The following is a 56460-nucleotide window of genomic DNA, read 5'->3' as shown; positions in this document are numbered from 1 at the left end:
CCAGCGTGGGAGCCTGGGTCAGGCCGCGTTCTCGCAGACCTGTCAGCAGGGTCTCCCAGCTGTCCGCCGACTCGCGGAAGCCGTCCTCGACGGCCACCAGCTCCTTGCGGCCCTGCTCGGTGACGCCGATGATCACCAACAGGCACAGGCGGTCATCCAGACGTACGTTGCTATAGATTCCGTCGGCCCACCAGTAGACGTAGCGACGGTCGGCCAGGTCTCGCTTTCGCCACTCGGCATGCTCGTCTTTCCACTGCTTCTTGAGCCGCGACACCGTGTTGGCTGACAGCCCCTTGGCCTGGTCGCCCAGCAGCGCCGCCAGGGCTTCCTGGTAGTCGCCGGTGGAGATTCCCTTCAGGTAGAGCCTGGGGATCAGCTCCTCGATGCTGCGGGCCCGCTTCAGGTAGGGGGGCAGCAGGCTGCTATTAAAGCGAGCGCCTCCACCGCTGCGGTCTCGCACCTTGGGCACCTGCACGCTGACATCCCCGATGCCAGTCTGGACCGTACGCTCGGGCAGGTACCCGTTGCGGACCACGGCCTGGCGTCCATCGTCGAGCCGCTGATCGGCATACTGCGCCAAGAAGGTAGCCAGTTCGGCCTCGACAGCCTTGGCAATCAAGTCACGGGCACCTTGGCGCAGCAGCTCGTGCAGCGGGTCAGCGACCTGAGGTTCTGGTTGTGAAAGAGCCCGGAGGGTAGAATCGGTCATGGCGTATCCACTCTGTTGGTTGAGATCTTGGTCGTGATCAATCAACAGGATACGCCACCCTTCCTATCTCCTCCCATACACCAGACTTGAGCTTAACTCGCGCCACATCCGCGCTACGTAACAGTGAATGGCTACTGGTGCCGTCTCTGGGTGCCAGCGCAATGCCTACGCTGACACCAATGTGCACTTCATGACCATCAATCGAGAATGGCTCCTGTAGAACTTGAACCAGTCGATGGGCTAATTGGTTAGCCTCGGCTAATGCGTCGTGATTAGCGTGCTGAATAATGGAGAACTCGTCACCTCCCAACCGCGCGACTAAATCACACTCTTCCAGCAGCCCTTTTACTCGTTGGCTCGCCTCCACCAGCAACGCATCGCCCGCCGCATGGCCGAGCGTATCGTTCACTGATTTGAATCGGTCTAAATCAAAAATCATTACATTAAAGGGAGTGCCATCAGGCACTTGCATGACGGCTTCTTGTAGCGCGTCGTTGAACTGCACCCGGTTCGGCAGCTTGGTTAAGGCATCGTGATGCGCTAAATGTTGGTAGCGCAGCGCCTGCTCTTTCACCTCTAAGAGGTGTTCACGCTCTTCGACTTTCTTTCGCAACGCCTCAATCGCTTGCGCCATGCAGCCTATCTCATCGCTGCGCTGCGTATAGGGCGTGGCACGGTCAGTCTTATTCTGGGCAATATCCGAGAGGGAACGTATTAGGCGGGGAACAGGCTTAAACAGCTGATTCATCAGCATACTGACCAACATTGCAGTGGCTAGCAGCACAACGAATAACGACGCCACCACTTTGAGTATCAGGTCACGGTGCACCTGATAAAGCTCACCTTTTAAGCCAATGCTTGAGACCACAACCCCGTGTAAAACACCTTGGGGTGTCGTAATGGGCAGAGCACTCACGAAGTGCTCCTCTTCACCAATATGGGCAAAGCCTACATAAAACTCGTTGGCTAACACGTCATTGCTCAGCTCAAACGTATCCGGGAACATCATCTCCTCAATGGTGCTGTTATAAGCATCTGCCACCGGAGTGAAGGTACCGCTTGCATCAAATGCAAAGAGCCACACGTTATGCCGTGTTTGGGCGCTGGCCAACGCCAGCACATCAATAGGGCTGAACCCGCTGCTGAGCACCGAGTCTTCATCGCCAATGGAGCGTGCAGAGACCAATTGATTCACTTGACCAGTGGAATCGGTACGCACAGCGACGGAGGTATAAATTCGGCGAATGGTGGCACTGACAATCTGTGCATTGACCTGAGCTTCGCGCCCCCACTGGCCGCGGGCACTACGCTCGACCATGGTAAAACCCAGCATCGCGCCCATCAGGTAGGCAAAAACAACGCCCAGCAGCATAAAGATGGCGACTTTGCCCACCACCGTGCGATGCCACGGAAGCTTAACCTTGGAAACAGGCGCGTTGTCAGCACTGACCTCTTGCATGCAGTACGTGTCCTTTAATCTGCATTATGGCCATCCGCACAGATGCTATAAGCGACCAAAATCTTGGAGTAACGGTATCGACCTCTCAGCAATAGCTGTAGGCTCATGATTAATTAACAAACTATCACTAAATGAAACATTCATAAGTACACCATTTAAACGCTACGCCTCTGAATTGAGCGGCTTATTTGGCATGCCTTTTGCTGAAACTTAATGGTTTCACTCTGTAATTCAAAAGGGGCTTGATATGCACCAAACTGACTACCCACTTAGTGAAGTACCCCAAAGTGCACGCAAAGGCTTACTCTCAACCTCTGCCGTGCTTCTTGGTTTTACCTTCTTTACCGCCACCATGTGGGCCGGAGGCTCGCTAGGCCAAGCTTTTCCAATCGGTCAACTACTACTGATCATTCTAATTGGCAACCTGCTATTAGGCGCTTATGCAGCCTCGCTTGCTTATATCGCATGTAAAAGCGGTCTGAACTCTGTATTGATGGGCCGCTTCTGCTTTGGTGAAAAAGGCAGCAAACTGTCTGATTTTATTCTTGGTTTTACTCAAATTGGCTGGTACGCCTGGGGTACCGCAACCATTTCACTAGTGCTGGTACGCACCACTGGAATGCCTGATTGGTTGGAAATCCCCTTAATGGTGCTCTTTGGTTTCGGTTTCTGCATAACTGCCATGATTGGTTATAAAGGCATGGATTGGCTGTCACGTTTTGCCGTTCCCGCCATGATGCTATTTATTTTGATCAGCCTGTTCACCGGATTGGTGGATGTACGAGGGTTTGCAGGGCTTAGCCAGAAAACACCTTCTGAGAGTATGAGCGTAGCGGCAGCGATTACCGTTATTATCGGCACTTTTATTAGCGGCGGCACTCAAGCAACCAACTGGAGCCGCTTTGCCAAGACACCGAAAATTGCGGTGATCGCAACGCTTGCAGCCTTTTTCATTGGCAACGGTCTAATGGTGCTGACCGGTGCGCTGGGCACCATGATTTACCAGCAGGCAGATATCGTCGATGTTCTCATCGCTCAGGGCTTTGTCTCCATCGCCGTGCTGATGCTGTTTCTGAATATTTGGACCACCCAAGACAACACCATTTACAACTTCGCTGTGGCGGGCTGCAACTTACTGCGCACGGAAAAGCGCCGACTGGTCACGGTCGGAGGAGCCGCCATTGGCACCGTGCTAGCCGTGGGCGGCATGTATAACCTGCTCATCCCTTTCCTAGTGTTGCTGGGTACATTTATCCCGCCCATGGGCGGAGTGATCATGGCTGACTTTTGGTTGAAACATAAAGGTCAGTACCCCTCGCTCGCCACCGCTCAGCTTCCTGATTTCAACCGTCGTGGTTTAACTGCCTATGCGACCGGTGCAGCCGCCGCTTACTTCTCTCCTCTTCTACCACCACTGGTAGGCGTTTTGGTTGCTGCGGGAAGTTACGCGCTGCTGCTACGGTTAAAGCATGCAACGCTCAGTGACCACGTCTCTGCTACCGCTAAATAATAAGTGAGTACTCCTATGCAAATTGTTAACGCACGCCTGCGCCAACGCCCGGAGCTTTACCGAATCGAGATAAGCAACGGCCTATTCACAGATATCACGGCACAAGATTCGCCACAAACGGCAACCGCTGAACAACTGGATGCAGGCGGCAAGCTCATCTGCGCGCCGTTTATCGAGCCTCATATCCACTTAGATGCCGCCCTCACGGCGGGTGAACCAAGCTGGAACCAAAGCGGCACGCTGTTTGAAGGGATTGAGCGCTGGGGCGAGCGCAAACCGCTGCTTAACGAGGCCGACATTCGCGAACGCGTGTTAAAAACCTTAAACCTACTCATCGGTAACGGCGTTCAGTTTGTGCGCACCCACGCCGATACCAGCGACCCAAGCCTTGTGGGGCTAAAAACACTCTGCGCCTTGCGTGATGAGCTGAAGGATAAGATCGACATCCAGGTGGTGGCCTTCCCTCAGGATGGCCTGCTCTCTTACCCTGGCGGCGACAAGCTAATGGAGGAGGCGCTGGAGATCGGCGCTGACGTGGTGGGTGGTATTCCCCACTTTGAATACACCCGCGAGCTAGGCGTGGCCTCCATGAAGCGGGTGATTGAGCTGGCGATGAAGTATGACCGCTTGGTGGATGTGCACTGCGATGAGATCGACGATCCCAACTCGCGCTTTCTTGAAGTGCTGGCCTGCGAGGCTCTGTTCAATGAGTTAGGCAGCCGCGTGACCGCCAGTCACACTACCGCGATGCACTCTTACGACAACGCCTACTGCTCTAAACTCTTTCTGTTGCTCAAGCGCTCGGGCATTAACTTTATTTCCTGCCCAACGGAGAGTATTCACCTTCAAGGGCGCTTTGATACCTACCCAAAACGGCGGGGTGTCACCCGCGTGAAAGAGCTTAACGAAGCAGGTATCAACGTCTGCTTTGCAGAAGACTCGATCTTCGACCCCTGGTACTCGTTAGGTAACGGCAAGTTGCTACGCACGCTCGATTTTGGCCTGCATATCTGCCAAATGATGGGCTACCAGGATTTTAGCAGCGCACTTTCGCTGATTACCGATAACAGCGCCCGCACTATGAATATCGAATCGCGCTACGGCATAGAAGTGGGCAAACCGGCCAGCTTCAATCTACTAGAGGGCGAAGATGACTACATCGTGCTGCGCAACCAAGGTGATGTACTACTTTCCGTGCGGCACGGTGAGATCATCATGCAGCGGGAGCCATCACGTATCGTCACGCCGCCATGGATTGGCTAAGCCCACGCTGGCAAGTTAGATTAGCGATTCTACTTGCCTAAGGAGCACACCATGAGCATCGAGACCGTTCGCCAGTTTTTTGCCGAGCACGCGCCAGAGGTGGCCATTGAAGAGTTGGAAACCAGCACCGCGACCGTACAGCTCGCCGCCGAGGCTCACGGTGTCGCCCCTGGGCAGATTGCGAAAACATTGGCGTTTAAAGTAGGCGAGAAACCGCTGCTGATTGTGGCCAGTGGCGATGCACGGATCGATAACCGCAAAATCCGCGATACCTTCGGCGGCAAAGCTAAAATGCTCGATGCTGACACCGTGATGGAACTGACCAGTCATCCGGTGGGCGGAGTATGCCCGTTCGGGCTGGCGACGGATCTCCCAGTCTATTGCGACGAATCCCTACACGCATTCGATGAAGTGCTGCCCGCGGCGGGATCACCGAACAGCGCGGTGCGTTTAAGCCCCAAGCACTTGGCCGAGCTGGCTGGTGCCCACTGGGTGGATGTGTGTAAGTTGCCGGAGAACGTCCGCTAAATAGCTGTTAAGTGCTTTACGTTACATCAAGTAAATAGCCATAAAACGCCGTATTGCGCTGCCAACCCAGCGATTCATACAGCCGCTGGGCGCGCTCATTCTCTACCTGCGTCATCAATATCAAACGCGCGACGCCATGTTCACGGGCAAGCTGGGTGGCGGCTTCCATGAGCGCCCTGCCTGTTCCTTTCTCACGACACTCTGGCAGAACAAAAAGGTCGTTCAGCGTCCAGCGTGAATTCAAACCGACGGTGGAAACACCGGGATAAAGTTGAACAAACCCCGTAAGTGCGCCATCACTGTTTTCACTCACTAAAATACGGGAATCCGCTTGCCCAAAGCGCTGGCGCAGAAAAGCACGCGCTGCTTGGATATCCCTTGGCTGTTGATAAAACTGACGATAGCCATCTAGCAGTTCGGTTAAAGCGTCGAGATCATGAATAGTGGCAGGGCGAACATGGGTCATACGTTACCTTTCTCGTGGTTCACTCAATCATCGTGGCAATGGAGTAAAGCGGCACTCAACGGATACGCGGCGTATTTCCTGACGGCTTTCTTATAGTAGTGTATCGTCTTTTGAACGTTTATTAATCAATCCAACAGCAAGGGGACGACGCGTTCCCACTGGGGTTACCGTGGTCCAATCACTCTCTACTCAAACTGAATCCCGAGCACCGATTTACAAAGCTTGGAGTGTCCATGTCTTCACCGCCAGCGGCGTGCTGCTTGGCACGATGGCGCTGCTGGCGCTGGTTGATAACAACCCGGTGGCCTGCCTGCTTTGGCTGGGGGCGGCGATGATGATCGATGGTATTGATGGCACTCTGGCGCGCAAATATGAGGTGAAGTCCGTACTCCCCCACTTCGATGGTTCCACGCTGGATATGGTGATTGATTACCTCACCTGGGCCTTTATCCCCGCGCTGTTCATTTACTACTTCATTGAATTGCCGCCCTATTTAGGGCTGATCTCGGTCTTTATCATTTTGCTATCGTCGATGTTCTGCTTCTGCAACGTCGATATGAAAAGCCAAGATAATTACTTCGTAGGCTTTCCAGCCGCCTGGAACATTGCCGCCGCCTATTTTTACATTCTTGATTTACCGCCACTGCTGACGCTTGGCGCAATACTCGTCCTGGCGATGCTGACCGTGACGAAAATGAAGTTTCTGCATCCGTTTCGCGTGCGCCTATTTATGCCGCTCAATATCGCTGTGACGCTGCTTTGGTGTGGCTGCGCGACCGCGTTAATCCTTTCAGCCCCTGATCAAGCTACCTGGGCACTATGGGGCTTAGGATTGACCTCTGCTTACTTCGCCGGCATGTGCCTTTGGCGCACGGCCCAGGAGTGGTTCGACGGGCAGGAGGCGCGCTAATGGCCAACGCCTTTATCGCTCCCGACGGCCACCCACGCTGCCAGTGGTGTGGCGGAGCAGCGGAGTTTCTGCCCTATCACGATCACGAGTGGGGCTTTCCCGTTGACGATGACCAGCGGCTGTTTGAAAAGCTCTGCTTGGAGAGTTTTCAATCAGGCTTGAGCTGGCGAACGATTTTGAACAAGCGTGAGAATTTCCGCGCGGCTTTCCACCACTTCGATTTCAATAAAGTCGCCGGTTTTGACGAAGAGGACGTGCAGCGCTTGCTGCAAGATGCGGGCATTATTCGTCACCGCGGTAAGATCGAAGCCACCATCAATAACGCGCGTTGTGCGCAGGAAATGGTGGTTCAAGAAGGCTCGCTAGCGGCGTTTTTCTGGCGCTATGAACCGGATAGCGCTTCTCTGCCTGCCCCACAAACGCAAACCACATCGCCGGAATCTATCGCGTTAGCAAAAGATCTTAAAAAGCGCGGCTGGAAGTTTTTCGGCCCCACCACCGCGTTTGCGTTTATGCAGGCCATGGGGCTGATCAATGATCACTCGTTAAATTGCATTACTCGCGAACGCGTTGAACAGGCGCGCGCAGCGTTTCAGCGGCCTTCTTGAATGAACACCTCGTTGCTCTTACTTCATCGCCAGTGAGGACTCGCGTACCTCGCTGAGCATCTCACGCGCTAGCTCGCCTACCGTGCGCACCGCTTCTTCCATCGCAGGCGTTAAGGTAAACGCGTAGTTCAACCGCAAGCACTGGCGAAACTTACCCGATGCAGAGAACAGCGCCCCCGGCGCCACATGGATGGCGTGTTGCGCTAAGCGCTCGTTAAGGCGCACGCAGTCGACATCCGCCGGTAGCTCTACCCAGAGTAAAAAGCCCCCTTGCGGGTAGCTAATGCCTGACCCTTTCGGAAAGTAGCGCTGCACCCAGCTAATCATGATATCCCGCTGGCGTTGATACTGGCGGGAAACAGCGCGTAGATGACGCTCAAAATGGCCCTTGGCGACAAACTCCGCCACGGCCAATTGCGGCAACGTGGCAGACGCGCCGGTGGAGACGTACTTCATATGCAGCGCCTTTTCCCGGTAGCAGCCAGGGGCCAGCCAGCCCACGCGCAGGCCCGGCCCTAAGGTTTTCGAGAAACCGCTGCACAGCAGCACGCGCCCGTCGGTATCAAAGGATTTTATCGTGAGCGGCCTGGGTTGGGTGTATGCCAAATCCCCATAAATATCATCTTCAATAATGGCCACATCAAAACGTTGGGCAAGCTGATAGAGCGCCCGCTTGCGCGCTTCTGGCATGGTATAGCCTAACGGGTTGTTATAGGTGGGCGTTACCTGAATGGCGCGAATAGGCCACTGCTCCAGCGCCAGCTCTAACGCTTCCAGGCTGATACCGGTTTGCGGGTCGGTGGGAATCTCCAGCGCCTTTAAACCGTTGGCTTTCAGAATCTGCATGGTGCCGTAGAAGCTGGGCGAATCTACCGCCACCACATCGCCGGGCTGGGTGAGCGTGCGAAGCGCAATGGAGAGCGCTTCCTGGCAGCCGGTGGTAATCAGCACATCATCCGGATGCAGCAGGCAGCCAGATGCCACCGCCAAGCGCGCCACCTGTTGGCGCAGTTCAGGGCTACCGCTGAGTTTGTCGTAATTAAAGCCGTGCAGATCGTTACTACGGTGCAGCCCGGCGAGGATTTTCGACAATGGCTTTAACGACGCCACCTCAAGATTGGGCACACCGCGCCCAAGCAGCAGCCGTTTGTCGTCTCGCTGGGTAGCTACCAGCTCTAGCACTTGGTCCCACTGGGAGACATCCAGCGGGCACTGGGCTGGTCGCGAAACAGAGGGCAAAACGGAGGGAATACGACACGGCAGCACGAAGTAGCCCGACTTTGGCCGCGACTCAATCAGTGCGGCGTCCATGAGTTGGCGGTACGCTTCTTGCGCCGTTGAGATACTCACATTCAGCTCTTGGCAGACCGCGCGAATAGAGGGTAACCGGTCGCCCACGCGATAAATCCCGTGCTCAATCCGCTCCCGTAACGTTGCCGCCACCTCTTCATAACGCGTCATCACGCCCACCCCCGCTCGGTTCATCTGCCATACAGAAGGCATCTCGTTTCGCCATACAGAGGTATAACACGCCCCATCTGTACCGTAAAAATAAAAAAATCTATATCTGTATTGCCACCAGCAGGCTGCGTAACCTAAACAGGCACCCCACCGCTCGGAGAGCCGCCATGCCACGCTTCAGCCTCACTCAGCTTCGTTACCAGCTAAGCCGCTACCAACAGCGCCGCCGCAGCCGTCGGCAGCTGCTCACGCTAGATGACCACTTGCTGAAAGATATTGGCCTCACCCGTGAACAGGCCTGCCAGGAGGGAAAACAAACGTTCTGGAAACAGACGCTCTCTAATAAGGGGGATGTATGACCACCGCCGAGTATTACTTGCTGGATGTCTTTACCGACCAGCACTTTACGGGCAACCCACTGGCCGTGTTTCTCAACGCGGATGGGCTGGACACCTGCACCATGCAAGCGCTAGCCAATGAGTTAAATCTGGCGGAAACGGTGTTCTTGAGCGCCGAGTCAGCGCCACAACACTACCCCATGCGAATTTTCACCCCGACCAGGGAGCTGCCGTTTGCAGGACACCCTACGGTAGGCACTGCCCACCTATTGGCGGCGTTAAAACTCGCTCACCCAGAGCAACCCTTGGTGCTTCATCCGCCCATCGGGAAACTCGCGATCACATGGGCCAACGGTAGGGCAACGTTCAAAACATCCAAGGCCGTTATGCTGGCAGACAGCACTCTCGATCGCCCCACCACCGTTGAGCTGTTGGGGTTAGATATCCATCAGGTAGTGGGCGATCCGGTCATCGCCTCCTTCGGGTTGCCCTTTCACCTGATTGAGCTATCGGATATCGCAGCATTAGAGAGCGTCTGTATTTCCTCCGCCCTCTGGGCAAGTGCCGTGATGCCAAACAGTGCGGTTCAAATCTACCTGTACGCGAGGGAGCATTCAGCGGGACAAAAGACCGTGATTCGCAGCCGCATGTTCTGTATGCACGACAGCCTCTGCGAAGACCCAGCCACCGGCAGCGCCGCAGCAGCGTTAACCGGCTACTTAGCCTCACTCAAGCACGAGGCACTGCAGTGCAAGATTCATCAAGGCGTTGAAATGGGACGGCCCAGCGTTATTTATACGGCGGCCAATGGTGATATAACGCCTGGGTATGTGACGGTAGGGGGGCAGGCGGTCTTGGTGGGTAGAGGGGATATATTTTTAGCGCCAAGTTAATCGAACGATGCATCATCAGTTGAGCCAGTCTTGGGCAACAGCTCATCCCCTTTATACGCTTCAACCAGATGCGACTGTTGCCAAAGCCGGGCGACAAGTTCCTGAATAAATGAGCGCACAATAAGCGAGGGGCGTCGCCCGGCTCGAGTAACGACACAAAACGGCGAAGCGATCTCCACCTGATCCGGCAGCAGCGCTTTGAGTTCGCCCCGCTCCACCCAGTGGTTGGCATAATAGTGGGGCAAATTGCCAATAAAGTGGCCGCTTAAAATCAGTAGCGCCTGGGCTTCCATATTGGATGCATGGGCACCTACCTGGGCATTGGGGAAACTTTGAAGCTCTTGCAGGTTGGCATAGGGGCGTACCACAAAGGGGTGATTGATGACGTCCTCAACCGTTAATTGAGCGCTGTCACGAGCAAACAGCGGATGCCGTTTTGCACAGTAGATACCGTGTACTTCGGTGTAGACCTGACGGTGCTGCAAGCCTTCCATTTGCGCCGTTTCCGGCAGGATGCCGAGCTGTAAGGCTCCATTAGCAATCTCGCCAATCAAGCGATCAGGGCTGCCCACAGTGATATTGAGACGCGCCTGTGGATTCTTACGTAGGAATTCGCCAATCACGCCTTGCAGATCAAGCTCGACATCCATAATGGTGTTATCGACTACGCCCAAGCGCAGCGTGCCGTAAACGGAGCTGCGCAGCTCGCTCATCTCGCTGTCGAAATCGTCTACCGAAGAGAGCAGCTGTTTAGCGCGCTCATACACAATGGTGCCCCGCTCGGTTAGCTCAAACCCCTGCCGCCCCCGATGACAGACAGTGAACCCTACCCGCTCCTCAAGAGCACGAATATGAAAACTGATAGCAGACTGGCTCATATGCAGCGCCGTTTGCGCACCGGCAAAGCCACGGTGCTCGGTCACCGCAAGGAATACAGAGAGGCTTTTCAGGTCAGCGGCTGAGAGTTTCATCGGCATGCTCTAAGTTAGTGCAATTAACATCAATAAAATGGGTATGAACATCGAAAGATAACAGTTTTATTGTTGCATAACGCCTGCTTAACTCAAGGGGTTCTTGCTCAGTAGGCGATAGCCGCTGATTCGAGTATCACCACCCCGAGGAGCATCCCCATGCAACGTATCCCGACTATTACCGCTGGCCTCCTACTTGGCGTTAGCTTCGCCACTACCGCTCATAGCGATTTGTTAGACGACATTCGCACCGATGCCACCTTTACCGTCGGCACTGAAGCGCGCTTCGCCCCGTTTGAATACATAGAAGATGGCGAAATTGTCGGCTACTCCGCCGACATCATGGAACACATCATGAGCGAGCTTGAGGGCGTCGAATTGATCCGCATGGATCTCCCTTGGCAAGGCATTCTGCCGGGGCTGGAGCGAGAGCGCTTTGACTACGTCATTACGTCGGTCACCGCCACGCCCGAGCGTATGGAGCGCTACCACTTAAGCGCTCCCATTGCCGATGCCACCATGGCAATGCTCAAACGCGCTGGCGAGGATGACATCAGCTCACCTGAAGATATCGCCGGCAAAGTAGCCGCCGCTCAGGCAGGCTCAGCGCAGTTAGAAGCGCTGGAGGCATTGGCCGCAGAGTTAGAAGAAACGGGAACACCCGTTGCAGATATTCGTACCTACACAGGCGTTGATGAGGCCTATGCCGAGCTAGGGACGGGCCGTGTCGATGTGGTGATCAATAGTCTTCCTAACCTGCTCGAAGCCGAGCGCACCCGCCCTGATGTGTTTGAAGTGGTCGGCACTTTCGGCGACCCGGTTTACTTCTCCTGGGCCGGACGCGATGACGAAGAGAGCGCATCCCTTAACGCCTTTATGGATGAGCAGATTCAACGCCTAAATGAAGACGGCACCCTGAATGAGCTACAGGAAAAATGGTTCGGTGGCCCGATGGATCTACCGTTAGAACTCCCAGCGGCCGAGTAAAAAGGGTTGAGTTGGTGAAGCCGTTTTTCTTCATTTTACAGGTGCTACATGTTTGAGATTCTGCTCAACCACTACCCTGTGCTGCTCAAAGGCTTGACCACCACCTTGGTGGTCTCGCTTTCCGCCATCGCATTGGGGTTGGTATTAGGCGTTTTGCTGGCCTTTGGTTTGACCAGCCGGTATCGCCTAGTGCGCTGGCCCTGCGGGCTTTACCGCAGCTTTTGGCGTGGCACCCCCATCCTGCTGCAACTGCTGCTGGTCTATTACTTACTGCCCGAAATCGGCATTGAGATCGCACCTATTACCGCCGCTATTTTGACGCTTACGCTGAATACGGCCGCCTTCCAATCGGAAATTTTCCGTAGCGGCATCAGCCACATTCCCGCTGGGCAAATAGAAGCGGCGCGCATGGCGGGCATCTCGGCGTGGCAAACCCGCAGGCGCATCATCATGCCTCAGGTATTTCGCCTGACGCTGCCGCCACTGACGAACGAGATCATCACGATTCTCAAAAATTCATCGCTAATATCGGTGATTGCCGTTACCGAACTAATGCGCGTTAGCGAGCAAATCGCCTCACGCACCTTTCAGCCGCTGGAAACGTATTTGGCTGCCGCGCTGCTTTATCTCGCGGTCAATTTGGTGCTGGCACGACTCAGCGCTTACTTAGAACACCGCATGACCGGCGGTCTTGCCACCGAATAGGGGAGTGTCCGTTATGTTTGATATTGCCCTGCTATGGGACGTCCGTGGGCTGATTCTGCAAGGGTTGTGGAATACGCTGTGGATCTGCTTTTTCGGCTGCTTACTAGCCGTTTCATTGGGGCTGGTGCTGGCGGCGCTACGGCTGGCTAATCCACGCCTGTTCGGCTATCCGGTGGCCTGCTATGTGGAAATTTGCCGCGGCATCCCGCTGCTGATTCTGTTGTTTTTACTCTATTACGGCGGCCCCAGCATTGGCCTACGGCTAGATGCTGAGATTGCCGGTGTCACCGGTATTGGGCTGTATGGCGCAGGCTACTTTGCGGAAATTTATCGTGGCGGCTTCAAGTCCATTCCCAAAGGCCAGCTTGAGGCGGCGCGAATGCTCGGCATTTCACCCTGGCACGCGCTGATACGTATTCAGATTCCTCAGATGGCACGTCTGATCGTACCGCCCGGCACCAATCAGCTAATCATTTTGGTGAAAGAGTCCGCGCTGATTTCGATTATCTCAGTGGATGACCTGACCAAAAACGCCACCACCATCGTTAATCAGACGTTTCAGGTCATCGAGCCCTACTTGGCGGTTGCGTTGCTCTACTGGCTGATGATTGAACTGGTCGCCCGGGGCGGCTATGCGCTGGAAAAACGCTTAGCCAATCGTCAACCGCGCCATGTCGCTCAAAAGGATAACTCCCATGCCAACGGCTGACACACTCTCACCGCCTACGCCTACCCGACAAAAAGCCATTGTTGAGGCACACGGTATCAGTAAGCAGTTTGGCGATCTGGAAGTGCTGACCAACATCGACTTCAGCCTCGCCCCTTCCGAAGTGGTCTGCGTGATTGGCCCCTCCGGCTCGGGTAAATCCACCCTGCTACGCTGTCTGGCGTTCTTGGAGCCCTACGATCATGGCAGCGTTTATATCGACGGCCAGCTATTGGGCTTTGAGGATCGCAACGGCAAGCGTGTGCGCACCAGTGAAAAGCGCGTAGATGAAGTGCGCGCGCCAGTGGGCATGGTGTTCCAGCACTTTCACCTATGGCCCCATCGCACGGCACTGGAGAACGTGACCGAAGCGCTGCGTCTGGTTAACGGCCTTTCCCGGCAGGATGCAGAAGTGGAAGGCATGGCCATGCTCGAACAGGTTGGCCTTGCTGACCGTGCAGGCCACTTTCCCGAGAGCCTTTCTGGTGGCCAGAAGCAGCGGGTGGCGATTGCTCGGGCGCTCGCCATGAAGCCCAGAGTAATGTTCTTCGATGAGCCTACCTCGGCGCTCGACCCTGAACTGGTTGGCGAAGTCCTGGATGTCATGAAAAAGCTAGCCGCCGATGGCATGACCATGGTGATCGTCACCCATGAAATGGGCTTTGCCGCCAAAGTGGCTGACCGCGTGATCTTTATGGATCAAGGCCGCGTGGTCGAGAGCGGCCCGCCCGCAACCCTGTTCCGCCAACCAAAAAGCGAACGCCTTCAACAGTTTCTTAATACCTGGCGTGAGCGCCATATCGACTGACTCAGTCACCTAAACACGATTAAAACACCTGGAGCATCCCATGAGTTCTGATACACGCTTTGACCACGCTCGCATTGAGCAACTGCCGCGCAGCAACAGCGAACCCTGCGGCCATAACCACAGCTTGGAAAACCCCATCTCCCCCGACGGCACGCCGGTGTTAGGCAAGCGCTACGAAGTCGCCGCCCGTGGCGGCCGGGCAGTGCGTCTAAAAGCCGGACAAACCATCCGTATTATTAATACCCACGGTACCCAAGTGTGCGACACCTGGGCGTTTAGCACCGATAATATCAACGAGTTCATGTCTTGGGAGCACGGGCGTGCCTGGTTGAGCGCGCTGATTCCTCAGGCAGGCGACCCGCTGATAAGTAACCGCCGCCGCCCGATCATGACCCTCACCGCCGACACTTCGCCGGGTATCCACGACACGCTAATGGCCGCCTGCGACCTGTTCCGCTATATGACGCTGGGTGTTGAGGGCTACCACGATAGCTGCGCCGATAACCTGCGTTTAGCCATGAAAGCGATAGGCGTTGTCACTCCCGAGGTGCCTCAGCCGCTCAATCTATGGATGAACATTCCCGTTAATGACCAGATGAAAGTCGACTGGTGCCCGCCTGTGTCCAAACCCGGTGACTATGTCGAGCTACGCGCTGAGATGGACTGTATCGTGGCGATGTCCGCCTGCCCGCAAGACATTATTCCCATCAATGGTGCAGACTGCGTACCTGTCGAGGTACATTTTGAAGTCTACGAATAAAATCCCCTAGGGAGAGCCTGATGGAAAGCCACCTTCATTATCCAACCGAGAAGCCCGTCATTGATGTGGCGGCGATAGCAGCAGCGGTAAACCCGGAACGACTTGCCAACGACTTAGCCACGGTCGCGAAGATGGGCGGCCGATCAGACGGCGGTGTAGCGCGTTTAGCGCTTGATGACAACGACACCCGCGCCCGGCTTTGGCTGATTGAGCAGGCCAGCGCACTGGGTGCCAGGGCAAGCGTCGACGCGATCGGCAACGTGTTTCTTGATGTGCCCGGTAGTGACCCCGCGCTTGAGCCTGTCGTTACGGGCAGTCATTTGGATAGCCAACCGACGGGTGGCAAGTACGATGGAGCGCTGGGCGTGCTGGCAGGGCTTGAAGCACTGCGCGCGCTTAAGCAGGCGGGGTTTACACCGCGCCGCCCTCTTTCACTGGTGAGTTGGACTAATGAAGAGGGGGCGCGCTTCTCACCCGGCACTTCTGGTTCGGCGGTATTTTGCGGCGTGCGAAGCCTGGATGAAACGCGCTTAGTCGAAGACAACGACGGCGTCAGTCTGGGACGTGCCTTGGATACTTGCCTGGCGGAACTGGACGCTGCAGGCGTTCCCCGTCGCCCGTTGGCAACTCCGATGCATGCTTTTCTTGAGCTGCATATTGAGCAAGGCCCTATTCTGGAGCGCCAGGGTGTCTCTGCAGGCGTTGTAGAAGGCATTCAAGGCGTTAGCTGGTATGAAGTCACCGTATCGGGAAGCGCCAACCACGCGGGCACCACCCCGCGTGCCATGCGTCGCGATGCGCTAGAGGGCGCCTGTGCGCTGGCAACCGCACTACGAGAAGCCGCCCGAGATAGCGAAGACCGCGTGCGTTTTACCATTGGCACGTTTGCCGTCAGCCCTGGCTCGGTGAACACCATTCCCGATCAGGTCACCTTCACTATTGATTTACGCCACCCCGAAGCAGCGACGCTAAAAGCGCTGGAAGCCGAATTCAATGAGCTCGCTCAGCAGACCTGGGCAGGCTGCAAAGCAACACTGACATCGCTATCGCGCGTTGAGCCAGTGGCGTTTCCCGCCACCCTCACCGTTCTGCTTGATGACACCGCCCATGAACTAGGTATTACTGCACCGCGATTAGTATCGGGTGCCTTTCACGATTCGATTCACCTCGCCAACCACTGCCCAACAGCGATGCTGTTTGTACCCTGCCGCGATGGCCTTAGCCACCACCCTGATGAGCATACTGAACTTGATGATGCCGTTGCAGGCACGCAACTACTGGCCGCCAGTTTGGCGAGCTTAACCCGATAAGGAGAGCCACATGGCCAAGGGCACCGACGGCACTCGCCGCAATGCCGCCACCGGCGAAAGCTACCTACCGCACCAGGAGCCACGCTATCGCGAAATAGCCAGCTTCTTGCGTGCGCCGCTAGCCGAATCGTTAGACGAACTCGATATTGCCCTGGTCGGCATTCCTTTTGATGGCGGGGTCAGCAATCGCCCAGGCGCCCGCCATGGCCCGCGTGAGATTCGCAACCAGTCGAGTATGATGCGCAGCCTGCACCATGTCACACGTCTAGACCCTTTTGCTCAGGCACGCATTGCCGACATAGGCGACGTTCGCTTTTCATCGATCTACGACCTTGAGCAGGTCTCCAATGATATTGCCACTTATTACTCGGCGATTCGCCGAGCAGGCGTTATCCCGCTAAGCGTTGGTGGCGACCACTTGATTACCTATCCCATCCTGCGTGGCTTAGCGGCCGATGGCCCGGTGGGGTTGATCCATATTGATGCTCATACCGACACCTGGGACGAGTTTCAGGGCTCAAAATTTCACCACGGCGGCCCCTTCCGCCTCGCCTGTGAACATGGCCTGATTGACCCCAAACGCACGGTGCAAATTGGCATTCGCGGTGCCCAAAACACCACACAAGGCTGGGACTACTCAGACGCTAGCGGCATGCGAGTAATATTTATGGAAGAAGTAGATGCGCTGGGCATTGAAGCGACAGTCGCTGAAGCACGCCGCGTCGTGGGCAGCGGCCCAGTATATCTATCCTTCGATATCGATAGCATCGACCCCGCCTTCGCGCCTGGGACCGGCACCCCTGAAGTAGGCGGTCTTACCAGCCTGCAAGCCCTGCAGCTAGTGCGCGGCTTTCGCGGCATACCGCTTATCGGCGCCGATGTAGTGGAAGTCTCCCCACCCTTCGATCCCAGCGGCAACACAGCACTGCTTGGAGCCACCATTATGTACGAACTTTTTTGTTTGATTGCTGAGCAAGTAAGCCTGGAAAGTCTAAGCCGTCAGCCCAATGCCTCTTAAAATCACAGAGGTCACCGACTGCACGGCTTTTTCAAACTGTAAGTCGTCCAGAGGTTTGTCGTCGTTGAGCAGGTAGATTTGGTAGTCGAAGTCCGCGTAGTGCTGGGTGGAGGCCCAGATCATGTAAAGCAGGTACGAAGGCTCGACGGGATTGATTTGGCCGGAATCGACCCATTCGCGGATTTTCGACTCTTTTAGTTTGGCCCATTCATAAAGGTTATCGCGCAGGCGCTCTTTGAGCATCGGGGCACCCTGCATCACTTCAGCGGCCCACACTTTGGAGCCGTGGGCGCGGTTGCGAGAGTGGTTCATCTTGGCGCGAATGTAGGTGGAGAGCACCACTCGGGGGTCTTCATACAGCTCAAAGCAGAGCGCGTCCTGCTTCCATAGCTCTAATAGCGCCAGCAATACCTCTTGATAGAGTACTTTCTTAGTGGCGAAATAGTAGTGCACATTGGACTTTGGCAGGTCGGCTAACTGGGCAATGTCGCCCATGGAGGCACCGGCGTAGCCTTTTTCGGCAAACAGCTGCTCCGCCGCCTGAAGGATCTTTTTGACGTTCGTTTGCCGAATTTCGTCCTGTGTTCTCGCCACGCTGGTATCCCTTTGCAACCCTGACCGCTCATAATACGCACCAAAAAATACACCACCGCCCAACAATGATGCAGGCGGTGGTGCAGTGAAGATGGCGCAGTTAGCGCATCGCGTCAACGCTGGTTAGTAGGAAACGAGAACTCCGCCCGTGTGGCTTCGCTGACGGAAGGCCAGCGCTGGGAAACCGCTTTGCGGCGAGTGTAGAAGCGCACCGAGTCTGGGCCGTAGGCGTGAAGGTCGCCAAACAGCGAACGCTTCCAGCCGCCAAAACTGTGATACGCCACCGGCACGGGCAACGGTACGTTCACCCCCACCATGCCCACTTCGATACCATCGGTGAAGCGGCGGGCGGCTTCGCCATCGCGGGTAAACAGGCAGGTGCCGTTGCCGTATTCGTGGTCGTTGATCAGCTGCATGGCATCGTCCAGGCTGCCGACCCGTACCACGCAGAGTACCGGCCCAAAAATCTCTTCCTGGTAAATGCGCATCTCAGCGGTGACGTTATCGAACAGGCAGCCACCCACAAAATAGCCCTCTTCATGGCCAGCCACGGTCAGGCCACGGCCATCCGCCACCAGCGAAGCGCCAGCGTTCACGCCATCTTCAATAAACCCAAGCACTTTATCGCGATGCTCTGCGGTGACCAGCGGGCCCATATCCAGGCCTTTATCGGTAGCCGGGCCCACCTTCAACTGGGCGATTTTGGGTAGCATGGTTTCCACTAACCGGTCAGCAGTTTCATCGCCTACGCACACCGCTACCGAGATCGCCATGCAGCGCTCGCCGCAGCTGCCGTAGGCAGCGCCCATCAGGGTGTTGGCGGCGTTTTCCAGGTCGGCATCCGGCAGAATCACCGCGTGGTTCTTCGCACCGCCCAGGGCCTGAACGCGCTTGCCCGCCGCCGAGCCGCGGGAATAGATCGCTTCCGCCACGGGCGTAGAACCCACAAACGAAATGGCTTTCACGGCTTTGGCATCTAAGAGTGTTTCCACCGCTTCGCGACCGCCGTGAATCACGTTCATCACGCCTTTGGGCAGCCCCGCTTCTTGCAGCAGTTCGGCCACGGCCATGGCCGCTGACGGGTCTTTTTCGGAAGGTTTAAGAATAAAGGTGTTACCGCAGGCAATCGCCATCGGGTACATCCACAGCGGCACCATGGCGGGGAAGTTAAACGGGGTAATACCCGCGACCACGCCCAGCGGCTGGAAGTTAGACCAGGCATCAATGCCCGGCCCCACGTTGTGGGAGTACTCGCCTTTTAACAGTTCCGGCACGCCGCAGGCGTACTCGACGTTCTCGATGCCGCGCTTCAGCTCGCCCATGGCGTCTTCAACCGTTTTGCCATGCTCTTCGCTGACCAGTTGTACGAGGCGGTCCGCGTGCTCTTCCAGCAACTGCTTAAAGCGGTACATCACCTGGGCGCGCTTGGCGGGCGGCGTATCGCGCCAGGCAGGAAAAGCGGCTTGAGCTGCGGCAATGGCACGCTCCACATCCGCCGCGCTGGCATCCGCCACGTGGCGAATGACCTTGCCCGTAGAAGGGTTGGTGACGTCCAGCGTGCGCTGGCTTTCCACTAGCTCACCGTTAATCAGGTGGGAAACAACACTCATCATGAAACTCCAAAACAGGGTTGGCCAGGGTTACGCCAATGAATCTAGGGTGGTCGCAACGGCATCGAACAAACGCTCAAGCTCGGCTTCCGTGGTGCCAAAGGGAGGGCCGAACTGCAGGGTGTCGCCGCCGTAGCGCACGTAGAAGCCCGCTTCCCACAGCGCCATATGCGCATCGCGGGGACGAATGGTGGGATCGCCGTTGCGCGGCGCTAACTGCAGGGCACCGGCCAAACCGTAGTTGCGAATATCGACGATATGGTGACGGCCTTTCAGGGCGTGCAGCTTCTGCTCGAACACGGGAGCGATGGCGCTCACCTGAGCGGGGAAGTTTTCACGCTCCATCATCTCCAGCGCCGCCAGCCCCGCCGCGCAGGCCACGGGGTGGGCACTGTAGGTGTAGCCGTGGGGGAATTCAATCGCGTGCTGGGCACCGCCTGCGTGCATGAAGGTGTCGAAAATCTCGCCTGAAGCGATCACCGCCCCCATCGGCACCGCCCCATTGGTGATCTGCTTGGCCACGTTCATGATGTCCGGCGTGACGCCAAACGCTTCGGCACCGGTGGTGGCGCCGCTGCGGCCAAAGGCGGTAATGACTTCATCGAAAATCAGCAGAATATCGTGGGCGGTGCAGATTTCCCGCAGCCGGTTCAAGTAGCCCTTGGGCGGCACGATCACCCCCGCCGAGCCCGACATGGGTTCCACGATCACGGCGGCAATGGTCGACGCATCGTGCAAGGCAATTTGATCCAGCAACGCATCGGCCAGCTCAGCACCGGTTTCCGCCTGGCCACGGGTATAGGCATGGCCCGCTTGCAGCGTATGGGGCAGGTGCGTCACGTCCATCAACTGGCCGTAGTGCTTACGGTTACCGCCAATGCCCCCCAAGCTGGTGCCGCCGATATTCACCCCGTGGTAGCCCTTGGCGCGGCCAATCATGCGGGTTTTTTCCGGCTTCCCCTTCAACCGCCAATACGCCTTGGCCATCTTGACCGAGGTATCGGCGGCTTCTGAGCCAGAGTTGGTGAAAAACACGTGATCCAGCCCAGCAGGCGTTAAGCTGGCGACCTTTTCTGCCAGCTTGAACGCCAGCGGATGGCCTATCTGAAAGCCGGGGGCAAAATCCAGCGTGCCCAACTGCGCCGCTACTGCTTTTTGAATCTCTTCCCGGTTATGGCCCGCCCCGCAGGTCCACAGGCCAGAGAGCGAATCGAACAGCTTGCGCCCCTGGTCATCGATGTAATAACGCCCTTCGGCGCCCGCAATCATGCGCGGGTTGGCGCGGAAATCGCGGTTCGCGCTGAACGGCATCCAGAAATGCTGGTTGAGGGCGGTGCCTGATCCAGGCTGCTCAGCCGTCTTTTCCGCTGACTGGGCGGTTGTTTTACTTTTTAAACCAAACATAGTGTCCAGCTCCGTCGCCATGAGACATGCCCTCAGCATGCGCCACCCACTACGTTTATAAAATCATGCTTTTCTTTCGCTCACGTTAGAAAACTCATACGTAATAGAGTATCAAACAGCGCCTCCTCATCTTGACGGGACGATTCAAAGCGCCTAATTCTTATATTTATACGAATAAATACAACAAATCAGTGGAACACGCCTCAGTCGCACTCACCTAGCGAATGCGCTCACTAGCGCTGTCGCTGGCTGCGTGCACTGCCATCAATGCTCACAATTTCAATATAAACAAAGGGCTACCTTGCTATGAAATACTTAACTCCCTTAAAGCTGTCTCTATATGGCGGCATGCTCTTCAGCTTTATCATGCTGGAAAGCCCCCTCATTATGCTGGCCAACCGTATAGAGCCCACGGTGATGGGTCTCCCCTTTCTGCTGGTGTGGAACTTGTTCTGGTGGTTCGTATTAACGGCGCTGTTTTTGGTGGCTTATTTCACCAACTGGGGCAGCCCCGAGCCTTCCACTATCCACGCCACTCAGCAGCGGTAAGAAAAGGGGGTCACCATGACCGGCAGCTTAATCATCATTGCAGCGTTTATGATCATTCCCTTGGTGGTGGGGGTTTTATCCGCTCGTCAATCACAAGAAACCAGCGAGGATTTTTTCGTTCAGGGCCGTGCCATGGGCAGTATCGCGGTCTTCTTCACCGTCGCGGCCACCTGGTGGAGCGCGTTTGCGTTCCTCGGCTCTAATGCCACCTTCTATACCAACGGGCCGGTATTTCTGACGGCATTAGCCTGGAACCTCCTATTTGGTTTCATGTATTACTGGATAGGCAAACGGGTGTGGTTTTTAGGCAAACGATTCAACTATTTAACGCCTTCAGACTTGATCGGTGATTTTTATAACAGCGAAGCGCTGCGTATTACCGTGGCGGCGATTACGCTGATTTTCACCGTACCTTATTTGCAGATCCAGCTAACCGGCGGCGCATACTTAATCGAAGTCGCCTCCGGCGGATTAATTCCTTTCTGGCTCGCCGCCCTGCTGTTTTACTTCATTATTATCATCTACGTATGGATTGGCGGTATCCGCGCTATCGCCTGGACCGACGTTATTTATGGTGCGCTGCTATTCTTCGGCATGCTGTATGCCGGTTACTACATTTCCAGCCAAGTAGGTGGCCCAACAGCGCTATTTAGTCAGCTTCAGCAAACGTCTCCTGACCATCTCACCATGCCTGGGCCTAACGGCACGATGGGCTACCCCATGTGGTTCTCGCTGTTTGCTATTACCGCCATTGGTGCCTTTATGGGCCCGCAAATCTGGCTGCGTATGTACTCGGTGAAACACGGCAAACTGTTTAACTTGATGCCGTTCTTGCTGGGATTGGCGGCCTTTGCCTATGTAGGCTCGGTGCTGTCTGGCTATTCAGGCGTGCTGCTTGAACCCAACGTAGAGAACCCGGACCAGATCCTGCCCATTATGCTGATGGAGTATGCGCCTTACCTACTCGCATCACTGATCATGGCAGCCGGTGCTTCAGCCGCTATGTCTACCGCTAACTCGCAGATCCATGCGGTGTCTACCGTGGTGACGATGGATATCTACAAACGCTATGTCAATCGTGACGCAAGCCAAGCGCGCATTGTGTATATCGGTCGTTTATCGCTGGTGGGCTTCTCATTGGCCGCTTATATCATGGCGCTTACCGTACCTGGCGTACTGGTCACGATTGGTATTGCAGCACTGGCGGGCACCGCGCAGTTGATCATTCCCACCATAGGGGCCATCACCTGGAAAAAAGCGCACCCCACCGCTGCACTGGCGGGTTTGTGGGCGGGCGTTGCCTGCGTGCTACTCATGACCTTTGGCCCGCTCAGCGCACCGTTTGGCTACCATGCGGGTATCTGGGGTTTATTGCTGAATGCTGCGCTGTTTGTTGGGCTCAGCCACGCGCTGCATCGACGCGACACAGCGGTCGTGGAACGCTTTACCCAAGCACGCTATGACTATGATGCCGAGTACCACCCAGAGCGCTTACCCGCTTATACGCAAGAAATCACCAATAGCGCTAACCACCAATAAGGAGTGGGTTGATGACTCAAGCCCCTGTTTCAACCTCGCCGCGCCGACCCAAGCTTGCCGAGCTGATTAGCGACGACATTAAGCGCTGGATCGCCGCAGAGTCACTGGGGGAAGGTGACCGGCTGCCCAATGAAAAAGCGCTGATGGAGCTTTACGGTAGCGCTAAGGGCACCGTGCGCGAAGCGCTCAAGATCTTAGAGGTTGAGGGGCTCATCACGTTAAAAACCGGGCCTAAAGGAGGCGCGGTCATTAATCAGCCCAGCATGGAGCCCGCCAGCCGCATGCTGCGTAACTTTCTGCACTTCCAGCAATTGGATGGCAAGCAGGTGTACCAGTTACGCAAACTGCTGGAAGTAGAACTGGCGGCTTCCGTGGTGGGTAAGCTCACCGAGCAGGACTTCCAACATTTGGAAGCCAATATGTCGGCCTGCGCCTGCCGTGCGAGTCATGAAGAGGATCACCGGCACCAACGTTTTCTAGAGCTGGAGTTTCACCAGCTGCTGGCCCGCGCCTGCCCGAATCCATTGCTCGCGTTTATGTGTCAGTTCTTAAACGACATGCTGCGCGATTTGGTGGTGATCAAAAAAGCGTACGTCCCGGAGCGAAAGCAATTCGACCACGCCAATCAGGATTACCACCGCCAGCTAGTGGATGCCTACCGCGCTGAAGATGCCCCGCGTGTGCGACAGATCATGGCCGAGCACATGGCCGATGCTGAACATCACATGAGTGCACTGGAAGCAGAAATGGCGGTACAGATGCTGGTCAGCAACGACTCACCCAATCATCAGAATCACCGTTCCAAGCTGCACGACTTACTAACGGAAAACACATCCGTTTAACTTTGCGAGGAGAGTGAGATGAATACCTACGTTACCCCCATCAAAGAGTCCAACCTGCATACTGACAGCGACCGCCTTTGGGCGTCGCTCATGGAGATGGCCAAGCTAGGGGCCACGCCGAAGGGCGGCGTGAACCGCCAGGCGCTGACCGACTTAGAGCGCCAAGGCCGCGATCTGTTTATTCAGTGGTGTCGTGCTGAAGGATGTACGATTCGCATTGATAATATTGGCAATATTTTTGCCCGCCGGGAAGGCAGCGACCCCAGCGCCAAAACCGTCATGGCGGGCAGCCACTTAGATACCCAACCCACCGGCGGTAAATACGACGGCTGCTTCGGTGTCATGTCTGGCCTTGAAGTGATTCGCACCCTAAACCAGCACAACATCACCACACAATCGCCGATTGAAGTGGTCGCGTGGACCAACGAAGAAGGCTGCCGATTCCCACCCTGTATGATGGGCTCCGGGGTATTCACTGGTGAGCTGGCGTTTGACGCTATGATGGCGCGCACCGACGCCGATGGTGTCACGGTCAGCGATGCCTTAGACGCGATTCACTATCGCGGTAGTGATGAGGTCTCACCCAACGAGATCAAAGCCTATTTTGAGCCACACATTGAGCAAGGCCCCATTCTCGAAGATACCGACACCACCATTGGCGTTGTCATCGGTGGGCTTGGGCAGAAGTGGTTCGACTTAACCCTCACAGGGCTTGAAGCCCATGCAGGCCCCACCCCAATGAATCTTCGTCGGGATGCCATGATGGGGGCCGCAGAAGTTACTCAAGCGCTCAACCGAATTGCCCATGAGCACCAACCCCACGGGCGCGGCACGGTAGGCTGTATGACGCTACACCCAGGTTCGCGCAATGTAATTCCCGGCCAAGTCAAAATGACCCTGGATATGCGCCACTGGGAACCCGACGCCCTAATCGCTATGGGCCAAGCGGTGACGGCCGCCGTTGAAGACATTTGCCAACGTCACGGGTTGGAATACGAGCTCACCCCCACCGCAGATTTTGCACCTGAGCATTTCAATAAAGCATGCGTGGATAGCGTGCGACAAGCCGCTGAAAAGCTGCAGCTGTCACACATGGATATCATCAGCGGAGCCGGGCACGATGCGATGTTTATTGGCCGTGTCGCCCCCGCTGCCATGATCTTTATTCCCTGCAAAGATGGCATTAGTCATAACGAGATTGAAAGCGCCACCCCCGAGCACGTCCACGCAGGTTGTAACGTCTTACTGCACGCCATGCTCAATGCGGCCGGTGTGAAAAGTGGGGAGTAACCATGGTGGATACCTTTGAAACCCTGACGGCAACTGATGCATTGGCACGTTTCAGCGAGGGCTCGCTCTCGCCGGAAACGCTGGTGGAAGACTGCTTAACGCGTATTGAGCGGGATAACCCCAAGGTGAATGCCTTCACCTGTACTAACGGTAAAGAGGCACGCCGTTTAGCGGCAGAATCCGCTCGACGCTGGCAAGCAGGCTCCCCCTGCGGCCCGCTAGACGGCATCCCAGTGACGATCAAAGATTTAACCCTAACCAAAGGCCTGCCTACACGGCTGGGTTCTACCACCACGGCTACGGATGGCCCCTGGGAGGTAGATGCGCCCATTAGCCGTCACCTACGCAATGCCGGGGCCATTGTGGTTGGCAAAACCACCTCGCCTGAATTTGGCTGGAAAGGCGTCACCGATAACCCGCTGCACGGCATCACCCGCAACCCATGGAACACTGAGCTAACGCCGGGTGGGTCATCCGGCGGCGCGGGGGCAGCTGCGGCGCTTAACTTGGGCCTACTTCATCAGGGCAGCGACGCGGGCGGCTCCATACGTATTCCGTGCAGCTTTACCGGCACGTTTGGTATTAAACCTACTTTCGGCTGGGTGCCTCAGTGGCCTGCCAGCACCATGAGTACGCTGTCTCATCTAGGGCCTATGACGCGCACTGCACGTGATAGCGCCCTCATGCTCAGCGTCATGGCCCAGCCCGATGCTCGGGATGGTTACGTTGGAAACCCCACCGGGCCAGACTGGCTCACGCCGCCCCCAGCAAGCCTCAGTGGCTGGCGCATCGCTTTTAGCGCCAATCTTGGCTATGTAGAGGTAGCGCCAGATATTGCCCAGCGAGTTGAGGAAGCCATCGCTTATTTAGAAGCATTGGGGGCCACCGTAGAACGCATTGACCCAGGCTTTAGCGATCCGCTTAAAACGTTTAATACACTCTGGTTTGCGGGGGCCACGCAGGCACTCGAAAAACTGAACGAACAGCAGCAGGCAGCGCTTGATCCTGGCTTTCTGGAGATTGCACGACGCGGGCAAGATGTATCGCTTTCCGCCTACCTCGCCGCTCGGCGTGAGCGCAGCGAATTGACCGCTCACATGGCCGCCTTTCATGAACGCTATGATTTGCTAGTAACGCCTACGATGCCCATTGCGCCCTTTGCAGCGGGCCACAACGTACCACCGGGCAAACACTATCGAGATTGGATGGATTGGACGCCGTTCAGTTATCCCTTCAACCTGACCCAACAGCCCGCGGCCTCCCTTCCCTGCGGGTTAGACAACCAGGGGCTGCCGGTAGGTTTGCACTTAGTGGCGGGTAAATATCAAGACCTCAAGGTACTGCATGCGGCCCAGTTACTTGAACGCTATTTGCCGCCGTTAACTCCGCCTACAACACCACCTCAAACCCTTCAAACTTAGGCGGGCCAAGGTAGATGCCTTCTGGCGCTTTGGCGTTGGCGTGGGCTTTGCGGAAGGCGTCTGACTTCGTCCAGGCGCGGAAGGCCTCTTCGGATTCCCACACGCTGTGGGAGATAAACACGGTGTGGTCTTCCTGGCTTTCGCCCTGCAGCATTTGGAACTGCTTGAAACCCGGCACTTCGTCCAGGTGGGAATCGCGGTTGCGCCATACCTCTAGAAAATCCTCTTCGCGGCCTGGGGCAATCCGAAAACGGTTCATGGCGATATACATAGTGGTTCTCCTGTGGAGCGGGTGTGACTCAGTTAGTTACGCAAACAATCGCTTGATGGTAACGTTATCACTGCATCACGAATAGATAAGTGACGAACAGGCGTTACGGCTAATGGCTCAGGCACCCCTTCAGGTCGTTTGGTTCAAACGCGATTTGCGCATTCACGATCACGCACCGCTGGCCAACGCCGCTGCGGCGGGCCCTGTGCTGCCGCTATTTGCCATCGAGCCTGAGCAGTGGCAAGCGCCCGACAGCGCCTTGCGCCACTGGCAGTTTGCCGCCGATTCACTGGTTGATCTTGCCCAAGCGCTCAACACGCTGGGCCTGCCACTCTGCCTGTGGCAGGGCGATATAGTGGAGTGCCTGGCCGCGCTCAAAGCGCACTACGGCGAACTGGTGCTGCACTCCCACCAGGAGACCGGCAACGCCTGGAGCTTTGAGCGCGACCAGCGCGTTCAAGCGTGGTGCCATGCCCACCACGTGCCCTGGCAGGAAGCCCGCCAGCAGGGCGTGATTCGTGGGCTGAGTAGCCGCACGGGGCATCAATCCCGTTGGGAAAGCCACTGGGAAGCTCTGATGGCCGCCCCCACCTACCCCGCCCCGCCAACAGCGGTGGCCGCACCCGGTTGGGAAGCGTTTCATCACGTAGATGTGGCGCAACTGCCCTCACTTACCTTGGGGTTTGATACCACGCCCTGCCCCCAACGCCAGCGCGGCGGTCGCAGTGAAGGCCGCTCGCTGTGGCTGAGCTTTATTACTCAGCGCGGGCGTCGCTATCGCGGCTCGCTCTCTAAACCGTTACTGGCCTGGGAGTTTGGTTCGCGGCTCTCCCCGCACTTGGCCTGGGGCACGCTCTCCATGCGGGAAGTAGTGCAATCCCTGCGCCGCCAGCGGCAAAAACATGCCGACGACACCACCTGGGCCCGCTCGCTGCGTGCCTTTACCTCTCGGCTCTACTGGCACTGCCACTTTATTCAAAAGCTGGAAAGCGAACCCAGCATCGAGCATCAAACGTTGCACCCAGCGCTGCGCGGCCTGCGGGAGCGCGACCCTGAACACCCTCACCTGATTGCCTGGAAGCGCGGCCAAACCGGCGTGCCGCTGGTAGATGCCTGCATGCGTAGCCTGACCGCCACCGGCTGGATCAACTTTCGCATGCGCGCCATGCTGCTCTCCCACGCCACCTTTGGCCTGGGGCTGCACTGGTATGAACCTGCTCTGCACCTCGCGCGGCTGTTTACCGACTTCGAGCCCGGCATTCACTACCCTCAAGTGCAAATGCAGGCGGGTGCCACCGGTACCAACGCCATGCGGGTCTACAACCCGATCAAGCAAGCAGAAGATAACGACCCCACCGGCGCATTCATCGCCCGCTGGGTGCCCGAGCTTTCGCCCCTGCCTCAGGAATGGCGCGCCAAACCCTGGGCCCTGCCGGAAAGCCTGCAAAAGCGGTTCGGCTTTCAACCGGGTGTCGACTATCCCATCCCCAATGACTTTGAAGCCGAGGCGCGCCACTGGAAGAAGCTGCTTTATGAGCTGCGACGTACGCCGGAAGCGAGGGATGCCAGTCAGGCGATTGTAGATAAGCTGGCGAGTCAGCGGCGGCCTTCTGCCCGGCGGTCTAAAAAAGCAAAACCCGCCGAACGTCAGCAGCTTTCGCTATTTGATGATGGCGGGTTGGGGGATATGTAGCTGTTACGCTTAGCTATGGCTTACTAACCTCTTCTCCAGAGGGCGTGGCCGCAGCGGGAAACAATCAGCATGGTATATGCGTCATGAGTAGGATTTGGTCGTTCGCCACATTGTTGATATTTTTATCGAACTGCTTCAGTAATGCCGCTAGTCGATACCCATCCTGCGCCCCGTCTAAGGAGCGGCCTATATTTGCTTACTCAGTTGACAGGAAAATACCTAACAACCTGCGCAGCGGCGCACAGAGTGCGCTCTGCGCCCAAAGGACTTGAATTGGCGCTGTTTGTTATGCCTCTACCCACACAGCAGTGCCTGATGTGAGTGTCTCAATAAGCGGAATCCCGGCCAATTCGAGAAGCATTTTCTCAAAAACCTTAACCTGCTCGAACGCGTGCTGCGCGAACTCCGGAGTCAAGTGCTCGTCCCAAGGGCTTGCCATGGCATGGCGCAACGCCTCGCGATCAGACACGTCGGTCTTAGTTTCAATTGGCTTTCCGTGAGCCATCTGATCTCGAATTGTCTTTAGCATATGGAGCGACTTGTAGGGCTCCTGAGAATCTTCAAACTTGAAGCCACAACCTTTTCCAAGAACTAACATCTTGTCTTTATAGAAGGCACGCTCATTCCACTCCGGAATCGCTTTAAAACCAACAAAGTTAGCAATTGCTTCTACAGAGAATGCTAATGCGATGAGGCAGCTCATGCAGTCGAGCGCGATTGCCTCCCTATTGTCTTCGGCGACCTTCTTCTCAATCACACACTTGTGATAGTAGGCAAGATTGAGCAGATCATTGTGAGGCAAAACCTGCGTTTCATGGCTCACGGTACAACTTCTCCTAGAAACATAACGCTAGTTTTCAGAACCGACTATCTCGCAGATCTCACAAGCTAACAAGTCAGGCCAGGCGCCGGTCTCATGCAAAAAATTTGTTAGGACACCACGGGTATTGTGTCCTTGAAGACGACGGTGCGATGATATTCCATGTAGCTCGACCGCGTCACTGAAGCTTTCAGCTTAACCTCACCAGTCAGCCCAGACGCCACGCGATCTTGTTCACAAAGCTCCTTGGAGAAGATCACGTTCCCGTCATAGTCAAAGGTGATCAGCCCCTTGTCAAAGAGACGGTCGGCAAGCGCCGACAAAATGATTCCATTGGCTGGATCGAGACGTTCTTCGTTCGTGCTGGCAGCCCAAGGTTTTATATGCGAAGCGACCAATAGACTTTGATGAGATATTCCGGTCAGCGGGCAACAGCTAAAAGCAGCGAGTAGCGAATCTCGGAACAGGCCTTGGCCAATACGGGCACTCACGAGATACTTTCGCTCTGTTTCCAAGAGGAATGGCGGCGCGTCATAATCTGGAGCCGTCGTTGACACCTCGTCGAATAGTGAAAAGTCTTCGGGGCGCAAGAGCTTGTCAACCCAAATTTGGATGCGTTTCTGACGGTTTCCACCAGTTTTATTACCCGGCTTCCGCTGAAATTCAGCGACTCTTCGCTGAAGCGAGATGCGGAACTCTTCTATGTCTCGATGGGCCAATGTTATCGGATACACCTCATCCATCAACACCATACGTGCCGAGATCGGCTGACTCTGGACTGGTGCGGAGTCAAGAACTACCCGGGTTATTTTCGCCTCGCAAATAGAAAGCTGCTCCAGCAACAGAAAAATAAGCTGATTGTAATCTGGATTCCTTCTCGGTCTTCCTTTTTCCTTTGCCGCGCCGCCACTGCTCTCAACTGTTATCCGAGAAAGTCCTTCAGCAACACCGAGGCTGAACTCGGAATTGACGGGCGCTCCGCTCGATGTGACCAGAAGCATATTTATCTATCCTATGTTTGTGCTTATCGTCCTAACGTTTGAGTTAGGCTGCTGGAACATAGGCCGCAATAGAAGAAAATAAATCCCAACAAATACAATCATGCCCGCTATATCTGCTGCAAAGTGATGCCAAGCATCAAAAAATGGCACTCCATTCTGCTTTGGGTCATCGATGACTTCGTTGACAAAGCTTGCAATGAATGTAATGGCTATACCAGCCCACAGCGACCAATGCCAACAGAAAGCCCACTCGTTATTTACAGGGAGGCCGCTCAAACTATGCCAGCGAAACAACTTGCAAGGAAAATACCCAGCAAGTAGTGGCGTAGCTAAGCCAAAGTAAAAATGCACCCAAACGTAATGATGGGAAATAACGTTAAACATGCCCTGCGCGATGAAAAAGGCAATGGTCAGGCTTACAAAAATACGGATAGGCTGTTTAGTTTGCATAATGGCTTGACGCTTCCAGCATGCGCGCCCATGAAATAGAGCCGAAGGCGCAACGTAATGGGCGTCACCGTGCCTGCGCTGGTTAACTGAGTTAATGAAAAATATAGACCTGGAGGTTAGGCAGCTTTTCCCTGACACCACTCTAATACTGAATCGCCCAACGCTATCAAGTGCTCATGGGATTCCATATGGATGTCGTGACGCCTCACAAATGCATAAAACTCTTCAAACTCCTTTTCTAATGACTCGAATGCTTCCTTTGATAAGCCTTCTCCGGGAAGCACAACGAAGAGCGCAGCATCTTCACTAATTTTGTTCTTTAGTGCTGTCTCGACAGAGCGAAACCCTTCATATAGCTGACTCTTCACTCTATAGGGGTCTGCATAAGCTGCAGAAGCCAGTGTCGCAACACCTTTTTCTCTTTGAAAGGGTAAATAAAGCTTTTCTCGCCCAAAAGAATCATTGACTTCCGCATATGGGTTCTTCGGAACATACCGCTCATAATCCAACTTTAAAGATTTCTTTAGGTGCACCTTCAAAGACTCATAAGCGATATCACGAGAAACTGGAGCAAACGGTTTTTTCTTCCCTTTTACGGGACGAGGTTTGCCCAAGGTGACAACTTCTGAGTAAAGACGCCCAACAATGCTCTGATTATCAGATCCTTGCGCGAACCCCCGATCATCGATAGTGACACCAGCGAGTAAACTACCACGACGGTAAGGACTTGCTCGCAGGCACTCCTCAACTACTTGGCATGCAAGCTCGGCGTGAAATGCAGCATTGCTAGAATCGAATAGACACTCTAATCGACTAAAATCATTTAATAGCTGAAGAGTCAAGTCACCTTCGCTCGAAACAAATCCGACACCGATATTTAGTGTCTCTCCTGTAGCTATATCCGGTTGCCAGCGAGCGGCGAACCAAGTTCCTTGAATACCAGCCTTTGGGGCTGCTTTCTCAAAGAGTTCTTCGAGACCGTTCATTTTACACCGCCATGAGATAGAAATTTGAGCTGAGCCGGCTATGTCCTTCCGCAGCCCTGATACGCAAAAAGTCTTCAATGGCCTTGCGCCTAGATGGATCACTCGATAGGAACTGCCCCCACCAATACCCAAGCTCATGAATAATGTCATTATAGGCATCAGAGTGCTGGGTTGCCGCGACCGCAATAGCATGCTTTTGCGGCAACGTGCCACTTTGAGCTATCTGGAGAATATCCACAAGAATATTTCTATATTTTTCATATGGTTGCAGATCAGATGCCAACCAATTTGGTTTCACAGGCATATTTGAGTGATCAATCAAATAGATCTTACCGGGCCCATCCACCACAATGTTCTGAAGATTACGATCAGTGTTAGCTGTCCAATCATCAAACGCAATAGTATCGTTTAGCTTCGACCAATCTCGCAACATCCCCATGACAGCGTCCAGCTGCTGGTTCGTAATGGGATCAGTGATCTGGCAGATAGTTGTTGGTGTTCTCCCGGGAGCTTCGCTTACGACAAACGCATGAGGAAGGAAATCATCTTGATTTTCTAATAGCCCTTTTGGAACCCTAATGACCCCGGCATGGGTAGGAAGGGGTAATTGGCATGATTTGGCCAACAAATAACCTGTAATCTCATTCAGCACACCCAGGGGCAACGACTTATGAAACATTTTGAAGTATGTGCGCCGAGGTTTCCCATCACCCCAGACGACTGATACTAGCAGGGTAGATGCCGTGCGCCCTTCTCCAACTATCTCAAAGACATTCGCCAAATGGCTTTCGTGGAGAACTTCTATCATTCTTTCCATGGACCAATCCTAATTCGTCAGAGCATCCACAACTCCCAATGCATTGTGGACGTGTATATTACTAATCACCTAATTCACCCTAAATCTCAGTAACTGGTGCAAGATACTTGCATCTCTGAAGCGGAAATTGGTCAGCAGCTAACATGTGTTAGACAGCGTGCCCTATGATTGGATGAATACTTCGACATGATTGTCCGAAAATTGCAGCCTGCAACATTCGTCCAAACCACTGACTCTTACATTAATTAATTTTTATTAGGCTACATATCCAAAACTCGCACATCTGGTGCATTTGCCCGCACCTCGACTTTGGGAGGCTACCTGTCTTGCTATATTTATCATCCCCCTACCAAACTCACCTTAGCATAGGATTCTTTGGGCTGCTGACCAACTCAGTCTTGTGCATTCAACGCCCATAAAAAACCCACCTATCGCCAGCAGCTTTCGCTGTTAACGATGGGCGGGTTAGATGATGCTTAGAAAGGTATTAGCTAAGCGCTTCCAACGACTCCTCAATAATGCTCAGCCCCTCCTCCAGTACCGCAGACGACACCGTCAGCGGCACCAGAATGCGGATGCTGTTGCCGTAGAAACCGCAGGAGAGCAGGATCAGGCCTTTCTCCCGGGCTTTGGCGCAGAGCACGCCGGTGAGTTGTGGGTCGGGCTTGCCTTCACCGTTGAGCAGCTCAAACGCGGCCATAGCGCCGAGCTGGCGGCCGTAGGCGACGGCGGGGAAGCGCTCTTCCCAGACGGCGAAGCGTTCAGCCAGCATGTTGCCCATCTGCTCGCTGCGGGCGAGGATGTTCTCTTCTTCGATGGCGTCGATCACCGCCAGGGCCGCCGCGCAGGAGAGCGGGTTGCCGCTGTAGGTGCCGCCCAGCGAGTTGGGGCCGGAGGCGTCCATCACCTTGGCGGTGCCGACCACGGCAGAGAGCGGCATGCCGTTAGCAAGGCTCTTGGCGGTGGTCAGAATATCCGCTTCGATGCCGCTGTGTTCCAGCGCAAACAGCTTGCCGGTACGGGCAAAGCCGGACTGCACTTCGTCGGCGATCAGCAGAATGCCGTGCTCGTCGCATAGGGCGCGCAGCTCTTTCAGGTAATCCGGCGAGGCGATGTAGAAGCCGCCCTCGCCCTGTACCGGTTCAATCACGATGGCCGCCGTGCGGTGCGGGGCGATATCGGTTTTGAACAGCGTGCGAATGGCGTTCAGCGAGGCTTCTTCACTAATGCCGTGCAGCGGGTTGGGGAACGGGGCGCGGAACACGTCGCCCGGCATGGGGCCGAAGTCGTTCTTGTAGGGCAGCACCTTGCCGGTCATCGCCAGGGTCATCATGGTGCGGCCGTGGAAGGCACCATCAAAGGTGATGATGCCGGTGCGGCCAGTGGCGGCGCGGGCAATTTTCACAGCGTTTTCCAGCGCTTCAGCACCGGTGTTCACCAGCATTGCTTTGCGCTCGGGGCCGCGCACCGGGGTGAGTTCGCAGAGCTTTTGGCACAGCTGCACGTAGGGCGCGTAGGAGATCACCGCCGCGCTGGTGTGCATGACTTTCTTGAGCTGCGCTTCGACCGCCGCGACGATTTTCGGGTGGCGGTGGCCCAAGTTAAGCACACCAATGCCGCCCGCGAAGTCGATCCAGCGTTTGCCGTCGGCGTCCCACAGTTCGGCGTTTTCAGCACGCTCGGCAAACTGGGTGGTCGGCGTGGCGGCACCGTTGGCCACGAAGCGGTTTTTCAGGTCGTTCAATTCTTGGTTAGTCATCATCGTTCTCTTTATAAACCGCCAACGCAGACGTATTTCAGTTCGGTAAATTCATCCAACCCGTGGTGGGAACCTTCGCGGCCCAGCCCGGACTCTTTCACGCCGCCAAACGGCGCAAGCTCGGTGGAGATTAGCCCTTCGTTCACGCCGACCATGCCGTATTCAAGCGCTTCCATGGTGCGCCAGATACGGCGGTAATCCGTGGCGTAGAAGTAGGCGGCCAGGCCAAACGGGGTGTCGTTGGCCATGGCGATGGCTTCTTCATCGCGCTGGAAGCGGAACACCGGCGCGACCGGACCGAAAGTCTCTTCATCGGCCACGGCCATTTGAGTGGTCACATCCGCCAGCACCGTGGGAGTAAAGAAGCGATCACCCGCCGCGTGGGGCTGGCCGCCGCACAGTAGGCGCGCGCCTTTGTTCACCGCGTCGTCGACGTGGCGCTGCACTTTATCCACGGCGGCTTGGTTGATCAGCGGGCCGATGATGCTGCCTTCTGCCAGGCCGTCACCCACGTTGAGCGCGTTCACACGCTCGGTGAGCTTGGCGACGAAGGCATCGTAAATACCGTCCTGTACCAGGAAGCGGTTGGTGCACACGCAGGTTTGCCCGGCGTTACGGAATTTGGAGGCGATGGCACCGTTCACGGCGGCGTCCACATCGGCGTCGTCAAACACGATGAACGGCGCGTTGCCGCCCAGCTCCATGGCGGTTTTCTTCACCGTGCTGGCACACTGAGCCAGCAGGTGTTTGCCCACCGGGGTAGAACCGGTAAACGACACCTTGCGCACCCGAGCGTCGGTGGTAAGCACCTCGCCCACGGCGGCGGGTTTGGAAGCGGTAACCACGTTGATGGTGCCTGCGGGCAGGCCCGCTTCCAGCGCTAAATAAGCGGCGGCCAGCGCGGTGAGCGGCGTGGCTTCGGCGGGTTTAATCACCACGGTGCAGCCAGCGGCCAAGGCCGGGGCGCACTTGCGGGTAATCATCGCCAGCGGGAAGTTCCACGGGGTAATCGCGGCGACCACGCCCACCGGCTCGCGCAGTACCAGCAGGCGCTTGTCAGCACCGTGGCTGGGCAGGGTTTCCCCGGCCATGCGCTTGGCTTCTTCAGCGAAGAACTCGATGAACGATGCGCCGTAGGTCACTTCGCCCTTGGCTTCCGCCAGCGGCTTGCCCTGCTCTAGGGTCATCAGACGGGCTAGGTCGTCGGCGTGCTCATTGATCAGCTCAAACCAGCGGCGCAGCAGCGCCGAGCGCTGTTTCACCGGGGTGGCGCGCCACGCGGCACCGGCTTCGTAAGCGGCGGCCACGGCGTCGCGGGTGTCGTCGGCGCTTAAATCCGCCACGTGGGCGATGGTCTCGCCGGTGGCGGGGTTATCAACGGCAAAGGTCTGCTGGCCTTTGCGCCACTGCCCACCCACCAGGGCCGGTACGGCATCGTGCAACCACTGTTCGATAAAGCTCATAGCGTGCTCCTTTAAAGTGTTGGAACGGCTTACAGGTCAGCCATCATGTGTTGGTCGCTGTAGGCCCGGCCGTAGGTGCGCAGGGCATGGATGTAAAGCCCCACCCCCAGCAGCGACCAGCCCGCGAAGATCGACCACTCTGCGCCGCTCAGTGCCGCCGGGCTACCGGGCAGGTAAAGGCAGGCCATACCGAAAGAGAGGACGACCGCCAGGGTGCCGCACAGCTTGCCGTGGCGAATGCGGAACGGGCGCGGCATATCCGGCTCACGAACCCGCAGCACCACAAAGGAGATGGCCACGAACAGGTAGGCAATCACGATGCCCAGGCCACCGGCGTTGACGATCCACACCAGCGCGGGGCGGCCGAAGAAAGGGGCGATACAGGAGAGGAAGCCCATCAGGAAGATGGCGTTAGTCGGCGTTTTATAGCGCGGGTGCAGCTTGGCAAACGGTGCAGGCAGCATGCCCGCACGAGCCAGGGCGTAAATGGCCCGTGAACCGCCGATGTAGAAGGCGTTCCAGCTGGTGATGATGCCCGCAATACCGGCCAGTATCATTAAGTTGCTGGCCCAGGGGGCGTTGAACAGGCTGCCCATGGCATCCGGCACGCTCAGGGAACTCGCGGCCAGCTCGGTGCTATTCAGGGCAAGGCTGGTGGCCAGAATAATCAGCGCGTACCACACCACTGCCAGAATGACCGACATCATCAGCACTTTGCCGATGGCTTTGTAAGGCAGGTTAATCTCTTCGGCGGCTTGGGGAATGACGTCAAAGCCCACGAACAGGAACGGCACCATGACCAGCACCGCGACAATGCCCGCCACCACGCCGGTATCGGCCTGGGTGAACAGCGGCATCATGTTGATGGTTTCGCCTTCAAACAGCGCGCCCGTGACAAACAGCACGCCAACCAGCAAAATCATGGCGGTCACGACTTTTTGGATCAGCGCGGCGGTGGTCACACCGAAGTAGTTGATAATCATCATGGCGAGCGAGCCGCCAACACCGACGGCCACCCAAGTCGCTTTGACTTCCCAGCCCGCGATGGTCCATAAGTGGCCAACCGCATAGTTCGGTGCTAGGTGCTCAATGACGGTGGGCAGCGCCACGGCTTCAAAGGCCACCACGCTTAAATAGCCTAAAATAATCGCCCAGGTGCATAAGAAAGAGGGTAAGTGACCCAGGGCGCGGTAGCTGTAGACATGCTCACCGCCCACTTTGGGCATGGCGGAGGCCAGCTCGGCGTAGGTCAGGCCTACCATGATGATCGCTAAACCGCCGACGATAAACGCTAAGATAGCGCCTACGCTGCCAGCGGATTGAATCGCAGTGCCGGTTAATACAATCCAGCCCCAGCCAATCATCGCGCCGAAGGCGAGGGCTAATACGTCGCCGCGGGCCAGTACCCGGACGAGCTTATCCTGTTCAGAAGAGGGAGTGGTCATCGCACAGTATCCTGCAGGTTATTGGATGTTGTCGTTGGCGCTCTGTGGCGCAGTATCCTGATTCCAGTGACGGAATAGTTACACGCTAGCAGGCGGTGGTCAGAACGCGAATGCACCACTTTGGCGTTCGACTAGACCACTTTTTCAACGCACCAAATAAGTGCATAGCTGACATAATGCTTTCGTCTAAACGCCTGACAGCAGCGGGCTTCACGCGGGAAAGGGGGCGTTGATATGGATCGCCAGCAGGTCTTGCACCAATTTATGCAACTTTATGCACTCCAACCGGAGCGGCTGAGTAAGCAGGTGCGCATTGAGCAAGCGCTGCGCCAAGCCATTACGCAGCAGTGGCCCAGCGGGCTGCGTTTGCCTTCTCATCGGGTGTTGGCCGATGCCATTCAGGTGGCGCGGCAAACCCTGGCCTTAGCGATTGGCACGCTGTTGGAAGAGCAGCTGCTGACCACCGCCCACGGCCAAGGCACCTGGACCTGCAAGCCGGCAACGCCACCGCCCGATGCCCCCGCCAATGTGCAGTTATCTCAGCGCGCCCAGCGGGTGCTGCAAGGCCCTGGGGCCAGCATGATTCAGAGCGGGGCTTTCGTGCCCGGCATTCCGGATATCGCCCAATTCCCCATGCGCAAATGGCGGCAGCTCTACGCCAGCGTGACGGTGCCGCAAAATGCGCTGCTGCTCTCCTACTCCACCGGCGGCTACGGCCCGCTGAAACGGGCGATTCGTGATTTTCTGGCCCGCTGGCGGGATATTCATTGCGATACCGAGCAGATCATCATTACCGATGGCACCCACAACGGCATCGAGCTGTGCGCCGTTGCCCTGGCGGATGTGGGCGATACGGTGGCTATGGAGTCGCCCTGCTACTGGGGGGCGCGCAACGTGTTTACCGCCGCCGGGCTGAACATCGAAATGCTGCCGTGGCGGCCTGAAGCGGGTCATGCCTTACCGGCTACTCCCGGCCCCGTGGCGCTGGCTTACCTCACCGGCTCGCACCACTATCCGCTCAGCGTGCCGACCAGCGCCGAGCATAAACAGCGGCTGTGTGAGGCGTTATCGCCCACCTACGTGGTGGAAGATGACTATGAATTTAACCGCGACGACCACCCCAACCTGCTGTTTGATGCCCACTCTGAGCGCCATTTGCTGGTAGGCTCTTTCTCTAAGATGATGTTTCCCGGCCTGCGGCTGGGCTACTTGGTGGTGCCGCGGCATTTGGCAGGTCCCATGAACCGTCTGCGCAGCGAGCTGTTTCGCGAGGGCCGTATGCTGGACCAAGCCGTACTGGCCCAGTTTATTTTTGATGGTGATTTGGATGCCTGGTGTCGGCGCATTCAGCGGGACTATTTAGGCCGCCAACAGGTGCTGCACGACCAGCTGCGCTCGCTGCCCCAGGTGCGCTCGGTGTCGGCTCCCAGCAGTGCCATCAGCCTGTGCGTGGAGTTCGAGCCGGGCATTAACGATGTGGCCATCGCGCAATCGTTGCTGAAAGAGCACTTAATCGTGCGGCCGTTAAGCCCGGTGTGTGCTTCCTCGGACCCCCGCGTGGGCTTGGTGATGGGGGTGGGCATGCTCTCTGGGGAAACGCTGGTGCGCGAGGCTCAGCGCCTGCGCCGCTGCTTGGAGCCGCTGCTGCGCTAAGCGGCCAACGCGCTTTATACGCCAATACACAACACAAAACGTGAGCAACACGACTTATCCACAAGGACCGTCTTATGCATCGCCCTGTTGATAGCTTTTGGGTCTCTACTTTCTCTGCTGCTTCTACCGCTTCGCTCCGCGGATGGCTGACCGTCGCTGCCCTACTGCTGCTCTCTGGGTGCGCGACCTTTGCGCCCAGCCCGCCGGAGGATCAGACCAATATCTGCGAGATTTTCCGCGAACAGCCTAGCTGGTACGACTACGCGCAAGAGTCTGAAGAGAAGTGGGGAACGCCCATCGCGACCCAAATGGCGTTTATTCAGCGGGAGTCCTCGTTTCGCAGCCACGTGCGCCCAGACCGCAAATACTACCTTGGCTTTATTCCCGGCCCGCGCCCCTCTTCCGCCAAAGGCTACGCCCAAGCTCAAGACCCGGTGTGGGGCGAGTACGAAGACCAAGCGGGCAGCCTATTTGCCCGGCGCACGCATATGAAACACGCCACCGATTTCATTGGCTGGTACAACGCCCGCACTCGCGCGCAAACGGGCATTTCGCTCAACAATCCTGAGCACCTCTATTACGCCTACCACGAGGGCGCAGGCGGCTATCAGCGAGGCACTTATCGCAGTAAACCCCAGGTGCTCAACGCAGGCCGCCAAGTGGCGAGCCTCTCCAGCCGCTACCAGGCCCAGCTCAACAGTTGCCAGGCAGAGTTCCAGTGCCGCAAGTTCTATCAGGTGTGGCCATTCTGTCGTAGCTGAGGGCGTCTTTCATGACACTGTTAATGGGATTCGCCTTTGTCGGCGTGGTGTTTTTCACTTCCATGCTCTCCGGCGTATTTGGTATGGCGGGCGGGCTGGTGTTGCTGTGGTTCCTGCTGGTGATATTCCCCGCCAGTACTGCCATGGCCGTGCATGGCGTTATCCAGTTAACGTCCAATGCCTCTCGGGCGTGGCTGTCGCGGCGCTTTATTGTTTGGCGCATTGTGGCACTGATGGCGCTGGGCGTGCTCAGCGCGGCTGGGCTTCTGCTGCTGTTTAACTACACGCCCAATGCGGCCACTGTTTCTTTATTGATCGGGCTGCTGCCTATTTTGGTATGGACGCCCAAGCACTGGTTCCAGCTAGACGCTCATCGCGCCAGCCACGCGTTTTGCTGCGGCATCGCCTCTGGCGGCCTCACGATTGCCGCCGGGGTCTCCGGCCCGCTGATCGATATCTTCTTTGTGCGCTCGCAGATGGACCGCCGCCAAGTCGTCGCTACCAAGGCCATGATTCAAGTGGTCGCCCACTCCATCAAAATCCTCTTCTACTTAGGTGCCGCCCTTGCGCTCAGCGTGGGTGAGTGGAGCATCGTGCTACTGGCCGCCCCGTTTGCCATGCTGGGCACCCAAACCGGCACACGGATTCTGCACCGCCTGACCGACGCCAACTTCCGCACCTGGACCCGCTGGATCGTCACCGGCATTGGGGTGTTCTACTTCCTGCAGGGGGTGTACCTGCTCAGCCGCTAAGCGTTGGCGGTACCACCACTCCTCATTCGTTCATAGCCTGTAATTGACACCGCGATTGAGTAAGGCTATCTTCTCCAAAAGATGCAAATGAGAAACACTCTCTTTTTAGCCAGCACATTGGTAGATAAAGAGCCGTTGAGGTAAAGGGACGTCACATGACCAGTGAACAGCGCCAGCTTCGTCAAACCCTGCTGTTTTTACGCACATCGTTTGAAGCCGTTCAGCACTCGATTGCCGGACGGCTAGAAGATCCGCTGCCCTGCTGGCTAGACACCAGCATGCTCTCAATGCTCTCCCGAGAGCTGACCCGCTGCTGCCAGCAGGCCAAGCCGCTGTTCGCGCCTGCGGTCGTGGAGCAGCTATTCATCGCCTCCCAACAGTGCGACCTGCTGCTCAAACAGTGTCCCGGCGTACTCAGCAGCGCCGTCTGCCACCGCCAACTCAGCGCGATCATGCTGCCGCTCACCAGCGCCATTAGCCAAATCGATACGCCGGTTAAGCGTCGCTGGCCTTGGGCGAAATGGAAGTAACTCACCTCTGACCAGTTACCTTCTATTCGTTCACAGTTTCGAAGCTTGCCAACGCTGAGCGCAGGTTTTCCATAATCTCCTCTGCTAATACCTCAGGCTCTGGCAAATTTTCCAGATCCGTCATTGAGGCATCGCGAAGCCAGAAGATATCAAGGCTCGCTTTATCTCTCGCCAATAACTCTTCTCGATCAAAAGCGCGCCACCGTCCAGCTGACGTTTCTTCGCTCCAGGTGGGCGTTCGTTCATGGCGATTGCTGGTGTGGTAACAGGCAATAAAATCTTCTAAATGAGTGTAGGTAAGAGGCTTCTGCTTCAGCGTGTGATGCACATTGGTTCGGTAATCGTAATACCAGACCTTGGAAGTTTGCGGGTCAGGGCTAGCAGGACGGTTATCGAAGAAAAGAACGTTCGCCTTAACCCCCTGCGCGTAGAAAATACCGGTCGGTAACCGCAAAATGGTGTGCAGATCTGTGGTTTGAAGTAGCTTGCGGCGAATCGTTTCGCCTGCACCGCCTTCAAACAGCACGTTATCAGGCACCACAACGGCTGCTCTACCCGTCGTTTTTAGCATCGTACGAATGTGCTGAACAAAATTAAGCTGCTTGTTCGAGGTGGACGCCCAGAAATCCTGACGATTGTAGTTGAGCTCCTCAGATGTCTGCTCGCCTTCGGCATTGGTGAAACTCATTGAGCTTTTCTTGCCGAATGGTGGGTTCGCCAATACGTAATCAAAGGTTTCATCAGATGGTGATACTAGTGCATCGGCGGGAGATACCAGCGATTCGCCGGTAATTTCACCGATCCCATGCAAGAACATGTTCATCAGGCAGAGCCTACGAGTGCCCGCAACAATTTCGTTACCAAAAAAGGTCGAGTGTTTGAGAAAGCTCTTCTGATCCTTGTCCAGGGCATAATTTTCAGAGTTAGTCAGGAAGTCATGAGCTGCCAGAAAAAAGCCACCGGTGCCACATGCGGGATCGGCGATTGTTTTGCCAGGCTCAGGGCGAACGCATTCCACTATCGCGCGAATCAAAGCACGAGGAGTGAAATATTGGCCCGCTCCAGACTTGGTATCTTCGGCATTGCGTTCCAGCAGGCCTTCATAGATATCGCCCTTCACATCAGCGCCTAACATCACCCACTTCGTGCCGTCCACCATATCGATCAGACGGTACAGCTTGGCTGGGTCAGTGATCTTATTTTGCGCCTTGGTAAATATCTGACCCAGCATGCCTCTCTGTTCGCCCAACTTGCGCAGCAGAGTGACGTAATGCACTTCTAATTCTGCGCCGCGCAAGCGTGTCAGGCTCGCCCAGTCGTATCCTTCGGGAATGCCCACATGGCGATTGTAAGGCGGCTTGGCGTATTCATCCGCCATCTTGAGGAAGATAAGATAGGTCAGCTGTTCCAAATAATCGCCATAGCCCACACCGTCGTCGCGCAGCGTGGTGCAAAAACTCCAGACCTTGGAAATAATGGGGGCGGTATTCATTAATGCGTATCCTTGGTGGCCAGCACTCGCTGGCCTAAAACGGTTAAGCGGTACTTTTGCAGACGACTACGAGGTTTGTCAGGGATTGTCATCTCGATTAACCCCTGCTGAATGGCGATTTGCTGATAGTGTTCTCTGAAATGCTTTTCATCTTGCAGCCCCAAGGCTGCCATTAAATCCACTCTACCCATTTCACCCTCGAACACTCCAAGCAATCGTAACATTTCGGGGGTGACTTCGGGGGTGACTTCGGCCACTGCCTCCATATTCACCAAAAATCCTTCGTGAACAGGCAAACGAATTAAGAAGTAGCTGCGTTCATTGTCAGTTTCGAAAACTGGATCTGGAGAACCGTTCGATTTCATCACGCGAAGAATCTTTGGCACACCTGTTGAACGGCCTTCGGTTAAATCCAGCTCTTTTAAAAACTCGCCAATGCGCCGATTGCGGTAACGGCGGCTGACGGCTTTACCTGCCTGCAGGTCTTGCAAGCGGATAGAGCGGTCTGGCCCTGGGAAGCTCAGTACCATCAGCTCTTGACCATCAATACGTATTTCAATGGGTTCACGAATTTCATAGGAACGATGGTAAACCGCATTCACCACCGCCTCTTCAATGGCAGCCAGCGGAAAATTCCAGAAACGCTCAGCCTGAGGACGATCAGCGTGTTTGGTTACGCCTTCTTTTAAATAGTTGCGATTGATGTAGTCCAAGGCATCGCGAGTGATGTGGCCCAGCGGCCCCTTGAACACTTTTTCTTCAAAATGGTCGCCACCTGCACCATCCGGAAAATACACAACATCTATTTGAGTAGCGGGAAAAAATCGCTCGGGTTGCTCATTAAAAAACAGTAAACCGACATTTTTGGGAAAAGCCATCTCGCTTGGCCCACCGACCACATTCATTCGGCGACCCAGGGTTTCAATATCCAGTTCGCGGGCTTCGACCGCCAATTCGCTTCCAATGTCGTGCAGAAAATCACGCATCAAGTAGGGTGAAAGGTCACTTAAACCGGCGGTTTGACGATAACGATCATCAAAAGGCACGGTGGCTGCCAAACTGAGCAGCTCTCGTTCATCCTGCCCCGAGGCCTTTACGGTGCTGGTATGTTTACGCAGGTAATAGGCCCAATCACTCTTCTTGCCGAAGCTAGTTTTGGCCTTATAAGGACGTGTTTCTCCACCTGGCGCCCACAGCACCAGAATGGTTTTACCCTGAATATCATAGGTAGCGGTTAACGGATGATAATGCGGCGCAATGGCCGAGTGCCCCAGATTTAACAGCTCTTTTTGAATGGCATCGATTTGTTCAGGTAACAGACCAGCAGGCGGCAACTGAGGCTGGCCGTTTTCTTCAGCAACGCCCACCAACACATAACCGCCACCCAAGTTGTGAAAGTCATTAGCGAAGGCACATAAGGTATGCAGGATAGCCTCAGGGTTCCAGCCTTCCTTATACTCGATACGCTCGCTTTCCACCGTGCGGTGATGGAGCAAGTCATCGATGTTAATGGGGAGTTTGTTATTCATCGGCCACCTTAAAAAAGGTCAGATAATTATAATTACTTAGCTTACGCCATCGTTATGCAAGGTTAGAGCCAGAGCTTCTGACGTTAGAAATGATGGAGCGAGTGTTCGTTATCTCTCCTAAGCAGCCGCCAAAATTTGCTCGACAAGAGGTTTATTCCTATAGGCTTGCAGAACTCGTTTGGAAAATGCTGAGAGTTCAGCACGTTGATCCAACCGTCGTTTAAGATCTCGGATAGCCGACGAGTATGCCTGCCGTGCTGTGATATCACCATTCGTGAAACGTTTCATCGAAGCTTCGGCCTCTATAATCTTCTCTTGAATTTCAATTGCCGTCTGTCTTCTTGCTTCCTGCAAGTCAGAGTGATTTAAGTGGTATGCTTCAATCGAAGTTACAGCCCTCATTCTTTGAGGGTCCGTCTCAATTTCACTCTTTGGCACCGTTGCTCCGTCAGTGCGATAATCCAGTGCATCTGGATCAGCTGCGTTGCAAGGGTCAAGTAGAAGAGGTAGCTCATTATCAGACTCTTCGGGGCAAGTTGCACGTACACAACCTTCAAAAAGCGGGAAATCCGCTCCTTTCCCACCGACTTCACCTGTCTTCTGATCCGTTCTACGGCTATTGCAAAAAGTACACGCGAAGCGAAAATTATCAAATCTGTAAGCAGCCCATTTGTATTTTGATTTCGGGCGATAGTGATCTACAGTGCCATCTGAGCGTATATCTTTCATTTCACAGTAGTAGCACTTATCGTAAGAGGCTTGTTTGAGGCTTTTTTTGCATTCTCGCCAAATATGTGAATGCTTATCAATATTCTCGTCACCACCCTCCTGCGCCGATATAACCTTATCGGCGAACCCTTCAGGGGGTGCAATAAAAGCAATATCAATAAACCTCATGACTCCCCCTCATCTTCCATATTTTTTAAAGCTTCTAAAACTAAGCGGCGAGTTTCATCAGGATCTAATACTTCTGCACTCTCATCACTCTCCTTCCTTTTAAGAGAGCTTTTCTCAGCGCGAGCCTTCAAATACTCTGTATAGACTGGGTCGCGCATTTGGTAACGGAAACCCAAAGTTTCCAGCTTGCTAGTTGTATCTTCAAGCTCAGCTTTTTCTCTCTCGCTCAGTTGACTTTTAACAGACAAAACTCTTTGTATTTCAAGCAACTTCTGGGTAGTAGTGTCGACGGCAGCATTTAAACCAAACATCTCGCTCGTTATAACACCAGCATATCCCATCCCAATGGGATCAACATCAGGCTCCTGAGCCGAAATACTCAAAGTCTCATCATCACGTTTCAGTATCTGTACTTGCTCTTTTCGCAACTCTGCAACCGCAATAGGGTTATGTGTTGCAAGAAGGACATGGCTAGACTGATTTTTATCGTTCTCGTCCTTGAGGAAATCTCGGATATGTTGGATATATTCAACACTCCAGCGCGGATTAAGGTGGGTATCTGGTTCGTCCAGCAGAAACAGGCTGGCTTCTGCGGATGTAAACTGAAGAAGACCAAGAACGGTTAACAACTGCTGTTCACCTTCACTTAGCTCACGAAATGTGACAGAACCATCGTTCTTTTTCAGTTTTACTCTGATCCTTACCTCGTCAATCAATCCTGAAACGTGCGTACTCTCCAAGTCTCGGAAAAATTCAGCAGATGACTTACCTTGAGCCAGCTCTCGAAGGGCATCGATATCCTTAGCAAACAGGTAAAGATATTCAAGCTCTCTAGAACGCCTAACATCATATAACTCACGTCGCTTAACGCGAATCGGCGCTAATGAAATATCATATAATTTGGCAAGAAAGTCTCGCACAATGCCCTTAGAGTTCCAAAAACGAGCATCTCCCCCAGACGCATTTTTGTTGTACCAATAAGGCTGCTTGAGCACGAATAGAACAGATTCAATCCCCCCTTCTTCAAGGCCCAATTGCTTTTGCAGAAATTCGTCTGTCTGCTTCTTGTTATTAACAATAAACGAAAGCAGCACAAAATTGCTGTGCACAGGCTCAGCGAAAAACATACGCTTTAGCCCTGGATCAAGGTTCTTAATCAGCTTGTCATCGTAGCTTTTAAGATATTTTCGAAACACTTCCCTCATCCGCTCGCTTTCACCCGAGTAGTAACCAAACAGAAAGCGCGGAAGATACTTGGAGTCTTCACCAACCAGCTTAGCCCGGCTGATCAACTCACCTTTCAGATCTTCGAAGAGAGCTCCAACCGGATAAGGCTCGGGCTGGTCATCTTTACTTATTGTTTTTGCTCGATAAGGACTCTTTTTTTCTGGATCCGCATCAACGAATACCCATCGGCCACGGATTTCATAAGCGATCCGATATTGGAATGATGGAAACCGCTCACCCATCAACAGATCTCGGAAAATGATGGTCAGGGCTTCCAGCACGTTGGACTTGCCGGTGCCATTACGCCCGATCAGTACAGTGATTAGATGGTCTTGAGAAAAGTTAATCGTCAAATCGCTAAGATTCTTATAATTATCTAACCAAAGCCAGTCGATACGCATTTAGCTCACCTCAGCTTTAGCGAGCCTTAACCAGTCTTCATCACCTCGACGTTCTACCTTGATCGTTTCATCCTTATTCTGCAGATGCTCCTTGAGCTGACGATAGAACGCCTCGACATCATCAGAAGATGCCCCATCGAAAACGCCCAATTCTTGAGCGGCTTTAGACGCCGAGATCCAACCATTTTGTTTTTTTAGCACTTCAATCAAGTTGGTCAATGTTGGCCTCCTTACCTTCATTTTCGGTTTTCGTGATGCAGTGGTCTTGCGTTCGAGCTTAGTAGCCCGCTCTTTCTCTGCTTTTTCGACCTTGATTCGCGTTAGCAGCTCACTAGCAGGTTCATCCGTAGGATCTTGAGAAACGAGTTGACCAGAAAATGCCTTCTTTAGAATAGACTGCCGCAGGGCGGCTGCACGTGCGAGGCCCGCATTGATCTCGGCTTCTAAGGCATCGGCGGCCTCAAACTTTTCGTCCAAGAGGCTAACAATCTCGGCATGTTCGCTGGGGGAGCAAACTGGGACTGGCAGTGCCTTCAGAACGGACTTGTTGATTGAGGCCAAATTTGTCGTCTGTTTACCACCTGCTTCAAAGTAGTCGCGGCCATAGCTGTTGCCCCACTGAGAAACGAACAATGACCAACTCCTGTCATGACGAAACGGTGTTGCCCGGAAAACATGGTTTTGTGTTATGCAGATTTCGACTTGATCTTCCCAAATCCAACCGCGCCCCAATTTGTCACGGTCTCCTCCCTCATTAAACAAGATGTCCCAGGTTCGAAGAGACAGCGTTTTTAGTTGTGACTGCTCCACCGGCATCGTCTTTATTTCTGCAAGGTTTAGCCGACCACGTTGGACATTGGCGACTCGCAGATAAGGAGTTTCAATGGGATTCTCAGGTTTGCGCGCTTTACTGACAGACATACCTGACCCAATATGCGCGATGTCATTCAAGCGTACATAGATCCAATCCGTTGGCAACTTCGGTAATACTAGGCGTTCTGCATCGGTCAGTTCGGTGCTGGACTTGTATGCCTCGAGTTTCCGCGGTTTCGGCCCTTTAGATCCTTCGCTTTCCCATTCGGCTATATCTTCTAGCCAACGTTCAAGTTCTTGCTCGTGCCATTTGCCGCGCTCTTCTTCCAGCATAGCAAGCAGCGCTTCAGGGTCTTCCAACTTATCAGCGTTTTTTTCACGCCAATCAGCGGTAAGGCGCCCTTCAAAAGCGGCTTTCAACAGTGATTGGTGGTAGAGACCCAGGGTGTTTTTTGCCGCTTGTAGACTCTCAACGCCCTTATCAATCTCGTCGTAAAGCGTTTCTATTTTTTCGACTATGCGACGTTGTTCATTTATGGGAGGAATCGGAATAGCGATGTTAGCAAGATTACCGCGTGAAATACGTTTGCGAGTCGACCCAGACTGCAAGGCGGAAATCTTACCGCGAACCTCCGGTGAATTGATTGCCCTCATAAGGTAGCGTGGCTCTATTGAAGCGCTGCCCAGCCTAATGACACAAATATCAACAACAGTGACGAATCTTTCTTCTCCATCAAAGGGAAAAATGCAGCATCGACCCAGAGGGTCAGGCATCCGTGCAACCAGTAGATCGCCTTTTTCGAGAAAGGTACAGTTAAGTTCCTCTGCCTTCTCGCGGGTCAAAAAGCGTGATGATTTGTTGACGAAATGGCTATCAGCAATGTCCGCCAACTGGATTAAGCGCACCAGGCCATTGGGATCTTGATCTTTACTCTCGACCCAGTCGCCATCCGTAAAAATACCGTCGTGCGCAATTAGTTCACAAAGAGGGGCTTCGGCCCATCCATTCGGCAAATCCGTCATGCCGAGAGCGCCTTATTAATTTCAGTCATCATATCGTCCATATTATCGCCAAAGAGGGCGTACATTTGCCCCAGGCCACCCCGGCTGTCAAACGGGGCCATATCGAGGTCGTCGCGTTCAATGGTAAATGAGGTGGCGAGGTGGTCGCGGATCATACGTAGCCACTCCATCTGTTCTTCAGTGAATTTGTCGCCGTGACCTGCGTGGCGGTTCAACACCCAGTTCTGGAAGTTGCGCCGCACCCGCTCAGAGTGTGGCGTCAGCGTCGCGTCCAGCCCCGTTACCCGGCGAATGAGCGCCACTAGCGCGGTAAGGTCGCTGGCAGGATTGCTGCCTTTGTACTCATCCAAGTGTGCATAGGCCTGCCACACGGCCAGTGGTGCCAACCGCGGGCGATCATTGGTAAGCTTCTTCAGCACGTCCTTGAACATCGCGTAGGTGACTTCTGAGCGGCGAGCGGGGGTGTTGAAATAGATGGTCAGCGCCTCTATCTGATCGCGGTTTTCATCAAGATACGCCTCGAACTCCTGGGTGATTTGTTGTGCGTTTTCCGCCACACTGCCAGCCCATTCGGTGCGCAGCAGTGTATCAAGATTTTCGTGGTCGATGGTCTGTTCGTTATCGCGACGAACGGTATCCATTAACTTAATCAGCGGGCCGGTGAATATGTTGGCCGCCTGTTTGATGCGCGCTTCCCGAGCTGTTTGCATGGCAGCATCATCAGGCTCCGGGTAGCCAGCGGCTTTGGCATCGGCCTCTACTTTGTCGGGGTCGATGGCATTGAATAAGTCACTCACAATAGCGGTAAGCGAAGTGCCTGCTTCCGCAGTAATTTTCTGATGGTCGTCAGCGCTTAACTTGTGATCGAGCCTCGCCAGTCGAGCTGCTAGCGAACTCACCGTCTCTTCGGAACGATCGCCCATCATCAGCCCCATGGCGAGATCTTTAAACGGGATAGAGGGCTTGGAATCTAAAGGCTGACTGGCGGTTTTAAGTGATTTTGTCACACCTACCGCATCCACAATCACATAGTGGGTTTTGGCTTGAGCGGAAGGCGACACCTTTTGAAGATCATCGGCTTTCATCACACGGGTGCCACGCCCTTTCATCTGCTCGAAGTAGTTTTTCGATTTTACGTCGCGCATGAACAGCAAGCATTCAAGCGGCTTTACATCGGTGCCGGTGGCAATCATATCTACGGTCACCGCGATGCGCGGGTAGTAGTCATTGCGGAAGGCCGAGAGCGAAGATTTCGGATTCTTTGCGCCGTTGGTGATCTTGCGACAGAAGTCGTTGCCTTCGTTAAACTCCTGGCGGACGGTTTGGATGATATCGTCGGCATGGCTATCCGTTTTGGCAAAGATCAGCGTTTTAGGCAGTTCCTTGCGGCCAGGGAATATCTCGGGCCACTTATCGTGGAAAGCACGAATTACGGTGCGGATCTGATCAGGGTTAACGACAGAACGGTCGAGCTGGGTCGCTGCGTAGGCTAGCTCGTCGTCCTGGGTTTCCCAGCGTTTAGCGCGGGTATCGCGTTGGCGTTTTTCGATCAATTGTTCCGGCTTGAGCGTTTCACCCTTCTGAGTGATTTCCGTCTCGATCAGATAGACGTCGTTGCCCACGTTAACCTTGTCAGCAACGGCATTTTCATGGGTGTATTCGCTAACTACATTTTTCTGAAAGAAGCCGTAAGTGCGGTTATCCGGCGTCGCGGTGAGGCCAATCAGGTAGGAATCAAAATACTCAATCACCTGACGCCATAAGTTGTAGATAGAGCGGTGGCATTCGTCGATGACGACAACATCGAAGTATTCCGGTGGCAGCTTAGGGTTGTAAACAACCGGCACCGGCTCCTTGGGTCGCCATGTGTGTTCAGCGGGATGCTCTTCTTCCGCCCCTTCGCTTAATTCTTCACCCTTGAGTGTGGCGTACATGCGCTGGATCGTCGAGATTACAACCTGGTTATCGCTTGCGATAGAAGGCGAGTTGAGCCGTTGAACGTTATAAAGCTCAGTGAATTTGCGGTTGTCATCGTTGGGGATGAACGCCATAAATTCTTGCTCGGCCTGTTCGCCCAGGTTCTTGGTATCAACCAGAAATAGAATGCGGCGCGCTCCCGCATGTTTTAGCAGTCGGTACGCCTGAGTGATGGCGGTGAATGTTTTGCCTGACCCTGTCGCCATCTGTACAAGTGCACGGGGTTTGTCTGCCTTGAGTGAAGCTTCTAGGTTGGTAATGGCCGTAATCTGACAGTCGCGCAAACCTTCATGATTGAGCGAAGGAAGCGAGGCAAGGCCAGAGCGAAAAGAGTGTGGAGCTTGTAACCATACGCTCAGCGTTTCTGGCCGATGAAAGCTAAACACTTCTCGTGAACGAGGTACCGGGTCTTGAGTACTGGTAAAGCGTGTCACCTGCCCCGTGCACTCGTAGATAAAAGGAAGTGACTCATTGAGCGTCACCCATTTTAACTTGGCATTGGCATAACCTGCCGACTGCTCTTCCACCGAGGTTAGCCACGCACCCCAGCTATCGGGCTTGGCTTCGATAATGCCAACCGCTTGCCGATCAACAAACAGTACATAGTCGGCTGGGCCAATCGACGTCTGATACTCGCGTACGGCGATGCCCAAACCCGCATTAAAATCGAGTGTATCCTTATCTTGAACGTGCCAACCGCATGCCCGCAAGCGCTTATCTATCTTGTCCCGAGCCGCTTGCTCGGGCGTTTGGTTGCCGTCATAGCGCACGCGTTAGCCCCTATCATGTTTAAGTTAACCTCATGATGTAGAACGGTGCTGGCAAATGCAATTCTGCGATGAAAGACCTCACCAGAGTCACTCTCCACCGCCTTGCCCCCTCCTCAACCCCGCCTCATTTACTCGGCGGGGTTTTGTTTTGCTCGTCCGCCCCCATTAACTAGGGCATAGCATCGTTGTTGGCGCTCACTAGTAAACTGGTCTATTCTGTTTGCCACGATGATACCCACTGCTGCAAAGGAGTTTTTCCCTATGGCGTACGAGACGCTGTTTACCCCCACCACGCTAGGTAGTTTGACCATTCCTAACCGCGTCATCATGGCGCCGCTGACCCGTTCGCGCACGCCGGATAGCGTGCCGGGTAAAATGCAGGAAGCCTATTACGGCCAGCGTGCCGGTGCGGGCCTGATCATTAGCGAAGCCACCAACATTTCTCCCACTGCCCGTGGTTATGTGTACACGCCCGGCATTTGGACCGACGAGCAGGAAGCAGGCTGGAAAGGCGTCGTGAATGCGGTTCACGCCAAGGGTGGCCGTATTGCGCTGCAGCTGTGGCATGTGGGCCGCGTTTCCCATGAGATGGTGCAGCCGAACGGCCAGCAGCCGGTAGCTCCCAGCGCGCTGAAAGGTGAAGGCGCTCAGTGCTTTGTTGAATTCGAAGACGGCACCGCTGGTCAGCACCCCACCAGCACGCCGCGTGCGCTGGAAACCAACGAGATTCCTGGCATCGTGGATGATTACCGCCAAGCGGCCATCCGTGCCAAGCGCGCCGGGTTCGATATGGTCGAAGTCCACGCTGCCAACGCTTACCTGTTGAACCAGTTCCTGGCCACCGGCACCAATAAGCGCACCGACCAGTACGGCGGTTCGCTGGAAAACCGTGCCCGATTCCCGCTGGAAGTGGTCGATGCGGTCGTGGAAGTGTTTGGTGCTGAGCGTGTCGGCATCCGTATGACGCCGTTCATCGAGCTGTTCGGCTTGACCGACGACGAACCGGAAGCGATGGCGTTCTACATGGCCGAAGAGCTTTCCAAGCGCGGCCTGGCCTACCTGCACCTGAACGAGCCCAACTGGGCAGGTGGCGATATCACTTTTCCCGATGGTTTCCGCGAGCAGATGCGCGAGCGCTTCAGCGGCAGCCTGATCTACTGCGGCAACTACGACGCCGAGCGTGCCGAAGCGCGCATCAAGGAAAACACCGCCGATGCCGTGGCCTTTGGCCGCCCCTACATCGCCAACCCCGATTTGCCGGAACGCTTCCGTGTGAACGCCCCGCTCACCGAGCCGAACCATGAAACGTTCTATGGCGGCGATGAGAAGGGCTACACCGATTATCCTTTCCTGAATAACGGTTACGACCGTATCGGCTAAACGTTTCAGGCCAACGCGTGCTCAGGGTTTCCCCACTTGGGGGAACCCTGAAGCATGAAAAGCATCACTCAGGTGGTGCTTTTTTATGCCTTGAGCGCGTGAAACACTGTTAATCTGTTGATTCTATCGTTTTAACGCGATATCCCTACTGCTGGATAGGTCGCTCATGTTCGGCTCTTTGCTGGCGCTGCTCGTCTCGCTACTGCTGGTGGGAGCCGCCGCCATGACAGGGCACGCTTTCGCCCCCGACGGCTGGCGGGTCTACATGACCGAAGATGCGCCTCTGCGCGGTGCCAGCCTGGCCGTCTATGGCGCTCAATGCTTCCATCTGGCGGTTGAATAGCGCCTAGGCGTTAACGGACAACAGGGATTCACTCCATGGATATGACTTCTCTTCCCGTACTGCTGGCTTTCGCCTCCTTGTTACTGGGCGTGGTGGCCGCGTTGATCTTCATCTACGTCGTCATGCCCAAGCGGCGGCGTGCCAGGGAAAAAGCCGTAGAGCCCAACCCCGCCGTGGCCAAGGACACCACGCCCCCGCCCGCTGAAGAGCCTCCGCCGCCGCCGTCAACCAAACGAACCGGCAAGGTAAAACAGCATTCGCTGTTCGTCATCTTCAATCAGCCGGATGCCTCGACCGATGCCCGACTGACCGAGTGGCTGAGGGAAAAAGGCGCCCATTACGACGCGATCAAGAAGGTGTTTTTGATCGACGGCCAGCAGGCATCTAACCCGATTACCGTGGCCAACGCCTTCCCGCCTGGGGAAATGCCCGACCTGCTGCGCGGGGAAACCCACGAGCCTATTCGGGGGGTTAGCCTGCTGGTGAAGCCACCGCTGCATAAACGCCGCAATCAGCAGATGCACGTGTATGTAGAGCTCGCCAAAGAGATGAACGAGACCTTCAGCGGCGACATGCTGGACGCTGACCGAGAACCGGCCAGCGAATCCACTTACGCGCAGATCATCGGCTGACTCAGATCACGCCCTGGCTGCGCAGGTAGTCGTCGTAGCTGCCGCTGAAGTCGACGATGCCCTCCGGCTGCATGTCGATGATGCGCGTGGCCAGGCTGGAGACGAACTCGCGGTCGTGGCTGACGAACAGCAGCGTGCCGGGGTAGTTCTCCAGCGCCAGGTTGAGCGCCTCGATGGACTCCATATCCAAGTGGTTGGTGGGCTCGTCCATCAGCAGCACATTGGGGTTGGTGAGCGTTAGCTTACCGAACAGCATCCGCCCCTGCTCGCCCCCAGAGATCACCTTCACCGACTTGTTGATGTCGTCGCTGGAGAACAGCATGCGGCCCAGCGCGCCGCGTACTACTTGCTCGCCGCCTTTGGTCCACTGGCCCATCCACTCAAACAGCGTGGCGTCGTTGGCGAAGTCATCGGCGTGGTCTTGGGCAAAGATGCCTAGCTCGGCGGCGTCGGTCCACTTCACTTCACCGGCGTCTGGGCGTAGATCTCCGCCCAGGGTTTTCAGCAGGGTGGTTTTGCCAATGCCGTTGGGGCCGATAATGGCAATCCGCTCGCCCGCTTCCACGGTCATGGAAAAACGCTTGAACAGCGGTTCGCCGTCGTAGCCTTTGGTAATGGCATCAACGTTTACCGCGTTGCGGTGGATCTTCTTGTTCTGGTCGAAACGAATGAACGGACTGACGCGACTGGAGGGCTTGATGTCTTCCAGCTTGATCTTGTCGATCTGGCGCGCCCGGGAGGTGGCCTGCTTGGCCTTGGAGGCGTTCGCCGAGAAGCGGCTGACGAACTGCTGAAGCTCGGCAATTTGCGCTTTTTTCTTGGCGTTGTCGGCATGCTGACGCTCACGGGCAGCGGTGGCGGCCGTCATGTAGTCGTCGTAGTTACCGGGGAACAGGGTGATCTCGCCGTAATCCAGGTCGGCCATGTGGGTGCAGACGCTGTTCAGGAAGTGGCGGTCGTGGGAAATGATCACCATGGTGCTGCTGCGCGCTTTCAGAATATCTTCCAGCCAGCGGATGGTATTGATGTCCAGGTGGTTGGTGGGCTCGTCGAGCAGCAGTACGTCCGGGTCGGAGAACAGTGCCTGGGCCAGCAGCACGCGCAGCTTCCAGCCGGGGGCGACTTCGCTCATGGGGCCGACGTGCTGTTCGATGGGAATACCCAGGCCCAGCAGCAGCTCGCCCGCGCGGGACTCGGCGGTGTAGCCATCCAGCTCGGCATACTGCACTTCCAGGTCGGCCACGGCCATGCCGTCTTCTTCGCTCATCTCGGCCAGCGAGTAGATCCGCTCACGCTCGGCGGCCACTTTCCACAGCTCCGCGTTGCCCATGATGACGGTGTCGATCACCCGCTCGTTCTCATAGGCAAACTGGTCCTGACGCAGCTTGCCCAGCCGGGTGCTGCTATCCAGCATCACCTGGCCTGAAGAGGGCTCCAGCTCGCCGCCGAGGATTTTCATGAAGGTAGACTTGCCGCAGCCGTTGGCGCCAATCAAGCCGTAGCGATGGCCGTTATTGAACTTGACGGAGACATTTTCGAACAGGGGCTTGGCCCCGAACTGCATGGTGATATTGGCGGTTGCGATCAAGATAGAGACCCTGGTTGGCGACATAGCCCTGATGGAGGAGCGACATGCGTGCAAAAGCACGCGATTCTACGCGCCTTTGGGCCACGTTACATCTCCCCTCAAGGCTTCTGCTCACCGTCTTTTACCGTCTGCGCGGGCATGTCGAGCAGAAAACGTTCACCATCAATCGCTTGGCGAAGTCGCGTGGCCAGGATGTCGACAATCGCAGGGTGCTCGCCCACCAGCGCCGTCGGCCGCACCCGCAGGCCTGGGTGACGCTGTTCAGCGGCAGCGCAAATCTCGGCAATGTCACCGCCTTCACCGGCATGACGGCCTGGGGAGAGAAACAGCATCGCCAGCACCACGTGGCCGCTGCTGAATTCGGGAGTATCCAGCAGGTGCTCCAACAGCGGCTCGTTAAAGCGGTACTCGTCGCCGTCACGTCGCTCCATAGAGGCCGCCGCCACGCAGCGCACGTCGTCGCCCAACAGCACGCTCAATTGCCCCGCTAAGCGGTTACGCACGGCGGTAACGTCGGGGATGGGGCTGCCGTGGTCCACCAGCGCGACCTTGGCAGCACCTTGTCCAGGCAGCTGCGCACGTACGTTATCGGCCAACAGCTGTGCCAAGCGCAGGTCGTTACTCCCAAGTTCATCCACCAGCGGCTGAGCAACCCGCACCGACACGTTAGGAAAACGCGCCTGCAACGCGGCCATACGCTCCGGCAAGTACCCCGTTAGCGCTTTACTGGGGCCGAAGAAAAACGGCAGCACGATAATCTCGGTGGCGCCCGCCTCGGCGCTGCGTTCGGCAGCGGGGCCTAACGTAATGGCGGGAATGCCATCGACCTCTTCAGCGGGGATTTTATTGGAGTGCAACAGCGAGGCCGCCTGAACAGTCTCTCCTAGCGTCTCGCTCAACGCTGCCGCCACGCGGCGCAGATTATGGGTCGCCTGAGGCCGCAGAGAGCCGTTATCGACCAGAAAAATAGCGCGCATCGCGTTCATCCTTTTCAATCGGAGCGTTAATGAGCCGCCAGTACGTCTGCCACCACCCCGGGAATGGCCGCGTGGCGACACAGGTCGAGCACATAGCGGTCGCGGGCGTAGAGGCCATCGCTGCTCAGTGAGAGGTAGCCTAGACGGTCGTCGTGATGCACATCCACGCCCGCGTCATAGAGCACTACGTCTGGCTGGTAAATCAATCGTTTGACATCCTCCCCTCCCTCAGCTTGCGCTGCCGCCTTGCGGCGGAAAGGAAGGGGATTCCCAGGTCGTTACCTTCCTGGTTCCTGCTTCGATGTTCGTTGCCTTCAATGCCTTGGCACTGCTGGTCTTACACAAACTCCA

Annotated in this window: 53 protein-coding genes (1 of these 53 only partly in view); 27 read left to right on the top strand and 26 right to left on the bottom strand. The window is 55.5% G+C overall.

Annotated features, from left to right (window positions below):
* Both AC13CY_RS14720 and AC13CY_RS14715 read right to left on the bottom strand, forming a co-directional pair.
* On the bottom strand, positions 1 to 709 hold the 5' portion of the coding sequence (locus AC13CY_RS14720) for an IS256 family transposase (protein WP_074210897.1). 545 nt of this gene lie to the left of the window's left edge; 709 of the gene's 1254 nt are visible here — the first part of the coding sequence; its start codon is at positions 707 to 709; its stop codon lies beyond the left edge, outside the window.
* 37 nt (positions 710 to 746) lie between these two features.
* On the bottom strand, positions 747 to 2168 hold the full coding sequence (locus AC13CY_RS14715; RefSeq protein ID WP_483052696.1) for a HAMP domain-containing protein: 1422 nt from the start codon (positions 2166 to 2168) through the stop codon (positions 747 to 749).
* A gap of 247 nt (positions 2169 to 2415) precedes the next feature.
* Here AC13CY_RS14715 and codB point away from each other — a divergent pair, with 247 nt between their 5' ends.
* Genes codB through AC13CY_RS14700 form a run of 3 tightly spaced genes read left to right on the top strand, consistent with a single transcriptional unit; the run spans position 2416 to position 5469 of the window.
* Positions 2416 to 3678, top strand: coding sequence for a cytosine permease (gene codB / locus AC13CY_RS14710; protein WP_058578134.1), 1263 nt, complete (start codon positions 2416 to 2418; stop codon positions 3676 to 3678).
* A gap of 15 nt (positions 3679 to 3693) precedes the next feature.
* The gene (gene codA / locus AC13CY_RS14705) at positions 3694 to 4941 is read left to right on the top strand and encodes a cytosine deaminase (protein WP_058578133.1); all 1248 of its coding nucleotides are present in this window, start codon (positions 3694 to 3696) and stop codon (positions 4939 to 4941) included.
* Between the two features lie 51 nt (positions 4942 to 4992).
* Entirely contained in the window at positions 4993 to 5469 is a 477-nt protein-coding gene (locus tag AC13CY_RS14700; protein WP_062363062.1) for a YbaK/EbsC family protein, read from the top strand.
* 16 nt (positions 5470 to 5485) lie between these two features.
* Here the strand turns inward: AC13CY_RS14700 and AC13CY_RS14695 are convergent, their stop codons facing one another.
* The gene (locus AC13CY_RS14695) at positions 5486 to 5935 is read right to left on the bottom strand and encodes a GNAT family N-acetyltransferase (RefSeq protein ID WP_062363059.1); all 450 of its coding nucleotides are present in this window, start codon (positions 5933 to 5935) and stop codon (positions 5486 to 5488) included.
* Between the two features lie 169 nt (positions 5936 to 6104).
* Here AC13CY_RS14695 and pcsA point away from each other — a divergent pair, with 169 nt between their 5' ends.
* Positions 6105 to 6845, top strand: a complete 741-nt coding sequence (gene pcsA / locus AC13CY_RS14690) for a phosphatidylcholine synthase (protein ID WP_228168742.1) — start codon at positions 6105 to 6107, stop codon at positions 6843 to 6845.
* Entirely contained in the window at positions 6845 to 7453 is a 609-nt protein-coding gene (locus tag AC13CY_RS14685; RefSeq protein WP_058578131.1) for a DNA-3-methyladenine glycosylase I, read from the top strand. The genes pcsA and AC13CY_RS14685 overlap by 1 nt, the downstream gene beginning before the upstream one ends.
* A gap of 18 nt (positions 7454 to 7471) precedes the next feature.
* Here AC13CY_RS14685 and AC13CY_RS14680 read toward each other — a convergent pair whose 3' ends face one another.
* Complete coding sequence (locus AC13CY_RS14680; RefSeq protein WP_054641447.1) at positions 7472 to 8914, bottom strand: aminotransferase-like domain-containing protein; 1443 nt, start codon at positions 8912 to 8914, stop codon at positions 7472 to 7474.
* Positions 8915 to 9081: 167 nt separating this feature from the next.
* Between AC13CY_RS14680 and AC13CY_RS14675 the strand changes: the two genes are divergently transcribed.
* The gene (locus AC13CY_RS14675) at positions 9082 to 9273 is read left to right on the top strand and encodes a DUF1127 domain-containing protein (RefSeq protein WP_054641443.1); all 192 of its coding nucleotides are present in this window, start codon (positions 9082 to 9084) and stop codon (positions 9271 to 9273) included.
* Complete coding sequence (locus tag AC13CY_RS14670; RefSeq protein WP_054641442.1) at positions 9270 to 10145, top strand: PhzF family phenazine biosynthesis protein; 876 nt, start codon at positions 9270 to 9272, stop codon at positions 10143 to 10145. The genes AC13CY_RS14675 and AC13CY_RS14670 overlap by 4 nt, the downstream gene beginning before the upstream one ends.
* Here AC13CY_RS14670 and AC13CY_RS14665 read toward each other — a convergent pair.
* Positions 10142 to 11116 (bottom strand): LysR family transcriptional regulator, encoded by a 975-nt coding sequence (locus AC13CY_RS14665; protein WP_058578130.1) that lies wholly within the window; start codon positions 11114 to 11116, stop codon positions 10142 to 10144. The two genes, AC13CY_RS14670 and AC13CY_RS14665, sit on opposite strands and share 4 nt — an antisense overlap.
* A 159-nt stretch (positions 11117 to 11275) precedes the next feature.
* Here AC13CY_RS14665 and AC13CY_RS14660 point away from each other — a divergent pair, with 159 nt between their 5' ends.
* From AC13CY_RS14660 to speB, 7 genes are read left to right on the top strand one after another with little or no spacing between them, the layout of a single operon-like run.
* Positions 11276 to 12103, top strand: a complete 828-nt coding sequence (locus AC13CY_RS14660; RefSeq protein ID WP_058578129.1) for a transporter substrate-binding domain-containing protein — start codon at positions 11276 to 11278, stop codon at positions 12101 to 12103.
* Positions 12104 to 12151: 48 nt separating this feature from the next.
* Positions 12152 to 12808, top strand: coding sequence for an amino acid ABC transporter permease (locus AC13CY_RS14655; protein ID WP_054641439.1), 657 nt, complete (start codon positions 12152 to 12154; stop codon positions 12806 to 12808).
* 13 nt (positions 12809 to 12821) lie between these two features.
* Positions 12822 to 13517, top strand: coding sequence for an amino acid ABC transporter permease (locus tag AC13CY_RS14650; protein WP_054641438.1), 696 nt, complete (start codon positions 12822 to 12824; stop codon positions 13515 to 13517).
* Positions 13504 to 14322 carry an amino acid ABC transporter ATP-binding protein gene (locus AC13CY_RS14645; protein WP_058578128.1) on the top strand — a complete coding sequence of 273 codons (819 nt, stop codon included), beginning with the start codon at positions 13504 to 13506 and terminating at the stop codon, positions 14320 to 14322. Before AC13CY_RS14650 ends, AC13CY_RS14645 begins: the two co-directional genes overlap by 14 nt.
* A 40-nt stretch (positions 14323 to 14362) precedes the next feature.
* Complete coding sequence (locus AC13CY_RS14640; RefSeq protein WP_058578127.1) at positions 14363 to 15082, top strand: DUF1989 domain-containing protein; 720 nt, start codon at positions 14363 to 14365, stop codon at positions 15080 to 15082.
* Between the two features lie 20 nt (positions 15083 to 15102).
* Positions 15103 to 16392 (top strand): M20 family metallo-hydrolase, encoded by a 1290-nt coding sequence (locus AC13CY_RS14635; protein WP_058578126.1) that lies wholly within the window; start codon positions 15103 to 15105, stop codon positions 16390 to 16392.
* 10 nt (positions 16393 to 16402) lie between these two features.
* Positions 16403 to 17410, top strand: coding sequence for an agmatinase (speB, locus tag AC13CY_RS14630; RefSeq protein WP_084354735.1), 1008 nt, complete (start codon positions 16403 to 16405; stop codon positions 17408 to 17410).
* Here speB and AC13CY_RS14625 read toward each other — a convergent pair.
* The 3 genes from AC13CY_RS14625 to aptA form a co-directional block, all read right to left on the bottom strand.
* Positions 17384 to 18004, bottom strand: a complete 621-nt coding sequence (locus AC13CY_RS14625; protein ID WP_058578125.1) for a TetR/AcrR family transcriptional regulator — start codon at positions 18002 to 18004, stop codon at positions 17384 to 17386. The genes speB and AC13CY_RS14625 overlap by 27 nt on opposite strands.
* A 113-nt stretch (positions 18005 to 18117) precedes the next feature.
* Positions 18118 to 19614 (bottom strand): CoA-acylating methylmalonate-semialdehyde dehydrogenase, encoded by a 1497-nt coding sequence (locus AC13CY_RS14620; RefSeq protein WP_058578124.1) that lies wholly within the window; start codon positions 19612 to 19614, stop codon positions 18118 to 18120.
* Positions 19615 to 19644: 30 nt separating this feature from the next.
* Complete coding sequence (gene aptA / locus AC13CY_RS14615) at positions 19645 to 21018, bottom strand: omega-aminotransferase AptA (RefSeq protein ID WP_483052752.1); 1374 nt, start codon at positions 21016 to 21018, stop codon at positions 19645 to 19647.
* 306 nt (positions 21019 to 21324) lie between these two features.
* Here aptA and AC13CY_RS14610 point away from each other — a divergent pair, with 306 nt between their 5' ends.
* Genes AC13CY_RS14610 through AC13CY_RS14590 form a run of 5 tightly spaced genes read left to right on the top strand, consistent with a single transcriptional unit; the run spans position 21325 to position 26659 of the window.
* Positions 21325 to 21567, top strand: coding sequence for a hypothetical protein (locus AC13CY_RS14610; RefSeq protein ID WP_193461471.1), 243 nt, complete (start codon positions 21325 to 21327; stop codon positions 21565 to 21567).
* Between the two features lie 15 nt (positions 21568 to 21582).
* Positions 21583 to 23106 (top strand): sodium:solute symporter family protein, encoded by a 1524-nt coding sequence (locus tag AC13CY_RS14605; protein WP_483052695.1) that lies wholly within the window; start codon positions 21583 to 21585, stop codon positions 23104 to 23106.
* A gap of 11 nt (positions 23107 to 23117) precedes the next feature.
* The gene (locus AC13CY_RS14600) at positions 23118 to 23948 is read left to right on the top strand and encodes a FadR/GntR family transcriptional regulator (protein ID WP_172416585.1); all 831 of its coding nucleotides are present in this window, start codon (positions 23118 to 23120) and stop codon (positions 23946 to 23948) included.
* Positions 23949 to 23966: 18 nt separating this feature from the next.
* On the top strand, positions 23967 to 25238 hold the full coding sequence (locus AC13CY_RS14595) for a Zn-dependent hydrolase (protein ID WP_172416586.1): 1272 nt from the start codon (positions 23967 to 23969) through the stop codon (positions 25236 to 25238).
* A 2-nt stretch (positions 25239 to 25240) separates the two neighbouring features.
* Positions 25241 to 26659, top strand: coding sequence for an amidase (locus tag AC13CY_RS14590; protein WP_483052694.1), 1419 nt, complete (start codon positions 25241 to 25243; stop codon positions 26657 to 26659).
* Here the strand turns inward: AC13CY_RS14590 and hmuQ are convergent.
* Positions 26628 to 26930, bottom strand: a complete 303-nt coding sequence (gene hmuQ / locus AC13CY_RS14585) for a heme-degrading protein HmuQ (RefSeq protein WP_062363117.1) — start codon at positions 26928 to 26930, stop codon at positions 26628 to 26630. The genes AC13CY_RS14590 and hmuQ overlap by 32 nt on opposite strands.
* Positions 26931 to 27042: 112 nt before the next feature.
* Between hmuQ and AC13CY_RS14580 the strand changes: the two genes are divergently transcribed.
* Positions 27043 to 28623, top strand: a complete 1581-nt coding sequence (locus AC13CY_RS14580) for a cryptochrome/deoxyribodipyrimidine photo-lyase family protein (RefSeq protein WP_230834551.1) — start codon at positions 27043 to 27045, stop codon at positions 28621 to 28623.
* Positions 28624 to 28909: 286 nt separating this feature from the next.
* Here AC13CY_RS14580 and AC13CY_RS14575 read toward each other — a convergent pair whose 3' ends face one another.
* From AC13CY_RS14575 to AC13CY_RS14540, 8 genes are all read right to left on the bottom strand, one after another.
* Complete coding sequence (locus AC13CY_RS14575) at positions 28910 to 29446, bottom strand: hypothetical protein (RefSeq protein WP_230834550.1); 537 nt, start codon at positions 29444 to 29446, stop codon at positions 28910 to 28912.
* A gap of 107 nt (positions 29447 to 29553) precedes the next feature.
* The gene (locus AC13CY_RS14570; RefSeq protein WP_230834549.1) at positions 29554 to 30444 is read right to left on the bottom strand and encodes an HNH endonuclease; all 891 of its coding nucleotides are present in this window, start codon (positions 30442 to 30444) and stop codon (positions 29554 to 29556) included.
* Between the two features lie 6 nt (positions 30445 to 30450).
* Entirely contained in the window at positions 30451 to 30894 is a 444-nt protein-coding gene (locus AC13CY_RS14565) for a hypothetical protein (protein ID WP_230834548.1), read from the bottom strand.
* A 116-nt stretch (positions 30895 to 31010) separates the two neighbouring features.
* On the bottom strand, positions 31011 to 31880 hold the full coding sequence (locus tag AC13CY_RS14560) for a hypothetical protein (RefSeq protein ID WP_230834547.1): 870 nt from the start codon (positions 31878 to 31880) through the stop codon (positions 31011 to 31013).
* Between the two features lies 1 nt (position 31881).
* Positions 31882 to 32697, bottom strand: coding sequence for a hypothetical protein (locus AC13CY_RS14555; RefSeq protein WP_230834546.1), 816 nt, complete (start codon positions 32695 to 32697; stop codon positions 31882 to 31884).
* 487 nt (positions 32698 to 33184) lie between these two features.
* Entirely contained in the window at positions 33185 to 34456 is a 1272-nt protein-coding gene (gene gabT / locus AC13CY_RS14550; protein ID WP_230834545.1) for a 4-aminobutyrate--2-oxoglutarate transaminase, read from the bottom strand.
* Between the two features lie 11 nt (positions 34457 to 34467).
* Positions 34468 to 35919, bottom strand: a complete 1452-nt coding sequence (locus AC13CY_RS14545; protein ID WP_288101624.1) for an NAD-dependent succinate-semialdehyde dehydrogenase — start codon at positions 35917 to 35919, stop codon at positions 34468 to 34470.
* 29 nt (positions 35920 to 35948) lie between these two features.
* The gene (locus tag AC13CY_RS14540; protein ID WP_474354803.1) at positions 35949 to 37364 is read right to left on the bottom strand and encodes an amino acid permease; all 1416 of its coding nucleotides are present in this window, start codon (positions 37362 to 37364) and stop codon (positions 35949 to 35951) included.
* Between the two features lie 234 nt (positions 37365 to 37598).
* Here AC13CY_RS14540 and AC13CY_RS14535 point away from each other — a divergent pair, with 234 nt between their 5' ends.
* From AC13CY_RS14535 to AC13CY_RS14520, 4 genes are all read left to right on the top strand, one after another.
* Positions 37599 to 39017 carry an aminotransferase-like domain-containing protein gene (locus tag AC13CY_RS14535; RefSeq protein ID WP_044630191.1) on the top strand — a complete coding sequence of 473 codons (1419 nt, stop codon included), beginning with the start codon at positions 37599 to 37601 and terminating at the stop codon, positions 39015 to 39017.
* Between the two features lie 74 nt (positions 39018 to 39091).
* Entirely contained in the window at positions 39092 to 39778 is a 687-nt protein-coding gene (locus AC13CY_RS14530; protein ID WP_483052693.1) for a transglycosylase SLT domain-containing protein, read from the top strand.
* An 11-nt stretch (positions 39779 to 39789) separates the two neighbouring features.
* A complete protein-coding gene (locus tag AC13CY_RS14525) occupies positions 39790 to 40530 on the top strand; it encodes a sulfite exporter TauE/SafE family protein (protein WP_159343353.1) in 741 nt (246 codons plus the stop codon).
* A 155-nt stretch (positions 40531 to 40685) separates the two neighbouring features.
* Positions 40686 to 41060 (top strand): hypothetical protein, encoded by a 375-nt coding sequence (locus AC13CY_RS14520; RefSeq protein ID WP_062375653.1) that lies wholly within the window; start codon positions 40686 to 40688, stop codon positions 41058 to 41060.
* 22 nt (positions 41061 to 41082) lie between these two features.
* Here the strand turns inward: AC13CY_RS14520 and AC13CY_RS14515 are convergent, their stop codons facing one another.
* The 6 genes from AC13CY_RS14515 to AC13CY_RS14490 form a co-directional block, all read right to left on the bottom strand.
* Positions 41083 to 42552: a type I restriction-modification system subunit M gene (locus AC13CY_RS14515; RefSeq protein ID WP_483052692.1), complete on the bottom strand. Its 1470-nt coding sequence runs from the start codon at positions 42550 to 42552 to the stop codon at positions 41083 to 41085.
* Complete coding sequence (locus tag AC13CY_RS14510) at positions 42552 to 44081, bottom strand: Fic family protein (protein ID WP_483052691.1); 1530 nt, start codon at positions 44079 to 44081, stop codon at positions 42552 to 42554. The genes AC13CY_RS14515 and AC13CY_RS14510 overlap by 1 nt, the downstream gene beginning before the upstream one ends.
* A 117-nt stretch (positions 44082 to 44198) precedes the next feature.
* Positions 44199 to 44978, bottom strand: coding sequence for an HNH endonuclease (locus AC13CY_RS14505; RefSeq protein ID WP_483052690.1), 780 nt, complete (start codon positions 44976 to 44978; stop codon positions 44199 to 44201).
* Positions 44975 to 46606 (bottom strand): AAA family ATPase, encoded by a 1632-nt coding sequence (locus tag AC13CY_RS14500; RefSeq protein WP_483052689.1) that lies wholly within the window; start codon positions 46604 to 46606, stop codon positions 44975 to 44977. The genes AC13CY_RS14505 and AC13CY_RS14500 overlap by 4 nt, the downstream gene beginning before the upstream one ends.
* On the bottom strand, positions 46607 to 48442 hold the full coding sequence (locus tag AC13CY_RS14495) for a restriction endonuclease subunit S (RefSeq protein WP_483052688.1): 1836 nt from the start codon (positions 48440 to 48442) through the stop codon (positions 46607 to 46609).
* On the bottom strand, positions 48439 to 51189 hold the full coding sequence (locus AC13CY_RS14490) for a type I restriction endonuclease subunit R (protein WP_483052687.1): 2751 nt from the start codon (positions 51187 to 51189) through the stop codon (positions 48439 to 48441). Before AC13CY_RS14490 ends, AC13CY_RS14495 begins: the two co-directional genes overlap by 4 nt.
* 261 nt (positions 51190 to 51450) lie before the next feature.
* Between AC13CY_RS14490 and AC13CY_RS14485 the strand changes: the two genes are divergently transcribed.
* The 3 genes from AC13CY_RS14485 to AC13CY_RS14475 all read left to right on the top strand — a co-directional run bounded on the left by AC13CY_RS14485 (position 51451) and on the right by AC13CY_RS14475 (position 53544).
* A complete protein-coding gene (locus AC13CY_RS14485; RefSeq protein ID WP_044630182.1) occupies positions 51451 to 52569 on the top strand; it encodes an alkene reductase in 1119 nt (372 codons plus the stop codon).
* Positions 52570 to 52735: 166 nt separating this feature from the next.
* Positions 52736 to 52912: a hypothetical protein gene (locus tag AC13CY_RS14480; RefSeq protein ID WP_197746064.1), complete on the top strand. Its 177-nt coding sequence runs from the start codon at positions 52736 to 52738 to the stop codon at positions 52910 to 52912.
* Positions 52913 to 52947: 35 nt separating this feature from the next.
* On the top strand, positions 52948 to 53544 hold the full coding sequence (locus tag AC13CY_RS14475) for a cell division protein ZipA C-terminal FtsZ-binding domain-containing protein (RefSeq protein WP_483052686.1): 597 nt from the start codon (positions 52948 to 52950) through the stop codon (positions 53542 to 53544).
* 1 nt (position 53545) lies between these two features.
* On the opposite strand, the gene AC13CY_RS14470 is transcribed toward AC13CY_RS14475, so the two are convergent.
* The 3 genes from AC13CY_RS14470 to AC13CY_RS14460 all read right to left on the bottom strand — a co-directional run bounded on the left by AC13CY_RS14470 (position 53546) and on the right by AC13CY_RS14460 (position 56315).
* Positions 53546 to 55132, bottom strand: a complete 1587-nt coding sequence (locus AC13CY_RS14470; RefSeq protein ID WP_483052685.1) for an ABC-F family ATPase — start codon at positions 55130 to 55132, stop codon at positions 53546 to 53548.
* Positions 55133 to 55230: 98 nt separating this feature from the next.
* Entirely contained in the window at positions 55231 to 56109 is an 879-nt protein-coding gene (locus tag AC13CY_RS14465) for a sirohydrochlorin chelatase (protein ID WP_483052684.1), read from the bottom strand.
* Positions 56110 to 56135: 26 nt separating this feature from the next.
* The gene (locus AC13CY_RS14460) at positions 56136 to 56315 is read right to left on the bottom strand and encodes a hypothetical protein (protein WP_483052683.1); all 180 of its coding nucleotides are present in this window, start codon (positions 56313 to 56315) and stop codon (positions 56136 to 56138) included.
* Positions 56316 to 56460 lie beyond the last annotated feature (145 nt).

The sequence above is a fragment of the Vreelandella sp. L-15 genome, assembly GCF_056857635.1.
Note: the sequence above shows the minus strand (reverse complement) of the source record. Positions and strands in the feature narration are given on the sequence as shown.

What these genes read in the sequence shown, in the direction of transcription:
- AC13CY_RS14715 (WP_483052696.1), bottom strand. Translation starts at nt 2,168, where the DNA reads ATGCAAGAGGTCAGTGCTGACAACGCGCCTGTTTCCAAGGTTAAGCTT.
- codB (WP_058578134.1), top strand. Translation starts at nt 2,416, where the DNA reads ATGCACCAAACTGACTACCCACTTAGTGAAGTACCCCAAAGTGCACGC.
- codA (WP_058578133.1), top strand. Translation starts at nt 3,694, where the DNA reads ATGCAAATTGTTAACGCACGCCTGCGCCAACGCCCGGAGCTTTACCGA.
- AC13CY_RS14700 (WP_062363062.1), top strand. Translation starts at nt 4,993, where the DNA reads ATGAGCATCGAGACCGTTCGCCAGTTTTTTGCCGAGCACGCGCCAGAG.
- AC13CY_RS14695 (WP_062363059.1), bottom strand. Translation starts at nt 5,935, where the DNA reads ATGACCCATGTTCGCCCTGCCACTATTCATGATCTCGACGCTTTAACC.
- AC13CY_RS14685 (WP_058578131.1), top strand. Translation starts at nt 6,845, where the DNA reads ATGGCCAACGCCTTTATCGCTCCCGACGGCCACCCACGCTGCCAGTGG.
- AC13CY_RS14680 (WP_054641447.1), bottom strand. Translation starts at nt 8,914, where the DNA reads ATGACGCGTTATGAAGAGGTGGCGGCAACGTTACGGGAGCGGATTGAG.
- AC13CY_RS14675 (WP_054641443.1), top strand. Translation starts at nt 9,082, where the DNA reads ATGCCACGCTTCAGCCTCACTCAGCTTCGTTACCAGCTAAGCCGCTAC.
- AC13CY_RS14670 (WP_054641442.1), top strand. Translation starts at nt 9,270, where the DNA reads ATGACCACCGCCGAGTATTACTTGCTGGATGTCTTTACCGACCAGCAC.
- AC13CY_RS14665 (WP_058578130.1), bottom strand. Translation starts at nt 11,116, where the DNA reads ATGAAACTCTCAGCCGCTGACCTGAAAAGCCTCTCTGTATTCCTTGCG.
- AC13CY_RS14660 (WP_058578129.1), top strand. Translation starts at nt 11,276, where the DNA reads ATGCAACGTATCCCGACTATTACCGCTGGCCTCCTACTTGGCGTTAGC.
- AC13CY_RS14655 (WP_054641439.1), top strand. Translation starts at nt 12,152, where the DNA reads ATGTTTGAGATTCTGCTCAACCACTACCCTGTGCTGCTCAAAGGCTTG.
- AC13CY_RS14650 (WP_054641438.1), top strand. Translation starts at nt 12,822, where the DNA reads ATGTTTGATATTGCCCTGCTATGGGACGTCCGTGGGCTGATTCTGCAA.
- AC13CY_RS14645 (WP_058578128.1), top strand. Translation starts at nt 13,504, where the DNA reads ATGCCAACGGCTGACACACTCTCACCGCCTACGCCTACCCGACAAAAA.
- AC13CY_RS14640 (WP_058578127.1), top strand. Translation starts at nt 14,363, where the DNA reads ATGAGTTCTGATACACGCTTTGACCACGCTCGCATTGAGCAACTGCCG.
- AC13CY_RS14635 (WP_058578126.1), top strand. Translation starts at nt 15,103, where the DNA reads ATGGAAAGCCACCTTCATTATCCAACCGAGAAGCCCGTCATTGATGTG.
- speB (WP_084354735.1), top strand. Translation starts at nt 16,403, where the DNA reads ATGGCCAAGGGCACCGACGGCACTCGCCGCAATGCCGCCACCGGCGAA.
- AC13CY_RS14620 (WP_058578124.1), bottom strand. Translation starts at nt 19,614, where the DNA reads ATGAGTGTTGTTTCCCACCTGATTAACGGTGAGCTAGTGGAAAGCCAG.
- aptA (WP_483052752.1), bottom strand. Translation starts at nt 21,018, where the DNA reads ATGTTTGGTTTAAAAAGTAAAACAACCGCCCAGTCAGCGGAAAAGACG.
- AC13CY_RS14610 (WP_193461471.1), top strand. Translation starts at nt 21,325, where the DNA reads ATGAAATACTTAACTCCCTTAAAGCTGTCTCTATATGGCGGCATGCTC.
- AC13CY_RS14605 (WP_483052695.1), top strand. Translation starts at nt 21,583, where the DNA reads ATGACCGGCAGCTTAATCATCATTGCAGCGTTTATGATCATTCCCTTG.
- AC13CY_RS14600 (WP_172416585.1), top strand. Translation starts at nt 23,118, where the DNA reads ATGACTCAAGCCCCTGTTTCAACCTCGCCGCGCCGACCCAAGCTTGCC.
- AC13CY_RS14595 (WP_172416586.1), top strand. Translation starts at nt 23,967, where the DNA reads ATGAATACCTACGTTACCCCCATCAAAGAGTCCAACCTGCATACTGAC.
- AC13CY_RS14590 (WP_483052694.1), top strand. Translation starts at nt 25,241, where the DNA reads ATGGTGGATACCTTTGAAACCCTGACGGCAACTGATGCATTGGCACGT.
- hmuQ (WP_062363117.1), bottom strand. Translation starts at nt 26,930, where the DNA reads ATGTATATCGCCATGAACCGTTTTCGGATTGCCCCAGGCCGCGAAGAG.
- AC13CY_RS14580 (WP_230834551.1), top strand. Translation starts at nt 27,043, where the DNA reads ATGGCTCAGGCACCCCTTCAGGTCGTTTGGTTCAAACGCGATTTGCGC.
- AC13CY_RS14570 (WP_230834549.1), bottom strand. Translation starts at nt 30,444, where the DNA reads ATGCTTCTGGTCACATCGAGCGGAGCGCCCGTCAATTCCGAGTTCAGC.
- AC13CY_RS14565 (WP_230834548.1), bottom strand. Translation starts at nt 30,894, where the DNA reads ATGCAAACTAAACAGCCTATCCGTATTTTTGTAAGCCTGACCATTGCC.
- AC13CY_RS14560 (WP_230834547.1), bottom strand. Translation starts at nt 31,880, where the DNA reads ATGAACGGTCTCGAAGAACTCTTTGAGAAAGCAGCCCCAAAGGCTGGT.
- AC13CY_RS14555 (WP_230834546.1), bottom strand. Translation starts at nt 32,697, where the DNA reads ATGGAAAGAATGATAGAAGTTCTCCACGAAAGCCATTTGGCGAATGTC.
- gabT (WP_230834545.1), bottom strand. Translation starts at nt 34,456, where the DNA reads ATGACTAACCAAGAATTGAACGACCTGAAAAACCGCTTCGTGGCCAAC.
- AC13CY_RS14545 (WP_288101624.1), bottom strand. Translation starts at nt 35,919, where the DNA reads ATGAGCTTTATCGAACAGTGGTTGCACGATGCCGTACCGGCCCTGGTG.
- AC13CY_RS14540 (WP_474354803.1), bottom strand. Translation starts at nt 37,364, where the DNA reads ATGACCACTCCCTCTTCTGAACAGGATAAGCTCGTCCGGGTACTGGCC.
- AC13CY_RS14535 (WP_044630191.1), top strand. Translation starts at nt 37,599, where the DNA reads ATGGATCGCCAGCAGGTCTTGCACCAATTTATGCAACTTTATGCACTC.
- AC13CY_RS14530 (WP_483052693.1), top strand. Translation starts at nt 39,092, where the DNA reads ATGCATCGCCCTGTTGATAGCTTTTGGGTCTCTACTTTCTCTGCTGCT.
- AC13CY_RS14525 (WP_159343353.1), top strand. Translation starts at nt 39,790, where the DNA reads ATGACACTGTTAATGGGATTCGCCTTTGTCGGCGTGGTGTTTTTCACT.
- AC13CY_RS14520 (WP_062375653.1), top strand. Translation starts at nt 40,686, where the DNA reads ATGACCAGTGAACAGCGCCAGCTTCGTCAAACCCTGCTGTTTTTACGC.
- AC13CY_RS14515 (WP_483052692.1), bottom strand. Translation starts at nt 42,552, where the DNA reads ATGAATACCGCCCCCATTATTTCCAAGGTCTGGAGTTTTTGCACCACG.
- AC13CY_RS14510 (WP_483052691.1), bottom strand. Translation starts at nt 44,081, where the DNA reads ATGAATAACAAACTCCCCATTAACATCGATGACTTGCTCCATCACCGC.
- AC13CY_RS14505 (WP_483052690.1), bottom strand. Translation starts at nt 44,978, where the DNA reads ATGAGGTTTATTGATATTGCTTTTATTGCACCCCCTGAAGGGTTCGCC.
- AC13CY_RS14500 (WP_483052689.1), bottom strand. Translation starts at nt 46,606, where the DNA reads ATGCGTATCGACTGGCTTTGGTTAGATAATTATAAGAATCTTAGCGAT.
- AC13CY_RS14495 (WP_483052688.1), bottom strand. Translation starts at nt 48,442, where the DNA reads ATGACGGATTTGCCGAATGGATGGGCCGAAGCCCCTCTTTGTGAACTA.
- AC13CY_RS14485 (WP_044630182.1), top strand. Translation starts at nt 51,451, where the DNA reads ATGGCGTACGAGACGCTGTTTACCCCCACCACGCTAGGTAGTTTGACC.
- AC13CY_RS14480 (WP_197746064.1), top strand. Translation starts at nt 52,736, where the DNA reads ATGTTCGGCTCTTTGCTGGCGCTGCTCGTCTCGCTACTGCTGGTGGGA.
- AC13CY_RS14475 (WP_483052686.1), top strand. Translation starts at nt 52,948, where the DNA reads ATGGATATGACTTCTCTTCCCGTACTGCTGGCTTTCGCCTCCTTGTTA.
- AC13CY_RS14465 (WP_483052684.1), bottom strand. Translation starts at nt 56,109, where the DNA reads ATGCGCGCTATTTTTCTGGTCGATAACGGCTCTCTGCGGCCTCAGGCG.